At 62.5% G+C, this 54156-nt stretch carries 57 protein-coding genes, 1 tRNA gene and 2 pseudogenes (1 of these 60 cut by a window edge); 36 read left to right on the forward strand and 24 right to left on the reverse strand.

Annotation, left to right across the window (positions count from 1 at the left end):
* The 11 genes from eno to EOD29_RS24900 form a co-directional block, all read left to right on the forward strand.
* Positions 1-287, forward strand: the final stretch of a protein-coding gene (gene eno / locus EOD29_RS24850) for a phosphopyruvate hydratase (RefSeq protein WP_127248192.1). The gene continues 988 nt to the left of window position 1, outside the view; only the last 287 of its 1275 coding nucleotides appear in the window; its start codon lies off the left edge, out of view; the stop codon is at positions 285-287.
* A gap of 167 nt (positions 288-454) precedes the next feature.
* On the forward strand, positions 455-778 hold the full coding sequence (locus tag EOD29_RS24855; protein WP_066989670.1) for a septum formation initiator family protein: 324 nt from the start codon (positions 455-457) through the stop codon (positions 776-778).
* 178 nt (positions 779-956) lie between these two features.
* Entirely contained in the window at positions 957-2003 is a 1047-nt protein-coding gene (gene pdhA / locus EOD29_RS24860; RefSeq protein ID WP_067321386.1) for a pyruvate dehydrogenase (acetyl-transferring) E1 component subunit alpha, read from the forward strand.
* A gap of 13 nt (positions 2004-2016) precedes the next feature.
* Positions 2017-3408 carry a pyruvate dehydrogenase complex E1 component subunit beta gene (locus tag EOD29_RS24865; protein WP_127248193.1) on the forward strand — a complete coding sequence of 464 codons (1392 nt, stop codon included), beginning with the start codon at positions 2017-2019 and terminating at the stop codon, positions 3406-3408.
* A gap of 18 nt (positions 3409-3426) precedes the next feature.
* On the forward strand, positions 3427-4791 hold the full coding sequence (locus tag EOD29_RS24870; RefSeq protein ID WP_127248194.1) for a pyruvate dehydrogenase complex dihydrolipoamide acetyltransferase: 1365 nt from the start codon (positions 3427-3429) through the stop codon (positions 4789-4791).
* A 15-nt stretch (positions 4792-4806) separates the two neighbouring features.
* Positions 4807-5223 carry a hypothetical protein gene (locus EOD29_RS24875; protein ID WP_127248195.1) on the forward strand — a complete coding sequence of 139 codons (417 nt, stop codon included), beginning with the start codon at positions 4807-4809 and terminating at the stop codon, positions 5221-5223.
* A complete protein-coding gene (locus EOD29_RS24880) occupies positions 5220-5858 on the forward strand; it encodes an SGNH/GDSL hydrolase family protein (RefSeq protein WP_127248196.1) in 639 nt (212 codons plus the stop codon). Before EOD29_RS24875 ends, EOD29_RS24880 begins: the two co-directional genes overlap by 4 nt.
* Positions 5859-5884: 26 nt before the next feature.
* Positions 5885-7330, forward strand: coding sequence for a dihydrolipoyl dehydrogenase (gene lpdA, locus EOD29_RS24885; RefSeq protein WP_127248197.1), 1446 nt, complete (start codon positions 5885-5887; stop codon positions 7328-7330).
* 102 nt (positions 7331-7432) lie between these two features.
* Positions 7433-7690, forward strand: a complete 258-nt coding sequence (locus EOD29_RS24890) for a GlsB/YeaQ/YmgE family stress response membrane protein (protein WP_067321367.1) — start codon at positions 7433-7435, stop codon at positions 7688-7690.
* A gap of 130 nt (positions 7691-7820) precedes the next feature.
* Positions 7821-8786, forward strand: coding sequence for a lipoyl synthase (gene lipA / locus EOD29_RS24895; RefSeq protein WP_127248265.1), 966 nt, complete (start codon positions 7821-7823; stop codon positions 8784-8786).
* A gap of 7 nt (positions 8787-8793) precedes the next feature.
* The gene (locus EOD29_RS24900) at positions 8794-9270 is read left to right on the forward strand and encodes a type II toxin-antitoxin system RatA family toxin (RefSeq protein WP_066989693.1); all 477 of its coding nucleotides are present in this window, start codon (positions 8794-8796) and stop codon (positions 9268-9270) included.
* Here EOD29_RS24900 and EOD29_RS24905 read toward each other — a convergent pair.
* Both EOD29_RS24905 and EOD29_RS24910 read right to left on the reverse strand, forming a co-directional pair.
* Positions 9267-9749: a CinA family protein gene (locus EOD29_RS24905; RefSeq protein ID WP_127248198.1), complete on the reverse strand. Its 483-nt coding sequence runs from the start codon at positions 9747-9749 to the stop codon at positions 9267-9269. The two genes, EOD29_RS24900 and EOD29_RS24905, sit on opposite strands and share 4 nt — an antisense overlap.
* The gene (locus EOD29_RS24910) at positions 9746-10963 is read right to left on the reverse strand and encodes a bifunctional 2-C-methyl-D-erythritol 4-phosphate cytidylyltransferase/2-C-methyl-D-erythritol 2,4-cyclodiphosphate synthase (RefSeq protein WP_127248199.1); all 1218 of its coding nucleotides are present in this window, start codon (positions 10961-10963) and stop codon (positions 9746-9748) included. Before EOD29_RS24910 ends, EOD29_RS24905 begins: the two co-directional genes overlap by 4 nt.
* A 139-nt stretch (positions 10964-11102) precedes the next feature.
* Between EOD29_RS24910 and dusB the strand changes: the two genes are divergently transcribed.
* The 8 genes from dusB (at position 11103) to hflX (ending at position 21287) form a co-directional block, all read left to right on the forward strand.
* Positions 11103-12131: a tRNA dihydrouridine synthase DusB gene (dusB, locus tag EOD29_RS24915; protein WP_127248200.1), complete on the forward strand. Its 1029-nt coding sequence runs from the start codon at positions 11103-11105 to the stop codon at positions 12129-12131.
* Positions 12128-13270 carry a nitrogen regulation protein NR(II) gene (locus tag EOD29_RS24920; RefSeq protein WP_127248201.1) on the forward strand — a complete coding sequence of 381 codons (1143 nt, stop codon included), beginning with the start codon at positions 12128-12130 and terminating at the stop codon, positions 13268-13270. The genes dusB and EOD29_RS24920 overlap by 4 nt, the downstream gene beginning before the upstream one ends.
* Positions 13267-14727 carry a nitrogen regulation protein NR(I) gene (gene ntrC / locus EOD29_RS24925; RefSeq protein WP_066989709.1) on the forward strand — a complete coding sequence of 487 codons (1461 nt, stop codon included), beginning with the start codon at positions 13267-13269 and terminating at the stop codon, positions 14725-14727. Before EOD29_RS24920 ends, ntrC begins: the two co-directional genes overlap by 4 nt.
* 119 nt (positions 14728-14846) lie before the next feature.
* On the forward strand, positions 14847-17138 hold the full coding sequence (locus EOD29_RS24930; protein ID WP_095800702.1) for a PAS domain-containing sensor histidine kinase: 2292 nt from the start codon (positions 14847-14849) through the stop codon (positions 17136-17138).
* Complete coding sequence (locus EOD29_RS24935) at positions 17128-18489, forward strand: sigma-54 dependent transcriptional regulator (protein WP_066989715.1); 1362 nt, start codon at positions 17128-17130, stop codon at positions 18487-18489. Before EOD29_RS24930 ends, EOD29_RS24935 begins: the two co-directional genes overlap by 11 nt.
* 156 nt (positions 18490-18645) lie before the next feature.
* Positions 18646-19509: a D-amino-acid transaminase gene (locus EOD29_RS24940; RefSeq protein ID WP_067321352.1), complete on the forward strand. Its 864-nt coding sequence runs from the start codon at positions 18646-18648 to the stop codon at positions 19507-19509.
* 143 nt (positions 19510-19652) lie between these two features.
* A complete protein-coding gene (gene hfq / locus EOD29_RS24945) occupies positions 19653-19898 on the forward strand; it encodes an RNA chaperone Hfq (RefSeq protein WP_066989720.1) in 246 nt (81 codons plus the stop codon).
* Positions 19899-21287 (forward strand): GTPase HflX, encoded by a 1389-nt coding sequence (gene hflX, locus EOD29_RS24950; RefSeq protein ID WP_066989724.1) that lies wholly within the window; start codon positions 19899-19901, stop codon positions 21285-21287. It abuts the gene before it with no gap.
* 8 nt (positions 21288-21295) lie between these two features.
* Here hflX and mazG read toward each other — a convergent pair whose 3' ends face one another.
* Both mazG and EOD29_RS24960 read right to left on the reverse strand, forming a co-directional pair.
* The gene (gene mazG / locus EOD29_RS24955; protein ID WP_095780474.1) at positions 21296-22120 is read right to left on the reverse strand and encodes a nucleoside triphosphate pyrophosphohydrolase; all 825 of its coding nucleotides are present in this window, start codon (positions 22118-22120) and stop codon (positions 21296-21298) included.
* Between the two features lie 82 nt (positions 22121-22202).
* Complete coding sequence (locus tag EOD29_RS24960) at positions 22203-23387, reverse strand: amino acid aminotransferase (RefSeq protein ID WP_127248202.1); 1185 nt, start codon at positions 23385-23387, stop codon at positions 22203-22205.
* Between the two features lie 187 nt (positions 23388-23574).
* Here EOD29_RS24960 and EOD29_RS24965 point away from each other — a divergent pair, with 187 nt between their 5' ends.
* The 6 genes and pseudogenes from EOD29_RS24965 to EOD29_RS24990 all read left to right on the forward strand — a co-directional run bounded on the left by EOD29_RS24965 (position 23575) and on the right by EOD29_RS24990 (position 27435).
* A complete protein-coding gene (locus tag EOD29_RS24965; protein ID WP_245307415.1) occupies positions 23575-24096 on the forward strand; it encodes a sigma-70 family RNA polymerase sigma factor in 522 nt (173 codons plus the stop codon).
* Positions 24093-24866: an anti-sigma factor gene (locus EOD29_RS24970; RefSeq protein WP_067321338.1), complete on the forward strand. Its 774-nt coding sequence runs from the start codon at positions 24093-24095 to the stop codon at positions 24864-24866. The genes EOD29_RS24965 and EOD29_RS24970 overlap by 4 nt, the downstream gene beginning before the upstream one ends.
* A 38-nt stretch (positions 24867-24904) precedes the next feature.
* A complete protein-coding gene (locus EOD29_RS24975) occupies positions 24905-25621 on the forward strand; it encodes a Bax inhibitor-1/YccA family protein (RefSeq protein ID WP_067321335.1) in 717 nt (238 codons plus the stop codon).
* Positions 25622-25825: 204 nt separating this feature from the next.
* Positions 25826-26700 (forward strand): annotated as a pseudogene (locus tag EOD29_RS24980) (aldose 1-epimerase family protein).
* Positions 26701-26703: 3 nt separating this feature from the next.
* Complete coding sequence (locus EOD29_RS24985; protein WP_245475418.1) at positions 26704-27030, forward strand: hypothetical protein; 327 nt, start codon at positions 26704-26706, stop codon at positions 27028-27030.
* A 12-nt stretch (positions 27031-27042) separates the two neighbouring features.
* On the forward strand, positions 27043-27435 hold the full coding sequence (locus tag EOD29_RS24990; RefSeq protein ID WP_095825420.1) for a GFA family protein: 393 nt from the start codon (positions 27043-27045) through the stop codon (positions 27433-27435).
* A gap of 23 nt (positions 27436-27458) precedes the next feature.
* Here EOD29_RS24990 and EOD29_RS24995 read toward each other — a convergent pair whose 3' ends face one another.
* Complete coding sequence (locus tag EOD29_RS24995) at positions 27459-28976, reverse strand: winged helix-turn-helix domain-containing protein (RefSeq protein WP_245457153.1); 1518 nt, start codon at positions 28974-28976, stop codon at positions 27459-27461.
* A gap of 201 nt (positions 28977-29177) precedes the next feature.
* Here EOD29_RS24995 and EOD29_RS25000 point away from each other — a divergent pair, with 201 nt between their 5' ends.
* Complete coding sequence (locus tag EOD29_RS25000; RefSeq protein WP_067321326.1) at positions 29178-29414, forward strand: hypothetical protein; 237 nt, start codon at positions 29178-29180, stop codon at positions 29412-29414.
* Positions 29415-29540: 126 nt separating this feature from the next.
* Here EOD29_RS25000 and EOD29_RS25005 read toward each other — a convergent pair.
* The 9 genes and pseudogenes from EOD29_RS25005 to EOD29_RS25045 all read right to left on the reverse strand — a co-directional run bounded on the left by EOD29_RS25005 (position 29541) and on the right by EOD29_RS25045 (position 38744).
* Positions 29541-30312: pseudogene (locus EOD29_RS25005) on the reverse strand (arginase family protein).
* 101 nt (positions 30313-30413) lie between these two features.
* A complete protein-coding gene (locus EOD29_RS25010) occupies positions 30414-31049 on the reverse strand; it encodes a chloramphenicol phosphotransferase (RefSeq protein ID WP_206520492.1) in 636 nt (211 codons plus the stop codon).
* A gap of 66 nt (positions 31050-31115) precedes the next feature.
* Complete coding sequence (locus EOD29_RS25015) at positions 31116-31937, reverse strand: MBL fold metallo-hydrolase (protein WP_127248203.1); 822 nt, start codon at positions 31935-31937, stop codon at positions 31116-31118.
* Position 31938: 1 nt separating this feature from the next.
* The gene (locus EOD29_RS25020; protein ID WP_127248204.1) at positions 31939-32733 is read right to left on the reverse strand and encodes a TatD family hydrolase; all 795 of its coding nucleotides are present in this window, start codon (positions 32731-32733) and stop codon (positions 31939-31941) included.
* The gene (metG, locus tag EOD29_RS25025; protein ID WP_127248205.1) at positions 32733-34280 is read right to left on the reverse strand and encodes a methionine--tRNA ligase; all 1548 of its coding nucleotides are present in this window, start codon (positions 34278-34280) and stop codon (positions 32733-32735) included. The genes EOD29_RS25020 and metG overlap by 1 nt, the downstream gene beginning before the upstream one ends.
* 134 nt (positions 34281-34414) lie before the next feature.
* On the reverse strand, positions 34415-35470 hold the full coding sequence (locus EOD29_RS25030) for a DNA polymerase III subunit delta' (protein WP_127248206.1): 1056 nt from the start codon (positions 35468-35470) through the stop codon (positions 34415-34417).
* Positions 35467-36141, reverse strand: coding sequence for a dTMP kinase (gene tmk / locus EOD29_RS25035; protein ID WP_127248207.1), 675 nt, complete (start codon positions 36139-36141; stop codon positions 35467-35469). The genes EOD29_RS25030 and tmk overlap by 4 nt, the downstream gene beginning before the upstream one ends.
* A gap of 72 nt (positions 36142-36213) precedes the next feature.
* Positions 36214-37392, reverse strand: a complete 1179-nt coding sequence (locus tag EOD29_RS25040) for a D-alanyl-D-alanine carboxypeptidase family protein (protein ID WP_127248208.1) — start codon at positions 37390-37392, stop codon at positions 36214-36216.
* 83 nt (positions 37393-37475) lie between these two features.
* The gene (locus EOD29_RS25045; RefSeq protein WP_127248209.1) at positions 37476-38744 is read right to left on the reverse strand and encodes a septal ring lytic transglycosylase RlpA family protein; all 1269 of its coding nucleotides are present in this window, start codon (positions 38742-38744) and stop codon (positions 37476-37478) included.
* Positions 38745-39510: 766 nt separating this feature from the next.
* Here EOD29_RS25045 and EOD29_RS25050 point away from each other — a divergent pair.
* Positions 39511-39600: transfer RNA gene (locus EOD29_RS25050), tRNA-Ser, on the forward strand.
* A gap of 256 nt (positions 39601-39856) precedes the next feature.
* Here EOD29_RS25050 and EOD29_RS25055 read toward each other — a convergent pair.
* From EOD29_RS25055 to EOD29_RS25065, 3 genes are all read right to left on the reverse strand, one after another.
* Positions 39857-40465 carry a hypothetical protein gene (locus tag EOD29_RS25055; RefSeq protein WP_127248210.1) on the reverse strand — a complete coding sequence of 203 codons (609 nt, stop codon included), beginning with the start codon at positions 40463-40465 and terminating at the stop codon, positions 39857-39859.
* A gap of 106 nt (positions 40466-40571) precedes the next feature.
* Positions 40572-40874 (reverse strand): hypothetical protein, encoded by a 303-nt coding sequence (locus EOD29_RS25060; RefSeq protein WP_127248211.1) that lies wholly within the window; start codon positions 40872-40874, stop codon positions 40572-40574.
* Positions 40871-41641 (reverse strand): hypothetical protein, encoded by a 771-nt coding sequence (locus EOD29_RS25065; protein WP_127248212.1) that lies wholly within the window; start codon positions 41639-41641, stop codon positions 40871-40873. The genes EOD29_RS25060 and EOD29_RS25065 overlap by 4 nt, the downstream gene beginning before the upstream one ends.
* A 483-nt stretch (positions 41642-42124) precedes the next feature.
* Here EOD29_RS25065 and EOD29_RS25075 point away from each other — a divergent pair, with 483 nt between their 5' ends.
* Entirely contained in the window at positions 42125-42979 is an 855-nt protein-coding gene (locus EOD29_RS25075; RefSeq protein ID WP_127248214.1) for a DUF6551 family protein, read from the forward strand.
* Positions 42980-43140: 161 nt separating this feature from the next.
* On the forward strand, positions 43141-43596 hold the full coding sequence (locus EOD29_RS25080; protein WP_127248215.1) for a MucR family transcriptional regulator: 456 nt from the start codon (positions 43141-43143) through the stop codon (positions 43594-43596).
* A gap of 203 nt (positions 43597-43799) precedes the next feature.
* On the opposite strand, the gene EOD29_RS25085 is transcribed toward EOD29_RS25080, so the two are convergent.
* Both EOD29_RS25085 and EOD29_RS25090 read right to left on the reverse strand, forming a co-directional pair.
* Entirely contained in the window at positions 43800-44081 is a 282-nt protein-coding gene (locus tag EOD29_RS25085; RefSeq protein ID WP_127248216.1) for a hypothetical protein, read from the reverse strand.
* A gap of 74 nt (positions 44082-44155) precedes the next feature.
* Positions 44156-44338: a hypothetical protein gene (locus tag EOD29_RS25090; RefSeq protein ID WP_245475419.1), complete on the reverse strand. Its 183-nt coding sequence runs from the start codon at positions 44336-44338 to the stop codon at positions 44156-44158.
* A gap of 965 nt (positions 44339-45303) precedes the next feature.
* Here EOD29_RS25090 and EOD29_RS25100 point away from each other — a divergent pair.
* Genes EOD29_RS25100 through EOD29_RS25115 form a run of 4 tightly spaced genes read left to right on the forward strand, consistent with a single transcriptional unit; the run spans position 45304 to position 46384 of the window.
* Complete coding sequence (locus EOD29_RS25100; protein WP_127248219.1) at positions 45304-45609, forward strand: hypothetical protein; 306 nt, start codon at positions 45304-45306, stop codon at positions 45607-45609.
* 46 nt (positions 45610-45655) lie between these two features.
* Positions 45656-45850, forward strand: coding sequence for a DUF3606 domain-containing protein (locus EOD29_RS25105; protein WP_127248220.1), 195 nt, complete (start codon positions 45656-45658; stop codon positions 45848-45850).
* Positions 45847-46050, forward strand: a complete 204-nt coding sequence (locus tag EOD29_RS25110) for a hypothetical protein (RefSeq protein WP_127248221.1) — start codon at positions 45847-45849, stop codon at positions 46048-46050. Before EOD29_RS25105 ends, EOD29_RS25110 begins: the two co-directional genes overlap by 4 nt.
* Positions 46051-46096: 46 nt before the next feature.
* Positions 46097-46384: a hypothetical protein gene (locus EOD29_RS25115; RefSeq protein WP_245475420.1), complete on the forward strand. Its 288-nt coding sequence runs from the start codon at positions 46097-46099 to the stop codon at positions 46382-46384.
* Positions 46385-46393: 9 nt separating this feature from the next.
* Here the strand turns inward: EOD29_RS25115 and EOD29_RS25120 are convergent, their stop codons facing one another.
* Positions 46394-46594, reverse strand: coding sequence for a DUF1059 domain-containing protein (locus tag EOD29_RS25120; RefSeq protein ID WP_348630445.1), 201 nt, complete (start codon positions 46592-46594; stop codon positions 46394-46396).
* A gap of 494 nt (positions 46595-47088) precedes the next feature.
* On the opposite strand from EOD29_RS25120, the gene EOD29_RS25125 reads away from it, so the two are divergent.
* Positions 47089-47337, forward strand: a complete 249-nt coding sequence (locus EOD29_RS25125; protein ID WP_127248224.1) for a hypothetical protein — start codon at positions 47089-47091, stop codon at positions 47335-47337.
* Here the strand turns inward: EOD29_RS25125 and EOD29_RS25130 are convergent.
* Both EOD29_RS25130 and EOD29_RS25135 read right to left on the reverse strand, forming a co-directional pair.
* Positions 47272-48216: a hypothetical protein gene (locus EOD29_RS25130; protein ID WP_164763831.1), complete on the reverse strand. Its 945-nt coding sequence runs from the start codon at positions 48214-48216 to the stop codon at positions 47272-47274. The two genes, EOD29_RS25125 and EOD29_RS25130, sit on opposite strands and share 66 nt — an antisense overlap.
* A 300-nt stretch (positions 48217-48516) precedes the next feature.
* Entirely contained in the window at positions 48517-51561 is a 3045-nt protein-coding gene (locus EOD29_RS25135; protein ID WP_206520493.1) for a hypothetical protein, read from the reverse strand.
* 328 nt (positions 51562-51889) lie between these two features.
* Between EOD29_RS25135 and EOD29_RS25140 the strand changes: the two genes are divergently transcribed.
* Both EOD29_RS25140 and EOD29_RS25145 read left to right on the forward strand, forming a co-directional pair.
* The gene (locus EOD29_RS25140; RefSeq protein WP_127248225.1) at positions 51890-52942 is read left to right on the forward strand and encodes a hypothetical protein; all 1053 of its coding nucleotides are present in this window, start codon (positions 51890-51892) and stop codon (positions 52940-52942) included.
* Between the two features lie 47 nt (positions 52943-52989).
* On the forward strand, positions 52990-53262 hold the full coding sequence (locus EOD29_RS25145; protein WP_127248226.1) for a hypothetical protein: 273 nt from the start codon (positions 52990-52992) through the stop codon (positions 53260-53262).
* A gap of 31 nt (positions 53263-53293) precedes the next feature.
* Here the strand turns inward: EOD29_RS25145 and EOD29_RS25150 are convergent, their stop codons facing one another.
* The gene (locus EOD29_RS25150; RefSeq protein WP_127248227.1) at positions 53294-53611 is read right to left on the reverse strand and encodes a hypothetical protein; all 318 of its coding nucleotides are present in this window, start codon (positions 53609-53611) and stop codon (positions 53294-53296) included.
* A gap of 198 nt (positions 53612-53809) precedes the next feature.
* Positions 53810-54127, reverse strand: a complete 318-nt coding sequence (locus tag EOD29_RS25155; RefSeq protein ID WP_127248227.1) for a hypothetical protein — start codon at positions 54125-54127, stop codon at positions 53810-53812.
* Positions 54128-54156: the final 29 nt, after the last annotated feature.

Consider the following 54156-nt stretch of genomic DNA (forward strand, 5'->3'; position numbering starts at 1 on the left):
CCAACTCGATCCTGGTCAAGGTCAACCAGATCGGCTCGCTCACCGAAACGCTCGACGCGGTCGAGACCGCGCACAAGGCCGGCTACACCGCCGTCATGTCGCACCGCTCGGGCGAGACCGAGGATTCGACCATTGCCGACCTCGCCGTCGCCACCAACTGCGGGCAGATCAAGACCGGCTCGCTGTCGCGCTCAGACCGCATGGCCAAGTACAACCAGCTCATCCGGATCGAGGAAGAGCTCGGCCGGCAGGCGCGCTACGCCGGCAAGTCGGTGGTCAAGGGCTGATCCGGACAAACTGTCTTGGTTGTTGAAAGAGGCGGAGAGGCGGGTTTCCCCGCCTCTTTTTGTTTCGGCAGGTCTCAGTCCAGCCAGCCGTAACCGTCCATTAAGCACAATCGGGCGAAAAAAGACTCGAACAGCCGCTTGCGCTCGCGGCCGAAAGGGGTCGGGTCATGTGGACACGTCAGCACAAGCAGAGAAACACCGGCAAGCTGATCGTTCCGTCGCTCTGCGTGCTGTTTCTCGCCTATTTCGGCTTCCATGCCTATCACGGTGAGTTCGGCATCTACTCCAAATATCGGCTGCAGGCCCAGGCGGCCGAACTCCAGACTCAGCTCGACGCGGTCAAGGCGCGCCGGATCGACTTCGAACGTCGTGTCCAGCTCATGCATGAAGGCACGCTGGAAAAGGACATGCTTGACGAGCAGGCCCGAAAGGCGCTCAATCTGTCCCATCCGGACGAAATCACCATCATGCTGCCGGCTTCGGCAAAATAACCGAATTTCGGTTAATAAAACTTATTTGCAATGATTCCAATCGCTTAGGATGCATGTCAGCCATGCATTTTTCAGCATGGCGCATTGCATTCTTGCGTGTTAGCCTCGCTCAAATCGGTGGGGAGACGGGTCGCTCTCCCTTGAATGTCCGCGAAGAGACGCCAACAGGGAGTGATGTATGGCCACCGCCGCCAGAAAAGCGCCTGCCAAGTCCAAATCCAGATCCGACGGCAAATCGTCGGCCCTTTCCACCCCCAAGCCAGCCGACTTCACCAAAGAAGAAGAGCTCTCCGCCTACCGGCACATGCTGCTCATTCGCCGCTTCGAGGAGAAGGCGGGCCAGCTTTACGGCATGGGCTTTATCGGCGGCTTCTGCCACCTCTATATCGGCCAGGAGGCCGTCGTTACCGGCATGAAGATGGCGCTGATCGAGGGCGACCAGATGATCACCGCCTATCGCGACCATGGCCACATGCTGGCGATGGATCTGTCGCCGCGCGGCGTCATGGCCGAGCTCACCGGGCGCCGTGGCGGCCTGTCGAAAGGCAAGGGCGGCTCCATGCACATGTTCTCCAAGGAGAAGCATTTCTATGGCGGCCACGGCATCGTCGGCGCGCAGGTGTCGCTGGGCACAGGCCTGGCCTTCGCCAACCGCTACCGCGACAACAAGAATGTCTCGCTGACCTATTTCGGCGACGGCGCCGCCAACCAGGGCCAGGTCTATGAAAGCTTCAACATGGCCTCGCTGTGGAAGCTGCCGGTAATCTACATCATCGAGAACAATCGCTACGCCATGGGCACATCGGTGTCGCGCTCATCCGCCGAGACCGACTTCTCCAACCGCGGCGCTTCCTTCAAGATTCCCGGCATGCAGGTCGACGGCATGGACGTTCGCGCGGTCAAGGCAGCCGGCGACGTCGCCGCCGAATGGTGCCGCGCCGGCAACGGCCCGCTGATCCTCGAGATGCAGACCTATCGCTATCGCGGGCATTCGATGTCCGACCCGGCGAAGTATCGCTCCAAGGAAGAAGTGCAGAAGATGCGCTCGGAGCACGACCCGATCGAACAGGTCAAGGCGCGCCTGATCGATAAGAGGTGGGCGAGCGAAGACGATCTCAAGGCCATCGACAAGGAGGTCCGCGACATCGTCGCCGACGCCGCCGAATTTGCCCAGCACGACGCCGAGCCGGATCCGTCCGAGCTCTGGACCGACATCGTACTCTAAGGAGGGCAAGGACATGCCGATCGAAATTCTCATGCCCGCTCTCTCGCCGACGATGGAAGAGGGCAATCTTTCCAAGTGGTTGAAGAACGAAGGCGACAAGGTCGTCGCCGGCGACGTCATTGCCGAGATCGAGACCGACAAGGCGACGATGGAGGTCGAAGCCGTCGATGAAGGCACGCTCGCCAAGATCGTGGTTCCGGCCGGCACCGAAGGCGTCAAGGTCAACGCGCTGATCGCCGTGCTTGCGGTCGATGGCGAAGACGTCGACAAGGCCGGCGAAGGCATCGGCGAAGAAGAGCCCAAGGCTGAAGCGGCCGCGCCGGCACCGGCGCCCGCCGCGGCCAAAAGCGAAGCGGCTGCGCCAGTCGCCGCCGCGCCGAAGGCGGAAGTCGCGGCCGATCCGGACATCCCTGCCGGCACCGAAATGGTCTCGACCACGGTGCGCGAGGCGCTGCGTGACGCGATGGCCGAGGAAATGCGCCGCGACGGCGATGTCTTCGTCATGGGCGAGGAAGTTGCCGAATACCAAGGCGCCTACAAGATCACGCAAGGCCTGCTGCAGGAGTTCGGTCCGCGCCGCGTTGTCGATACCCCGATCACCGAGCATGGCTTTGCCGGCGTCGGCGTGGGCGCGGCGATGGCGGGCCTGAAGCCGATCGTCGAGTTCATGACCTTCAACTTCGCCATGCAGGCGATCGACCAGATCATCAACTCGGCCGCCAAGACGCTCTATATGTCCGGTGGCCAGATGGGCGCCCCGATCGTCTTCCGCGGCCCGAACGGCGCCGCGGCCCGTGTCGCCGCCCAGCACTCGCAGTGCTACGCCGCCTGGTACAGCCATATCCCCGGCCTGAAAGTGGTGATGCCCTACACGGCAGCCGACGCCAAGGGCCTGCTCAAGGCTGCGATCCGCGATCCGAACCCGGTCATCTTCCTCGAGAACGAAATTCTCTACGGCCAATCCTTCGACGTGCCGAAGCTCGACGATTTCGTGCTGCCGATCGGCAAGGCGCGCATCCACAAGCAGGGCAAGGACGTCACCATCGTCTCCTTTGGCATCGGCATGACCTATGCGGTCAAGGCCGAGGCCGAACTGCGCGGCATGGGCATTGATGCCGAAATCATCGATTTGAGAACCGTCCGTCCGCTCGACTTCGATACGATCATCGCTTCGGTCAAGAAGACCAACCGGCTGGTCGTGGTGGAGGAAGGCTTCCCGCAGAGCTCGGTCGGCGACCACATCGCCAGCCAAGTCTCGCAGCGCGTCTTCGACTTCCTCGATGCGCCGGTCATCACGATCGCCGGCAAGGATGTGCCGATGCCTTACGCGGCGAACCTCGAAAAGCTGGCGTTGCCCAATGTCGGCGAGGTCGTCGAGGCTGTCAAAGCCGTCACCTATCGCTGAGCCGGTCGGGAGGACAACATGCCAATCAACATCACCATGCCGGCTCTCTCGCCCACGATGGAAGAGGGCAATCTCGCCAAGTGGCTGGTCAAGGAAGGTGATCATGTTGCGCCCGGTGACGTGATCGCGGAGATCGAGACCGACAAGGCGACGATGGAAGTCGAAGCGGTCGATGAGGGCACAGTCGCTAAGCTGGTCGTCCCGGCAGGCACCGAAGGCGTCAAGGTCAATGCGGTGATCGCCATTCTGGCAGGCGAAGGCGAGGACGCCGGTGCTGCCGCAAAGAGCGATGGCGGTGCGGCGCCCAAGGCGGAGGCTCCGAAAGCGGACCCTGCGAAGGCCGAGGCGCCCAAGGAAGTGCCGAAGCCGGCGGCCGCGCCGGCGAAGGCCGAGCCTGCACCGGTCGCCAACGGCCACGCCGGCGGCGAGCGCGTGTTCGCCTCCCCGCTTGCCCGCCGCATCGCCAAGGATGCCGGTGTCGACGTGAAGGGGCTTAGTGGCTCCGGTCCGCATGGCCGCGTGGTGAAGGCCGATGTCGAGGCGGCGATCGCTTCCGGCGGCGCCAAGGCTGCGCCTGCCGGCAAGGCTCCTGCCGGTGCGCCCGCAGGCGCTCCTGCCCCGGCGCCGAAGCCGATGTCGGACGATCAGGTGCTGAAGCTGTTCGCGGAAGGCTCCTACGAGCTCGTTCCGCACGACAATATGCGCAAGACCATTGCGCGCCGGCTGGTCGAGGCCAAGAGCACCATTCCGCATTTCTATCTGACGCTCGACTGCGAGCTCGATGCGCTGCTCGCGCTGCGCACGCAGCTCAACGCCGCGGCCCCGATGCGGAAAACCGAGAAGGGCGAGGTCCCGGCCTACAAGCTCTCGGTCAATGACATGGTGATCAAGGCGATGGCGATGGCGCTGATGGCGGTGCCGGACGCCAACGCCTCCTGGACCGACAACGCCATGGTCAAGCACAAGCATGCCGATGTCGGCGTCGCCGTCTCGATCCCCGGCGGCCTGATCACGCCGATCATCCGCCACGCAGACGAAAAGACGCTGTCCGTCATCTCCAATGAGATGAAAGATCTGGCAAGCCGTGCCCGCAGCCGCAAGCTGAAGCCCGAGGAATACCAGGGCGGCACCACGGCCGTGTCCAATCTCGGCATGTTCGGCGTCAAGGATTTTGCCGCCGTGATCAACCCGCCGCACGCCACGATCCTTGCGGTCGGCGCCGGCGAGGAGCGCGCCATCGTGAAGAAAGGCGAGATCAAGATCGCGACCATGATGTCGGTGACGCTGTCGACCGATCACCGCGCCGTCGACGGCGCGCTCGGTGCGGAGCTGCTCGGCGCCTTCAAGCGCATGATCGAAAACCCGATGGGCATGCTGGTGTAGGAAGGGAAAAAGGCGGTGCGGAATTTCTTCACCAGCCTTTTCGCCTTCATTCTTTCCGGTCTGGCCGGCGTACTTGTCGTTCAAGAGCTGGCGGTCATCACCGGCGCGACAGAGGAATGCATTCTGGTCTTCGCGGCCACGGTGATGATCGTCGTTGTGGTCACGGTCGGCTTCTTCCTCGTTCAATTCCGAGGCAAGCCGGTGCGGGCGCTCGGCGGGATGCTGTGGCTGCTGCTTGCGCTTTTCTGTCTCGGGCTGCTGGCGCTGGTGGGCTGCACGTTTTCGGTGCCGGCCGAGAGCCGGGCGACCGCAAATGACCTTTCGATCGTTTCCGGCCTGATCCTGCCGGGCGTAGCGGCGATCATCGTGCAATGGCCGCGCTGGCAACTCAAGCGCTCGGCGGCGGCATTCGGCTGGGGGACAACCGCATGAAGACAATTCTCTGCTATGGCGACTCGCTGACCTGGGGCTACGACGCTGGCAGCCTCGGGCGCCTTGCGCTGGAGGACCGCTGGCCAAGCGTGCTCAAGACGGCGCTGGGCGACGGCATCGAGGTCATCGCCGAAGGGCTGAACGGCCGCACCACTGCCTTTGACGATCACCTCGCCGGTGCCGACCGCAACGGCGCGAGAATGCTGCCGACGATCCTCACGACGCACGCGCCGCTCGACCTGATCATCATCATGTTGGGCGCCAACGACATGAAGCCGTGGATCCACGGCAATCCCGTTGCCGCCAAGCAGGGCATGCAGCGCCTGATCGATATCGTGCGCGGTCACGACTATCCGTTCGACTGGCCGGCTCCGCAGATCCTCATTGTCGCGCCGCCCGCGGTGACGCGCACCGAGAATGCCGAATTCAAGGAAATGTTCGCCGGCGGCGATGACGCCTCGAAGCGGCTGGCGCCGCAATATTCCTCGCTTGCCGACGAGGCCGGCTGCGGCTTCTTCGACGCCGGCTCCGTCGCCGTCACCACGCCGCTCGACGGCGTCCATCTCGATGCCGAAAACACGCGGCGGATCGGTCAGGCGCTGGCGCCCCTCGTGCGTGTGATGCTTTCCTTCTAACCCCGAGAAAAATCAGGGAGAAACCCGTGGCTGAGAACTACGACGTCATCATCATCGGCTCAGGCCCCGGCGGCTATGTCACCGCGGTGCGTTCCGCCCAGCTCGGCTTCAAGACGGCGATCGTCGAGCGCGAGCATCTCGGCGGCATCTGCCTCAACTGGGGTTGCATCCCGACCAAGGCGCTGCTGCGCTCGGCGGAGATCATGCATTATTCGGACCATCTCAAGGATTACGGCCTGAAGCTCGAAGGCAAGGTCGGCCCCGACACCGCCGCCGTCGTCGACCGCTCGCGCAAGGTTTCGCTCAGGCTGAATGGCGGCGTCGCCTTCCTGATGAAGAAGAACAAGGTCGACGTCATTTGGGGTGAGGCGAAACTCTCAAAGCCTGGTGAGGTCGTCGTCTCCAAGACCGCCAAGAAGCCGATGGAGCCGCAGCCGCCGGTGCCGAAAGGCGTCAAGGGCGAGGGAACCTATACCGCCAAGCACATTATCCTGGCGACCGGCGCCAGGCCGCGTGCGCTGCCCGGCATCGAGCCGGACGGCAAGCTGATCTGGACCTATTTCGAGGCGATGGTGCCTCAGGAGATGCCGAAATCGCTGCTGGTGATGGGCTCGGGCGCGATCGGCATAGAGTTCGCTTCCTTCTACCGCACCATGGGCGCCGAGGTGACGGTGGTAGAGCTGCTGCCGGCGGTGATGCCAGTCGAGGATGCCGAGGTCTCGAAATTCGCGCAGAAACAGTTCGAGAAACAGGGCATGAAGATCATCCTGGAAGCCAAGGTGACCAAGGTCGAGAAATCAGCCAATTCGATCACCGCGCATGTCGAGATGAAGGACGGCAAGGTCGAGAAGATCACCGCCGACCGCATGATCGCGGCCGTCGGCGTGCAGGGCAACATCGAGAACCTCGGCCTCGAGGCGCTCGGCGTCAAGACGGATCGCGGCTGTGTCGCGGTCGACGGCTACGGCAGGACGAACGTGCCCGGCATCTACGCCATCGGCGATGTGGCCGGGCCGCCGATGCTCGCCCACAAGGCCGAGCACGAGGGCGTGATCTGCGTCGAGAAGATCGCCAATATCCCGGGCGTGCACGCCATCGACAAGCTGAAGATCCCGGGCTGCACCTATTGCAGCCCGCAGGTCGCCTCGGTCGGCCTGACCGAAGCCAAGGCCAAGGCCGAGGGCAAGGACATCCGCGTCGGTCGCTTCCAGTTCGGCGCCAACGGCAAAGCCATCGCGCTCGGCGAGGACCAGGGCTTCATCAAGACCATCTTCGACAAGAAGACCGGGCAGCTGCTGGGCGCGCATATGATCGGCGCCGAGGTGACCGAGCTCATCCAGGGTTTCGTCGTGGCGATGAACCTGGAGACCACAGAGGAAGAGCTGATGCACACGATCTTCCCGCATCCGACCCTGTCGGAGATGATGAAGGAAAGCGTGCTCGACGCCTATGGCCGCGCTTTGAACGCATGATAGACTGCTCGCGCGAGACTCAGACGCGGCAGCCGGAGGATTCTGAGGGCAAAGCAGTTCGTATCCGGATGCATTTTCACCTGATCAAGGAGGAATTGGCATATGGACGTGAATGGCGTGGGCTGGATAGCAGCCATCATCATCGGAGGCTTGGCCGGATGGCTCGCCGAAATGGTCATGAAGAGCAACACCGGCATCTTCATGAACATCATTTTGGGTATCGTCGGCGCGATCGTTCTGAATGCGATCTTACAGGCTCTCAACATCCAGTCCTTCGGCGCCGGCTGGTTCGCCTATCTCATCACCGGTTTCATCGGCGCCTGCCTGCTGATCTTTGTCGGCCGGCTGGTACGGCGCTGAGCCCCAGCGAAGTCCGTTATGCGAAAATGGCCGTGGCGGCATGCGCCGGCGTGGCCTTTTTCTTTATTCCGAAAAGTCCTAGATGACGCAGACAGGCGGCCGCGACGCGGGCGGCCGCGAAGGGTTCGAAATGGTCACTGTTCTCGACACGATCGCCAATGCGCCGCGCCCGCGGCATCCCGAAAAGGCGCACAGGCCGGACCAGGAAGTGCTGCGCAAGCCGGACTGGATCCGCGTCAAGGCGCCGGTTTCGAAGGGTTACGCCGAGACACGCGAGATCGTGAAGTCGCACAAGCTGGTAACGGTGTGCGAGGAGGCCGGATGTCCGAACATCGGTGAATGCTGGGACAAGAAGCACGCCACCTTCATGATCATGGGCGAGATCTGCACGCGCGCCTGCGCCTTCTGCAATGTCGCCACCGGCATCCCGACCGCCCTCGACGCGGACGAGCCGGCGCGTGTCGCCCATGCGGTCAAGCAGATGGGCCTCAGCCACGTCGTCATCACATCGGTCGACCGCGACGACCTCGACGACGGCGGCGCGCAGCATTTCGCCGACGTCATCCACGCCATCCGCGCCGCCGCGCCTTCAACGACGATCGAGATCCTGACGCCCGACTTCCTGCGCAAGGACGGCGCGCTTGAGATCGTCGTTGCCGCCAAGCCCGACGTCTTCAACCACAATCTGGAAACCGTGCCGTCGAATTACCTGACGGTGCGGCCCGGCGCCCGCTACTTCCACTCGATCCGGCTGCTGCAGCGCGTGAAAGAACTCGATCCGTCGATCTTCACCAAGTCCGGCATCATGGTTGGCCTCGGCGAGGAGCGGAACGAAGTGCTGCAGCTCATGGATGACCTGCGTTCGGCAAGTGTCGACTTCATGACCATCGGCCAATACCTGCAGCCTTCGAAGAAGCACCATCCGGTGATCCGCTTCATCACGCCGGACGAGTTCAAGTCCTTTGAGACGATCGGCAAGACGAAGGGCTTCCTGCTGGTCGCTTCGAGCCCGCTGACGCGCTCCTCGCATCATGCCGGCGAGGATTTCGCCAGGCTGCGCGCGGCGCGCGAGGCGCAGCTCAAGAAGGCCAGCTGACGCTTTCATGCCGAAATTCGAAGCCACCCGCCGCGTCGCCTACACGCCGGAACAGATGTTCGCGCTGGTGGCGGATATCGAGACCTATCCGCAATTCCTGCCGCTCTGCGAGGCGCTGACGGTGCGCTCGCGCAAGGAGCGCGACGGCCGCACCATCCTCGTCGCCGACATGAGCATCGGCTACAAGGCGATCCGCGAGACCTTTACGACCCAGGTGCTGCTCAAGCCCGACGAGAACGCCATCGACGTCAAATACATCGACGGCCCGTTCAAATATCTCAGCAACATCTGGCGCTTCGATCCGGCCGATGGCGGCTGCGAAGTGCATTTCTTCATCGACTACGAATTCAAGAGCCGCATTCTCGGCGCGCTGATGGGCACGATGTTCGATCGCGCCTTCCGCATGTTTTCCGAAGCATTCGAGAAGCGAGCGAACGTGATCTACGGCGCGGCGCAAGGCACGCCTGATCCGCGGATAGCCTAGTCCAGCGCTCGCAGGCCAAGCTGCAGCGCGTGCCGGACCGTCTCGTGGCGGATAAATTCCCGCCCCTTATGACCAAACAGCTGGCGCTCGACGACGACCGGCTGGCCGGCAAATGCTATCCCGAACCAGACGAGACCCACCGGCTTTTCCGACGAGCCGCCGCTCGGGCCGGCAATTCCGGTGACGGCAAGGGAGAGGCTCGCGCGCGAATGCGTCAGCGCGCCCGCCGCCATCTCCCTGACCGTCTCACCCGAGACCGCGCCATGCGCCTCAAGCGTCGCCGCGGCGACGCCGAGCATCTCCATCTTGGCTTCGTTGGAGTAGGTGATGAAACCACGATCGACCACGGAGGAAGAGCCGGCAATGTCGGTCAGTGCTGCAATGATCAGACCGCCGGTGCAGCTCTCGGCCGTAGCCAGCATGATGCCGCGCTGCTGACAAGCCTGGAGCAGGGCGTTGGCTAATTCCGCGTTGCTCATGCCGGCACGTCTCCCGGATAGACGACGCTGGCGGTCGCGATCGCCGCAATGCCTTCGCCGCGCCCGACAAAGCCGAGCTTCTCGTTGGTCGTCGCTTTGATCGAAATGCGTTCCGGCGCAATGCCGAGCATCGCCGCCAGCGCCGCCGTCATCGCCTCGCGATGCGGCCCCACCCGCGGCGCCTCGCAGATCAGCGTGATATCGGCATTGGCGATGCGCCCGCCGTGCTCGCGCACCAGCTTCGCGGCATGCTCGACGAAGATCTTCGAGGCAGCGCCCTTCCATTGCGGGTCCGATGGCGGAAAATGCGTGCCGATGTCGCCGGCGCCGCAGGTGGCGAGCAACGCATCGGTGAGCGCATGAAGCCCGACATCGGCGTCCGAATGACCGGAGAGTTTGCGGTCATAGGGGATAGTGACCCCGCACAGCGTGACATGGTCGCCCGCTTCGAACGCGTGCACATCGTAGCCATTGCCGGTGCGGATGTCCGGAAAGCGCGGCAGCGCATATGAGAGCCGTTGGTCGGCCATCGCGATATCCCTTGCCCAGGTGAGCTTGATGTTCTCCGGCGAGCCCTGGACGATCTTGACCGGAATATGCGCCCATTCGGCGATCGCCGCGTCGTCGGTGAACTCGCTTTTGCCGAGATGATGCGCCTTCTCGTGCGCCGCCAGCAGTGCCCAGAACGGGAAACCTTGCGGTGTCTGCGCCGCGTGCAGGCCGGCCCTCGATACCGTCTCCTCGATCATACCGTCGGCCGATTCCCGCTTGAGCGTGTCGGCGACGGGAAGCGCCGGCAGGGCGCCCTGGCGCTCGCCGATCGCCTCGATGGTTCGCTCGATGAGCCCATGATCGACGAACGGGCGCACCGCGTCATGCACCAGCACCTTTGCCGGCGCCTGCTCCCTCAGCGCCAAAAGTCCCAGCCGGACGGAAGCCTGGCGGGACGGACCGCCCATGACGATGAGCGTGCGCGTAGCATTAGCTCCCGCCGCGCGCTCGAACAGCTCGCGGTCGTCGGCGTGGATCGCCACCACCACTGGCCCGACGGCTGGATGTGTCAGGAATCTTTCCAGCGTATGCGCAATGACGGCGCGTCCGCCGATGCGCTGATACTGCTTCGGCCCGTCGGCCTGTCCGGCACGGGCGCCGCGGCCGGCGGCGACAATGACCACGCCGACCTTGCCGTCCGGTTTTTCACTTGTGTCAGTCATGGCGAGAGGCTTAGTCGCGGCTCGCAGGGAAGGCCAGCATTTTCCAAAATGCGCCTTAATGTGACGTCATTGCGCGTTGCACAATGGCTTGCATCTGGCTACACAATGTGCAGCAATCGAACATGCTTGGTTTTTGTGCATGCCTGAATTGACCACATTGGCTTCGCCGCTCGACGTCGGCGGCGTAAGGATACGCAGCCGCGTGTTCCTAGCGCCGATGTCCGGCATCACCGACGAGCCGTTCCGTCGGCGTGCGCATGCGCATGGTGCCGGGCTGGTCGTGTCGGAAATGGTGGCGAGCGGCGAACTGGCCAAGGGCAGGGCCGGCTGCGATCTGCGCATCCGCCATTCCGGGCTGCCCGTCCATATGGTGCAGCTTGCTGGCCGCGAGGCAGCGCACATGGCCGAGGGCGCGCGAATCGCGGCGGGCGAGGGCGCCGACATCATCGACATCAACATGGGCTGCCCGGCAAAGAAGGTGACGGGCGGCTATGCCGGCTCCGCGCTGATGCGCGATCTCGATCACGCGCTCTCGCTGATCGAGGCGGTGGTCGGTGCGGTCTCGGTGCCGGTGACGGTCAAGATGCGGCTCGGCTGGGACGAAAGCGCGCTCAACGCGCCGATATTGGCGCGCCGCGCCGAGCTGGCCGGCGTGCGCATGGTGACCGTCCACGGCCGCACGCGCTGCCAGTTCTATCAGGGTAAGGCCGATTGGCGTGCCATTGCGCGCGTCAAGGAAGCGGTCTCGATCCCGGTGGTGGCCAATGGCGATGTCGGCTCGCCGGAAGCGGCTGCGACGATCCTAGATCAATCAGGCGCCGACGCGGTGATGATCGGCCGTGCCCATTACGGCGCGCCGTGGACCGCCGGCAGCATCGCGGCAGCCGCCGCTGGCATGTCTGCAACCGATATTCCCGAAACGCCCAAGAGGCTTGCTGACTACGTGGTTGCGCATTACGAGGACATGCTCTCGCTCTACGGCGTCGAAAGCGGGCTCCGCCAGGCGCGCAAGCATCTCGGCTGGTATCTGGACAGGCACGCGACTCGTGCTTCGGCGGAACGGCGCAAGCACATCCTCACTTCCTTCGAGCCGGCTGAAGTGATCGCCGGGCTGCGCCAAGCCTTTACCGAAAGCGCGGCATCGCCAGAATTGCGGAGCGCGGCATGAATACGAACCTCCCACAGCCGGCCGACACCGCGGATGCCGCCAATATCGTGCTGAACACCATTCGCCGCCCGGTGATCATGGTCGATGCCGACGGCTTCATCACCTTCGCCAACGCGGATGCAGAGGATTTCTTCCGCTCCAGCGCGACCATGCTGGCGCGCAACACGTTGTCCAAGCTGGTCCCGTTCGGCAGTCCGCTGCTCACCTTGGTCGACCAGGTGCGCGAGCGCCGCGCGCCGGTCAACGAATACCGCGTCGACGTCTCTTCGCCGCGCCTCGGCATCGAGAAGATGGTCGACCTCTATGTCGCCCCGGTGCCGGAGTTTCCCGGCTCGGTCGTGGTGATGTTCCAGGAGCGGTCGATGGCCGACAAGATCGACCGGCAGATGACACATCGGGGTGCGGCCCGTTCTGTCACCGGCCTGGCGGCCATGCTGGCGCATGAGATCAAGAACCCGCTCTCCGGCATCCGCGGCGCGGCGCAACTGCTCGAGCTCTCGGCCTCCGACGAGGACCGTGCGCTCACCCGGTTGATAACCGACGAGACCGACCGCATCGTGTCGCTGGTCGACCGCATGGAAGTGTTTTCCGACGAGCGGCCGATCGAGCGCTTTCCCGTCAACATCCATGTCGTTCTGGATCATGTGAAAGCGATCGCCAAGAACGGCTTTGCAAAAAAAATCAAGATCTTGGAGGAATATGATCCATCGCTTCCTCCAGTCTATGCGAACCGTGACCAGCTGATCCAGGTGTTCCTCAACCTGGTCAAGAACGCCGCGGAGGCGATCGGCACCGACCCGCAGGGCGAGATCGTGCTGTCGACGGCTTTCCGGCCCGGCATCCGCGTTTCCGTGCCGGGAACGCAAGACCGCGTCTCGCTGCCGCTGGAATTCTGCGTGCACGACAACGGCCCCGGTGTTTCCGAGGACATCCTGCCGATCCTCTTCGATCCGTTCATCACCACCAAACCGAACGGCTCGGGCCTCGGGTTGGCACTGGTCGCCAAAATTGTCGGCGAGCACGGCGGCATCATCGAATGCGATTCGACGCAGCGTGGAACCACTTTCCGCGTCTTGATGCCGGCCTGGAAGGACACTTTGCCCAACGCCGGCGACGAAGCTGAAGGAGACCGCAAATGACCGTTCGCGGCAATATCCTCGTCGCCGACGACGATGCGGCGATCCGAACCGTGCTCAACCAGGCGCTGTCGCGCGTCGGCCATGAAGTGCGCGTGACTTCGAACGCCTCGACGCTGTGGCGCTGGGTGGCTGCCGGCGAGGGCGACCTCGTGATCACCGATGTGGTGATGCCGGACGAGAACGCCTTCGACATGCTGCCGCGCATCAAGAAGGCGCGACCCGAGCTGCCGGTCATCGTCATGAGCGCGCAGAACACTTTCATGACCGCCATCCGCGCCTCCGAGACCGGCGCCTACGAGTATCTGCCGAAGCCCTTCGATCTGACCGAGCTGCTCAACATCGTCAACCGCGCGCTTGCCGAGCCGAAGCGGCCGAAGCTGGATTCCCGCGCCGACGATCAGCCGGAGACGATGCCGCTGGTCGGCCGCTCGGCCGCCATGCAGGACATCTACCGCATGCTGGCCCGCATGATGCAGACCGACCTGACGGTGATGATCAGCGGCGAATCCGGCACCGGCAAGGAGCTGGTAGCGCGCGCGCTGCACGAATACGGCCGCCGCCGCGGCGGGCCTTTCGTGGCCATCAACATGGCCGCGATCCCGCGCGACCTGATCGAATCGGAACTGTTCGGCCATGAGAAGGGCGCCTTCACCGGCGCGCAGAACCGCTCCACCGGCCGCTTCGAGCAGGCCGAAGGCGGCACGCTGTTCCTCGACGAGATCGGCGACATGCCGATGGAGGCGCAGACGCGCCTGCTGCGCGTGCTACAGCAGGGCGAATACACGACCGTCGGCGGCCGCACGCCGATCAAGACCGACGTGCGCATCGTCGCCGCCACCAACAAGGATTTGCGGACCTTGATCAACCAGGGCCTGTTCCGCGAGGACCTGTTCTACCGCCTGAACGTCGTGCCGCTGCGACTTCCGGCGTTGCGAGAGCGTTCTGAAGACGTGCCTGACCTTGTCCGGCATTTCTTCAAGCAGGGCGCCAGCGAAGGCCTGCAGACCAAGCGCATTTCCGCCGGTGGCATCGAGCTGATGAAGCGCTATCCCTGGCCCGGCAATGTGCGCGAGCTGGAAAATCTGGTGCGCAGGCTCGCCGCGCTCTATTCGCAGGACGAGATTTCGGCCGAGATCATCGAGGCCGAACTGAAGACCGGCGAGCGATCTGTCGTGCCGGACGGCGGCGCGCTGATCCCCGACGACCTGTCGATCGGCCAGGCGGTCGAGCATTTCCTGCAGCGCTATTTCGCGTCCTTCGCCGGCGACCTGCCGCCCTCCGGGCTCTACCAACGCATCCTCGCCGAGGTCGAATATCCGCTGGTGCTGGCTTCGATGACCGCGACGCGCGGCAACCAGATCAAGGCGGCCGAGCTTCTGGGCCTCAACCGCAACACGCTGCGCAAGAAGATCCGCGAGCTTGGCGTCAACGTCTACAAGGCCGCCAGGCAGCCCTGACTTTGCCTTCACTTTTGGGGATTAAGTCGGGGAAAGATTTCCGTCCCGGCCACACTTGTTGCATAATCGCCACAATGCGTTGCATACATCCGACGCAATGACCGACTCTAGACGGCGATATGGCTGCTGAGGCTCCGACACTGAACCAACCGCTTTTCAGCCGGGCCGGCGTTCGCGACGGCCGCCGGCTGCTGGCGTTGCCCGGCGTGGTCGCGATCGTCGGCGCCATGATCACCGCAGCGATCTCGTTTGCAATCCTTGTCGGTGCGACCCCGATCGCGCCGAATGCAAACGCCACCTGGGCGTTGATCGCGCTCAACGCCGTCTTCGTCCTCTTCCTGATCGCTCTGATCAGCCGCGAGATCCGCCGCATCGTCATGGCCCGCAGGAACGGCCGTGCAGCATCGCGGCTGCATGTGCGCATCGTCGCCATGTTCGCGCTGGTCGCCGCGATCCCGGCGATCATGGTCGCGATCATCGCCTCGATCACGCTCGATATCGGCCTCGATCGCTGGTTCGAGATCCGCACCAAAACGATCGTCAATTCGTCGCTGTCGATCGCCGATGCCTATGTCCAGGAAAATGCCCGCAACCTGCAGGGCACGACCCTGTCGATGGCCTACGACCTCGATGCCTCGCGCACGCTCTACGGGCTCGACCGCACCGGCTTCCTCGACCTCATGAACAAGGAGGCCGTCGGCCGCGGACTGGCGCATGCGGCGCTGATCAAGCCTGACGGCTCCTTCGTCATGAGCGCCAAAACCGACGCCGACTTCGCCATGCCGGAGCCGCCCCCTGGCGCGGTCAACACGGCCGCCGACGGCAAGCCGGTGCTGATCGAGCCGCGCACCCGCAACATCATGGGCGCCATTGTCAAGTTGCGCGAGATCGAAGGTCTTTATCTCTACACGATCCGGCTCGTCGACCCGGACGTTATCAAGGCGCGGCAGATCGTTCGGTCGAACACCGACGAGTATCGCGGACTGGAAGAGAACCGTCGCACTTCGCAAGTCGCGTTCGCGCTGCCCTATCTGTCGCTGACCCTGATCGTCATCCTGTCGGCGATCTGGACCGGCATCGCCGTGGCGGATCGAATTGTCCGGCCGATCCGCCAGCTGATCGGCGCGGCCGACGAGGTGGCGACGGGCAATCTCGACGTCGCCGTCCCCGTGCGTCAATCGGACGGCGACGTCGCTTCGCTCGGCGAGACCTTCAACAACATGATCCTCGAGCTCAAATCGCAGCGCAACGAGCTGCTGTCGGCCAAAGACCTGATCGACGAGCGGCGGCGGTTCTCGGAGGCGGTGCTGGCTGGCGTGACCGCAGGGGTCATCGGCGTCGATCCGTACGGCGTCATTACCATCGCCAATCGCTCGGCCGAAACGATGCTGGCGATCTCGGCGAGTGCCGCGCTCGGACAGAACCTGTCCGCCATCCTGCCTCATGTCGGTCGCGTCTTCGAGATCGGGCGCCAATCCGGCAAGCCGGTCTATCGCGAGCAGGTGACCTTCTTCCGCGCCGGCATGGAACGGACTTTCAATGTCCAGGTCACCGTCGAGGCCGGAGACGACGGCTCGGAGGAAAAATCCTATGTCGTCACCATCGACGACATTACCGATCTCGTGCAGGCGCAGCGGTCCTCGGCCTGGGCCGATGTGGCGCGGCGCATTGCCCATGAGATCAAGAATCCACTGACGCCCATCCAGCTCTCGGCCGAGCGCATCAGGCGCCGTTACGGCAAGGTCATCACCGAGGACCGTGAAGTCTTCGATCAGTGCACCGACACCATCATCCGTCAGGTTGAGGACATCGGCCGCATGGTCGACGAATTCTCGGCCTTCGCCCGCATGCCGAAGCCGGAGATGAAGGTGATAGACCTGCGCGAGTCGCTGCGCGAAGCTTCGTTCCTGGTGGAAGTCAGCCGCTCCGACATTGCTTTCCAGCGTGATTTCGGCAACGAGCCGCTCAAGGGAACGTTCGACAGCCGCCTGATGGCGCAGGCCTTCGGCAACGTCATCAAAAACGCCGCGGAGGCCATCGACGGACTTGATGCGCAAGACCGTTCCGACGGCACAATCCGGATTCAAGCCGGGCGCCAAGATGGCGCCATAAGAATCGATGTTATCGACAACGGCAAAGGGCTGCCGCGCGAGAATCGGCAGAGACTGCTCGAGCCCTACATGACGACGCGCGAAAAAGGCACCGGCCTTGGCCTCGCTATCGTCAAGAAGATCGTGGAGGACCATGGCGGCCGGCTCGAATTGCACGACGCGCCGCCCGATTTCCACGGCGGCCGGGGCGCGATGATCTCGATCATCCTGCCGCCGGCGGCGGTCGTCGCCGCGCCGCCACGCGGCGAAGGCCGCGACGAACACGAACGAGAAACTGAAAAGGTCGGTAATGGCGTCTGACATTCTCATCGTCGATGACGAGGAAGACATCCGCGAACTGGTCGCCGGTATCCTGAGCGACGAAGGTCACGAAACCCGCACGGCACACGATGCCGACAGCGCGCTGGCGGCGATTGCCGATCGCGCGCCACGGCTGATTTTCCTAGACATCTGGCTGCAGGGCTCGCGGCTCGACGGCCTGGCGCTGCTCGACGAGATCAAGACGATGCATCCGAACATGCCGGTGGTGATGATCTCCGGCCACGGCAACATCGAAACGGCGGTGTCGGCCATCCGGCGTGGCGCCTATGATTTCATCGAGAAGCCGTTCAAGGCCGACCGTCTCATCCTGATCGCCGAGCGCGCGCTGGAAACTTCGAAACTGCGGCGCGAGGTGTCCGACCTCAAGCTGCGCAGCGGCGAGACCTTCGACCTGATCGGCATGTCGTCAGCGATGAGCCAACTGCGGCAGACCATCGAGCGTGTCGCGCCCACCAACAGCCGCATCATGATCATCGGTCCTTCCGGTTCCGGCAAGGAACTGACGGCCCGCGCCATCCACGCGCTGTCGGCGCGCAAGAACGGGCCGTTCGTGACGCTGAGCGCCGCCACCATCACGCCGGAACGCATGGAGATCGAGCTGTTCGGCACCGAATCGAACGGCACCGAACGCAAGGTCGGCGCGCTGGAGGAGGCGCATCGCGGCATCCTCTACATCGACGAGGTCGCCGACATGCCGCGCGAGACGCAGAACAAGATTCTGCGCGTGTTGGTCGAGCAGCAGTTCGAGCGGGTAGGGGGCACAAAGCGGGTCAAGGTCGACGTCCGCATCATCTCCTCCACAGCGCAAAACCTGGAGGCCATGATTGCCGATGGCCGCTTCCGCGAGGACCTTTATCATCGCTTGGCGGTGGTCCCCGTCACTGTGCCGGGTCTCGCCGAACGGCGAGAGGATATTCCGTATCTCGTCGACAATTTCATGAAGCAGATCGCGCGTCAGGCCGGTATCAAGCCGCGCCGCATCGGTGACGACGCGCTGGCCGTGCTGCAGGCACACAACTGGCCGGGGAACGTGCGCCAGCTGCGCAACAATGTCGAGCGGCTGATGATCCTGGCGCGAGGCGGCGACGTCGACGCGCCGATCACCGCTGACCTTCTGCCCTCCGAGATCGGCGACGTCATGCCGCGCACCCCCAACCAGTCGGACCAGCACATCATGGCGCTGCCGCTGCGCGAGGCGCGCGAGCAATTCGAGAAGGACTATCTGATCGCACAGATCAACCGCTTCGGCGGCAACATCTCGAAGACGGCCGAGTTCATCGGCATGGAGCGATCAGCCTTGCACCGCAAGCTGAAGTCGCTGGGCGTGTAAAGGCAATCCAGGAAAAGTGGGCAGCGCCGGTTGGGCTCGGCGGCTTCGCCGTACCCTTCCGTCTGGAATTGCCCAAAGCCGGCTGGCCCACGCGATTGTTCATTACGGCAGCGGCGGAATCGCTTAAGAGAGCCGGATATTTCCCTGAGGTAGCCCATGCCGCGCATTGCCTATGTCAACGGGCGCTACGTCGCCCATGCCGAAGCCCGCGTCCATATCGAGGATCGCGGCTATCAGTTCGCTGACGGCGTCTATGAGGTCTGCGAGGTGGCGCGCGGCTTTATCGTCGACATGCCGCGCCATCTGGCCCGGCTTAAGCGCTCGCTCAAGGAATTGTCGATCGCATGGCCCGTCTCGGAAGGCGTCCTGCCGATGCTGCTGCGCGAGGTGGTGCGCCGCAACAACGTCGTCAACGGCCTCGTCTATCTCCAGGTGACGCGCGGCGTCGCCAGCCGTGAATTCGTCTTTCCGGCAGCCGGCACCCGTCCGTCCTTGGTTATAACCGCCCGGAAGGCCGACCCCTCTGCTGCCGCCAAGCGGGTTGAGACCGGCATCAAGGTCATCACCGTCCCGGAGAATCGCTGGGACCGCGTCGACATCAAGAGCACCGGCCTGCTTGCCAATGTGCTCGCCAAGCAGAAGGCCAAGGAAGCCGGCGCCCAGGAGGCCTGGTTCGTCGACTCCGACGGCACGGTCAAGGAGGGCGGCTCGTCCAATGCCTGGATCGTCACCCGCGACGGCGTTCTGGTGACGCGGCCGGCCGAACACGGCATCCTGCGCGGCATCACCCGCACGACACTGTTCGACGTCGCCGAAAAGCTCGGTCTGACGATCGAGGAGCGTGGGTTTTCGATCGCCGAAGCCAAGGCAGCGCGGGAGGCTTTCATCAGTTCCGCGACCACGATCGCCATGCCGGTAGTCGAAATCGACGGCGCGCCGATCGCAAACGGCCACCCCGGCTCCATGACACTTTCGTTGCGGCAGGCATTTTTTGACATTGCGGAAAAAAGTCCAGCCTGATAACCGCAAAGGTGGAATGAACCTCAACTATCTCGTTCTGCTTGTCGTTTAGGCGGCAAGAGGGGGTTTGCGCGCTTGACAGGCGCCGCGTAATTTGGCGCATTGGCCTGCAGACCGAAGGGGATCGGCGAAAGACAAAAACAATGGCGGAACGATCGCAAAACCTTCAGGACCTGTTCCTGAATTCAGTTCGCAAGAGCAAAAATCCACTTACCATCTTTCTCATCAACGGTGTGAAGCTGACCGGCGTGGTCACTTCGTTCGACAATTTCTGTGTGTTGTTGCGGCGCGACGGGCATTCCCAGCTCGTCTACAAGCACGCCATTTCCACGATCATGCCGAGCCAGCCGGTTCAGATGTTTGATGGCGAGGAAGGCCAGGGCGCCTGATTGGCACGTGAGCAGGACGCGGACCGCAGAGTTCGCGGGAAACAAGGACATCAACTCGGGCCGGAAGCCAAGGATCCGACCCGGGCGGTTGTCATTGTGCCGGTGCTTGCGCGCCAGCCGCGCGGCGATGAGGATTCGAGCCGCCCGCGCCTGAGCCGCTCGGCGGATGCCCGCCACGACGAGGCGGTCGGGCTTGCCAGCGCCATCGACCTGGACCCGGTCCACACCGCAGTGGTGACGGTCACCGATCCCCGCCCGGCAACGCTGCTCGGCAGCGGCAAAGTGGCCGAATTCGCCGACATCGTGAAGGAACGCAAGGCGGAATTGGTCATCGTCGACCATCCGCTCACGCCGGTGCAGCAGCGCAATCTCGAGAAGGAACTGAACGCCAAGGTGCTCGACCGCACCGGGCTTATCCTCGAGATCTTCGGCGAGCGCGCCAGGACCAAGGAAGGCACCCTGCAGGTCGAGCTGGCGCATCTCAACTATCAGAAGGGTCGGCTGGTGCGCAGTTGGACCCACCTCGAACGGCAGCGCGGCGGCGCGGGTTTCCTGGGCGGTCCCGGCGAAACGCAGATCGAATCCGACCGGCGGATCCTGCAGGACAAGATCACCAAGCTCAAACATGAGCTGGAAACGGTTCGCCGCACCCGCGACCTGCACCGCGCAAAACGCAAGAAGGTGCCATTTCCGGTAGTTGCGATCGTCGGCTACACCAATGCCGGAAAGTCGACGCTGTTCAACCGGCTGACCGGGGCAGGGGTGCTGGCGGAGGACATGCTGTTCGCCACGCTCGATCCGACGCTGCGCCGCGTGCGCCTGCCGCACGGCACGCCGATCATCCTGTCGGACACGGTCGGCTTCATCTCGGACTTGCCGACTCATCTGGTCGCGGCCTTCCGGGCGACGCTGGAAGAGGTCGTCGAGGCCGATCTCGTGCTGCATCTGCGCGATATCTCTGATCCGGACACGGCAGCGCAGGCCGAGGATGTCGAGCGCATCCTTGGCGATCTCGGCGTCGATGCCGCGGACACCAGCCGCGTGATCGAGGTGTGGAACAAGATCGACCTGCTCGACGAAGGCAATCGCGAGCGCCTGCTTGCCGAGAGCGCCGGCGGCAAGGCGCCGCCGATCGCGATATCGGCAGCGACCGGCGAGGGGATCGATGCGCTCAAGGCGCTCATCGAGGCCAGAGTGTCGGGCGAGTTGGAAACGATGACGGTGACGTTGAGCCCGGCTGAGCTCGGCCAGGTCGACTGGCTCTATCGCAATGGCGATGTCGTCTCGCGGAGCGACAATGAGGACGGCAGCGTCACCATCTCACTGACGGCCACGCACAGCGCCCGCCAGGAGATCGAGACCCGGCTGAACCGCAGGAACCACGGCTAGGCCGCTGCTTATCTTGCGTTTTTGGCCTGCTGCCAGAGGGTTTCCATCTCGTCCAAAGTCGCCTGTTCCAACGACCTCCCGGAAGCCTCCAACTCCCGCTCGACATAATGGAAGCGCGAGCGGAACTTCTCGTTGGTGCCGCTCAGCGCGGCTTCGGCATCAAGTCTCAAATGGCGGCCGAGATTGACGACGGCAAACAGCATGTCGCCGAACTCATCCTTGATGGGTGCCGCGTCGCCCGTGACCAGCGCCTCGCGCAGCTCGCCGATCTCTTCCTCTATCTTGTCGAGGATGGGTGCTGCCTCGCTCCAGTCGAAGCCGACGCGCGCAGCCTTCTCCTGCAGCTTCAACGCGCGGGTCAGCGCAGGGAGCGCAACCGGCACGCTATCGAGATAGCCCTTGCCGTGATCTTCCGGGTCGAGGCCGCGCGCGATGCGGGCGTTGCGCTTGTCGGCCTTCTCCACCGCCTTGATCTTCTCCCACATGCCCTTGGCCATCCCGGCGCTGCGCGCCTTCTCGTCGCCGAAGACATGCGGGTGACGGCGGATCATCTTGGTGGTGATCGCCTCGACAACGTCGCCGAACGCGAACTCGCCAATTTCCTGCGCCATCTGCGCGTGGTAGACGACCTGCAGCAGAAGGTCGCCCAGTTCCTCTCGCAGATCGTCAAAGTCGCCGCGCGCGATCGCATCCGCCACTTCATAGGCTTCCTCGATCGTGTAGGGGGCGATGGTGGAAAAGTTCTGCTCGATGTCCCAGGGGCAGCCGGTCTTCGGCGCTCTGAGTGCCGCCATGATCTCGATCAGACGGGAGATGTCTTTGGAGGGTTTCATGCAACAAACCCTAGCGCGCGCCGCGGCGGGCGACCAATCCCGCGGGCTGGCAAAAGCCGATTGTCCACAGTTGCGCCGGCACTCAGTCGAGCACCGAAACGATCGCCTTGGCGAGCTCGTCCATGCCGTCCTCAGGCAGACCTGCCACATTGATGCGGCTGTCACCTGCCATATAGACGGCGTGCTCGGTGCGCAGACGCTCAACCTGCGCTTCGGTGAGCCCCAGGCGGGAGAACATGCCGCGATGGCTGGCGAAGAAATCGAAGCGATCGGAGTTGGATTGCCGGCGCAACGCCTCGGCGAAGGCGACACGCAGCCTGAGCATGCGCAGCCGCATCTCCTCGAGTTCCGTCTCCCAGACCTTCTTCAGATCGGCGTCTTCCAGCACCATGCGTACGGCCGCAGCGCCATGGTCCGGCGGCATCGAATAGAGCGCTCGCGCCGCTGCCAGCATCTGGCTCATAGCCACGTGGGCCTGTGCGCCGTCCTTGGCCATGATCATGGCGGAACCGACGCGGTCGCGATAGACGGCGAAATTTTTCGAGCAGCTCGAGGCGACGACCATCTCGGGCACCTTGCCGGCGAGCAGCCGCAGGCCGGCGGCATCGGCGTCGAGCCCTTCGCCAAAGCCCTGATAGGCGATGTCGACGAAAGGCAGCAGGCCGCCCTCAAGCAGAACGTCGGCAACCTTCGCCCATTGCGCAGCATCCAGATTGGCGCCGGTCGGGTTATGGCAGCAGCCATGCAGCAGGACGACATCCCCGCTAGTGGCGGTCTTGAGCGCCGCCAGCATGTCGTCGAAACGGACAGCGCCGGAAACAGCGTCGAAATAAGGATAGTCGCGCACCTGTAGGCCGGCGGCGCGCATCACCGGCTGGTGGTTCGGCCAGGTCGGATCGGAGAGCCACACCGTCGCGCCCGGCCGCGTGCGCTGCAGAAGCTCGGCCACCAGCCTGAGGGCGCCCGATCCGCCCGGCGCCTGCGCTGCGCGGATGCGCGAATGATCGGCGTTATCGCCGAAGGCAAGCCTGATCATGGCGGCGTTGAAGCCGATGTCGCCGGCGAGGCCGAGATAGGTCTTGGTGTCCTGGCCCGCGAGCAGCCGCTTCTCAGCCTCGCGCACGGCCCGCATCACCGGCGTCCTGCCGTTACGATCCTTGTAGACGCCGACGCCCAGGTCGACTTTGCCGGGGCGCGTGTCGGCGTGGTAAAGGCCGATCAACGCAAGGATCTTGTCGGCGGGCGCGGGCTGCAGGGTCTCGAACATCGATAGGGCTCCAGTGGCGGCGGAGTGATACGCAAATCGGCCGCGCTTCGCCAGCGGTTTCCTCCATATGCCGCTCGGGCGCTCGCTCACCCGAGGCCGGCGCAACTCCTCGCGGGAATCGCAAAAAGAAACGGCAGCCAGGGATTAAAATCCCCACATGCTCCGTAAACAGGGCATGAAACGGTCGATGGCACGCTTCGATATCGTCGGGCAGTTGGGATCGCTGCGGCGCTACGCGCGCTCGCTGACGCGCGACAGCGCCGATGCCGAGGATCTGGTCCATGACGCGCTGGTGCGCGCCTATGAGCGGCGCGGCACCTTTCGCTCGGGCGGCAACCCGCGCGCCTGGCTGCTGGCGATCCTGCACAACATCTTCATCGACCGCATGCGCTCGCGGCGGTCCGAGACAGCGCGCATCGAGCAGGCAGGCCGTCTCGCCGAGCAAAACATGCCGGCGTCCCAGGACCATTCGGTGCGCCTTTCGCAGGTGCGCGAAGCCTTCCTGTCGCTGCCGGAAGAGCAGCGCGCCGCGCTGCATCTCGTCGCCATCGAAGGGTTGAGCTACGCAGAGGCCGCCGAGGTCAGTGGCGTCCCGCTCGGAACCCTGATGTCGCGCATCGGCCGCGCTCGTGCGGCGCTGCGCGAGATGGAGGAGGGCGCTCCGGCGCGCGGCAAAAATCACCTGAGGATCGTGGGAGGTGAATCATGACCGCTATCGTCGATCCGGTGACCGATGCCGATCTCGACGCCTATGTCGATGATCAGCTCGACGTCGCCCGCCGCATCGAGGTCGAGGCGTTCCTGTCCGCTCGTCCCGAAGTGGCCGCGCGTGTGATGTCGGATCTCAGAACGCGCGACGAGTTGCGCGTGGCGCTGGCCGGGCCAGGCGCAATGGCGCGCCCGGCGACGACCGACGCGGCGCGTCGGCTGGAAAGGGTGCTTGCCAGGGACCGAGCCTTTTCCGTGCTGCAGCGCGCCGCGGCCGCCGCCGTGCTGGTGGCGGCAGGGTGGCTTGCGAACGGCGTCTTCGGGCCGATCGCCGTCAGCAAGGTGGTCGCCTCGACGCAGCCGCCCGCCTATGTCGAGGAAGCGGTGAGCGCGCACCGGACGACGCTGGTGCGTGAGACGATGCCGTCCCAGGCCGAGGCGCCGAATTACAATGCCGACGAGATCCGCGCCGCGACCGCGATCGTCATGCCGTCATTGCCCGACGACTGGCGGATCCGCGATGTTCAGATCTATCCGTCGCGGTTCGGGCCGAGCGTCGAGATGGCACTCGAAACGAAGGACCTCGGGTTGGTGTCGCTGTTTGCGATCAGGCCAGGCACGTTCGACGTCGTGAAGCCCACCGTCGCGCCCTTGGGCGATATTTCGTCCGCCTATTTCCAGATCGGCGAGGTCGCTTACGCCGTCGTCGGACAAGGCGATGCCGGCGATCTCGACCGGGCCGCCGAAAAGCTCGCCCGCACTCTCTATTGAAGCAGCCAATCGAACCGACCAAACCAAGGAGAAACGAAATGAACAGCCCTAATCTTGGATACCGAATGGGCACCGGCGTTCGGGCCGGTGCCGTCTATGACGAGGGCCTGCGCCGGCACATGCTGCGCGTCTACAACTATATGGGCCTCGGGCTCGTCGTCACCGGCCTCGTCGCCCTTGTTGTGGCCTCGACGCCGGCGCTCTACGTCCCGATCTTCTCCACGCCGCTGAAATGGGTGGTGATGCTGGCGCCGCTCGCCTTCGTCATGTTCTTCTCCTTCAAGATGCAGACGATGTCGGCGGCGAGCGCGCAGGCGATGTTCTGGGCCTTCTGCGCGGTCATGGGCCTGTCGCTGGCTTCCGTGTTCCTGGTGTTCACCGGCACCAGCATCGCGCGCACCTTCTTCATCGCCGCCACCATGTTCGGCGCCACCAGCCTCTACGGCTACACGACCAAGCGCGACCTGACGCAGTTCTCGTCCTTCCTGATCATGGGCCTGATCGGCGTGGTGATCGCGAGCCTCGTCAACCTGTTCCTCGGCTCGACCGCGCTGCAGTTCGCCATCTCCGTGATCGGCATCGCCGTCTTCATCGGCCTGACCGCCTGGGACACGCAGACGATCAAGGAGCAGTATGCCGAGAATTTCGACGCCGAATCGCAACAGAAGCTCGCCGTCTTCGGCGCCTTCTCGCTGTATCTGAACTTCATCAACATCTTCCAGCTGCTGCTGAATTTTACCGGCGAGCGCGAATAGTCCGGACCGTAGCAGGCAACAGCTTCGTACCGTGGCCGACGGGTAAACCGCTGGCCACGGTTTTTCTTTTGGCGTTGCATCTGGCGTGGCAGTGCTGGTCGTTCACGGCGGCTGCTTGAGGGGATGCCGCACTGCCTGCTGCCCTTGAGTTCAGGCGAGGCCTTTTGCTAGCCTGCCGGCCCGACCAGCCAGTCGCGAGGACGCATGGACCAGCTGACGCTTGACGGTGACGGCATCTCGGCGACGATTGTCGGGCAGGGGGCGGAGCTGGTCTCCTTGCGCGATGCCGAAGGCGCGGAACTTCTGTGGCAGGCGGGGCCTGAATGGCGGCGTCATTCGCCGGTGCTGTTTCCGATAGTCGGCCGGCTGAAAGGCGACCAGTTGCGCCATCGCGGCAAAGCCTATCCAATGACGCAGCATGGCTTCGCCCGCGACAGGCGCTTTGCCTGGGCGGAGCAGGGCCTTCCTCTTGCACGCTGGTCCTGACCGATGACACCGAGACCCGCACCCGCTACCCATTCGCCTTTCGGCTGGCCATAAGCTACAGCCTCGGCCCCAGCCAGCTTGGCGTGACCTTCGAGGTCGCCAACACAGGCGACGAGGTGCTGCCGGCCTCGGTCGGTGCCCACCCGGCCTTCAACTGGCCTTTGCTGCCGGAATTGCCCAAGGAAGCCTACCGGCTGACCTTTGCCGACGATGAACCCGCTCCGATACGGCGCCTGAAGGACGGGCTCATGCTGGCGACGCCGCAGCCAACGCCCGTCGAGGGCAAGACGCTTGCCCTCTCCGAGCGGCTGTTCGATGACGACGCCGTCATTCTGGACCGGCCCGCCAGCACCAGCGTGCGCTATGCCGCCGGGCGGGGGCCGGCGATCGAAATGTCGTGGCAGGGATTCAACGAATTGGGCATCTGGTCCAAGCCCGGCGGCGCGCCGTTCCTCTGCATCGAGCCCTGGCATGGCGTTGCAAGCCCGGTCGATTTCGACGGCGAATTCGCCGACAAGCCGGGCGTGATGCTGATCCCGCCAGGCGCCAAGCGCAAGTTGACCTACCGGATCACCATCAGCCGGGATGCATGAGGCATGGCGTTCGCGATCAAGGCCGAGGTCAAGGATCCGCTGGCCGAGACATTCTCATTCGCGGCGCAGAAAACCATGTATGGCGGCAAGCATATCGCCGAAGGCGACACGATCTTTGTGTTCGCCAGCGAAAACGAAGGCGGGCAGGGGCTCATCGCGCGAGGTGTCGTCACGTCCTCGCAGGCAATTGCGAAACGACCCGATCTTGAACGGCAGACGCCCCGTGTTAGCGTCTCCATCCGTCGCGCCGCCGTGGCGACCAGGCGGTTGGGCCGCGACGAGCTCAAGCGCAACACGCTTCGTTGTAAACATTCCGGCCACATGATTTGAAGGAGACGCACCATGGACCGATTCACCGGCGGCTGCCTGTGTCGCAATGTCCGACTTGTGGCGTCGGGCCGCCCATACAGGGTCTGCATCTGCCATTGTCTCGATTGCCGCAAACATCATGGCGCGCTCTTTTATGCTTCGGCGGTATTCCCTCAGGACGCGGTTACGATCGACGGTGAGACGCGCGACTATGCCGGGCGGTTTTTCTGTCCGCGCTGCGGTTCGTCCGTTTTCGCACGCACCGCGGACGAGATCGAAGTGCATCTCGGGACCCTGGACGCCCCAGACCAGCTAGCCCCGACCTACGAAAGCTGGATCATCCGTCGCGAGTCGTGGCTGCCGCCGTTTCCAGTCAGCAAGCGATACGAGCGCGATCGCGAGGCGACGAGCCGCTTCGAAGAATAGGTCGCGCCATTCCTTTCTGGCCGTCAGTCCGGAAGCCCGGCCTTGCGGAACCCGTCAACGAAATGCTCGAGCATCGCGTCGTCGCGGAACGGCTCGGTCCAGACCCAGTGGCTGGTCGTGAAATGCGGGTTGGCGATAAGGAACATCTCGACCTCCGCGCGCGCCTCTTCGAACCGGCCGAGCTGCGCAAGGCTTGCCGCCAGGAAACGGCGTGAGCTGGTCCGATAGGTCTCGTCCCGGCGCAGCGTCTCGATGGCGGCTTCATAGTCGCGGGCCGCATATTGCGCGGCGCCGAGCGTGAGATAGTACCAACTCGGCGGAAACGGGTTCAGCCGGAACGCCTTGCGAATGTGCTCAAGGCCTTCCTCGATCCGCCCGGCTAGGACCTCAATATCGGACAATGTCGCCCAGGCGTCGGCCTCGTTCGGATCGAGCTCGAACGCTCTGGCGAATTCGGCATCCGCCTCGCCGAAGCGATGCTCATAGGCAAGCAGGTTGGCAAGCACCCAGCGGCAGCCGGCGTCGTTGGGGTCGATCGTCACGGCTTTGCGGGCCAGCTCCAAGGCAATGCTCCGGTTGGGGTCGACGGGCTCGCCCCAATGCACCCATCCCATCCAATGGTTCATGGCGAGCCAGCGATAGGCCTCGGCATATTCCGGATCGAGCGAGACCGCGCGCGTCAGCATCAGATGCGCCTCCCGCGCCGTCTGAGGCGAGTCGTCGATCAGTTTTCGCGCCCGCACGCACAAATCGTAGGCCTCGAGATTCTTGGGCCGATTGCGCGGCGGCTGCGTGCGCAGCCGGCCGAGCAGCGCCTCCACGATCTTGGCCGTTACCTCGTCCTGGACGGCAAAAATATCTTCCAGACTGCGATCGAAGCGTTCCGCCCACAGATGTTCACCGCTCACCGCGTCGACAAGCTGCGCGTTGATGCGCACACGCCCCGCGGCGCGCCTTGCGCTCCCCTCAAGCAGGTAACGCACGCCAAGGTCCTCGGCGATCGCGCGCACATCCATCGGCTTTCCCTTGTAGACGAAGACCGAGTTGCGCGCGATGACGAACAGTCCCGCGTTCCTGGACAGGTCAGTGATCAGGTCTTCGGTCAACCCGTCCGCGAAGGATTCCTGCTCGGGATCATTGCCGAAATTGACGAAGGGCAGCACGGCTATCGAAGGCTTGCCGGGCAGTGGCAAAGGTTTTCGTTTCGTCTCGCCAAGCTGTTCGATGACCCCCGTGAAGCGATAGCCGACGCGCGGCACCGTAGCGATCCATTCACCGCCGTCGGCGGCGGGGCCGAGCAGCTTTCTGAGCTGCGCGATCTGGACGGTGAGGTTGCCTTCCTCGACGGCCGTGCCCGGCCATGCCGCGTCCATCAGCTCGGCCTTGGCCAGGATTTCGCCGGGACGTTCCACGAGCGCGGCAAGCAGCTTCAGCCCCCGATAGCCGGCGGCCACGGGGACATCGTTCCGAAGCAATGTTCCCGCAGCTGAATCAAGCACGTACGGGCCGAAGGCAAAGCGCGATCCCTGCATGCGGCGCATCTATAGAGCAATTCCAGGAAAAGTGTGAGACGGGTAGAGCAGTTCGTCATGTCCGATGAACCGCTCAGGCCGATTTGGAAGTTTTGAGAACTATTTGGATGCGCTTAATTACGGCGCAGCCCGCATCCTGCAGAATCCAACCTCATTCAGGTGGAAGGCCCAACTCGAAAAGCATGGGGCCGCAAACCATAGGAGGTTGCCATGAACGACACGTTTGCATCGATCCCGCAGCTGGCAACGCTGGTCGGGCAGGCATCGCGCCGGCGCTACAGCCTGCAGACCCTGCGAGGCATGATCGCAGCCCGGCGCGAGCAGATACGGTTTCGCTGGGATCTGAAGCGGATATCAGAGGCCAACCCGCATCTGATCGACGATATCGGACTGACGAAAGAGCAGGCCGAGGAAGAGATCGCCAAGCTGCCCTTCTGGCAAAGATAAACGCGGATGTGGCGTCAACGCTGATGCCGGCAGCGCAGTCCCACCGGGTAGGGTGGTCCGGCATGAGCTCGAAGCGACATCGGTCGGCCATAACGGGGAATCTCGTCGGGCTTCAGGCCATCTGAGTTAAACCTGCCGGACGACAGTGCCGATGACTGACGAGAAGCCGGGCTGCAGTCAGCGCCGACAGGCCGTCAAGGTCGGCAGGCGGATAGAATTCGACCAGATCAAATCCTGCGATCCTGGCCCGTGTGGCTGAGAGCTGCGTCGACGCCCTGGGCATGAAGCTCGCGGGCAGTCACAAAGCGGCTGCCATAGCGTCGCGCCGCTTCGATTTCAGCCAGGCGTGCGCTGCCGACGCTGCGCAGGCCGACTTGCACGAGGCGGCGATATGCGGCATCTCGCTCGCCCGGCGCATCGGGCTCGAATAGCCGTAGCGTTCGCCATCGACCTCGTCGCGCCAGTCGATATGCGCGTCGATCTGCAGGATCCAGACCGGCCCGTGACCGGCAAAGCCGGCGAGAAAGGGAATTACCACGGAATCGTCACCGCCGAGCAGGATCGGCACGGCCGACGCGGCCAGGACCTCGCGCGTCTTCGCTTCGATCCGCGCCCGGTTTCCCTCATTGTCGTGCATGACCGTCGAGATGTTGCCGGCATCGACGCAGCAGACCGGCTTGCCGTCGAACAATGGACCGCCGAGATCTAAATCCCAATGCTCGACCAGCGGCGCATCGTCCTGGCTCGCAGCGCGGATGGCGTCGGCGGCCAGAGCATGGCCGCTGCTGTCCTTTCGCGGATAGGTGCTGCCATGACCGGCACCGTAGATCACCATGCGAGGCACGCGGCCTCCGGCGAGGCAACCGGGAAAGCCAAGAAAGGAAGATGAAGAGGTCATTGTTCAATAGTCCGAATGTGAGCGCTCGCAGCGAGGGGCACGTCGATAGGATCGCTTTATCGCCTCTACGTGATCCATATCAGAAAGTCGCATAAGATAGATTATGGAACTGACACATCCAGCACGAAGCTGGTTTTGCTACGGTCCTCCTGAGCTTCCCATCCGCACTTCAAAGGCGTCAACGAGGTCCTTGATGTGTTCGTGACCGCCTCCGCCGCGCTGATCGCTGTTACGTCGATCGTCAGGCTGCTCGGGTGCTTCGGGTCAAGGACAGCGACTGTCCGGCTGCGGCGGCGCGCCGCTTCCGGATCGATAGACTTGAGACGGTCACGTCGAGTTGGCGACATCACGCGACGAACCAGTTCGGCCTCTTCGCAAAGCAAGCGCACAGGCACGAAGTGAGCGCCTCGTCGATCCGACGCATCTTTCATCTGCTGGTAGGACGCGAGGCTCCTCGCGTCTCCTTGGATGCCGGAGTTCGTGAAGATGAAGTTGGCGGCGGGAGGACAAAGTGTTGCCACGGTGTCCAACACAGCCTGACGGACCTTGGCGGTCTGCTCCCAGACGGCATCAGGCAATGTGCGGCGACCGTCATCGGCAAGCAGTGCCAATATAGGATTGTTGATCCAGTGATTGTCGATGACCTGGCCGGAAAGTGCCGTTACGAGTTCCCGTGCGATCGTCAGCTTGCCGACGCCAGGGAAACCGAGCAGCAGAACAAACACATTCTGAACCATCGATCAGTTTCCGAAGCACCAAAGAGAATCGGATTGACGACTAAGCGCCAAAGTGAACAGGCGTCTTTATCGCTCTGATTCACAAGGAATTTCGATCGTCATGCCGTCATAGGCCGGCACCACGTGGTCCGGCGTCTCGGCCATCACGGCGGCATAGTCCAGCGGCACATGCATATGCGTCAGCACCGCGTTTTTCGGCGAGAGCTTCTCGATCCAGCCCAGTGCCTCGGCAAGCGACAGATGGCTCGGATGGCTGTTGTACTGCAGCGCGTCGATAACCAGCACGTCAAGGTCTTCAAGGCGTCCCGCGGTGGCAGCTGGAAAGTCGCTGATATCGGGGCAATAGGCGATCCCGCCAATGCGGAAACCGAGCGAAATGATGTCGCCATGGACCTGCGGCAGCGGCTCAAGGGTGAGGGGACCCCCCTCGCCTTCGATCACCACCGGCCTGGCATGGTCTATGAGATGCGGCCTTACGATCGGTGGATAGGAACTGCCCGGGGGCGTCTCGAAGCAGTAGCCGAACGCCTGGCGCAGCCGCAGCATGGTCGGCTGGTCGGCATGGATATCGATACGACGGCGTTGCTCGAGCACGAAGCCGCGCAGATCATCGATGCCGTGAATGTGGTCGGCATGCGGATGGGTATAAACCACCGCGTTGATGTGCTTGACCGAAGCAAGCAGCATCTGGGCACGGAAATCCGGCCCGGTGTCGATGACGACGGTGGTGCGGCCGCCATTCCCTGCGATCCGCTCGACAAGAGCAGCCGTGCGCATGCGGCGGTTCTTCGGATTGGCCGGATCGCAATTGCCCCAGTCGCCGGTGATGCGCGGCGTACCGGGCGACGAGCCGCAGCCGAGAATGGTGAGGCGCAGCTGGTCGCCCATGTCAGGCCGCCGTCACGTCCGGTCGCGGCATCTTGGCAAACAGCCGGAAGACATTCTCGGTGGTGATGTCGGCGATCTCCGCCTCGCTGACGCCGATGGTCTCGGCCAGCACCTTCGCCGTATTCGCGACATAGGCGGGCTCATTGCGTTTTCCCCGATGCGGGATTGGCGCAAGATAAGGCGCGTCGGTCTCGACCAGCAGCCGTTCGCGCGGCACATCTGCGGCAATCGCGCGCAACTCGGTCGAGTTCTTGAAGGTCAGGATGCCTGAGAAGGAGACATAGCCGCCCAGCGCCACGCCGACTTCCGCCAGCCGACGCCCGGACGAAAAACAATGCAGGATGAAGGGGAAAGCGCCCTTCCCTGTCTCCTCCTCGAGAATCGCCGCCATGTCGCCGTCGGCGTCGCGCGAATGGATGACCAGCGGCAGGCCGGTCCGGCGCGCGGCGGCGATGTGAGTGCGGAAGCCTTGCGCCTGTGCCTCGCGCGGCGCACGGTCGTAGAAATAGTCCAGGCCGGCTTCGCCGATCGCCACCACCTTGGGATGGTCGGAAAGCCGTACCAGCTCCTCTGCGGTCACATCGAGCTCTTCCGCCGCATTGTGCGGATGAGTACCAACTGAGCAATAGACCTCACTAAAATCTTCAGCAATTTCAAGGATTTGCTGAAAACGCTTCACGCGCGTTGAGATCGTCACCATGCGGCCGATCCCGGCTGCGAGAGCGCGGGCGACGATAGCCGCCCGCTCCTCGGCAAAATCCGGAAAATCGAGATGGCAGTGACTGTCGACAAGCATCAGGCTTTGGTGTCCTGCTCGACGTAGCGGGGAAACACGCCCTCAGGCACCGGCAGCGCCGTGCCGGGCACCAGCGCATGGTCTGCGTGGACATGCGCGAAATTGCGCTTGTCCGCCGGCACCGCCAGCAGGTCGAGCAGCCTCGCCGCCGATCCGGGAATGAATGGCTGGCAAAGCACCGTCACGCGCCGGACAAGCTCGGCCGTCGTCCACAGCACCGTCTCCATGCGCTCCGGATCCGTCTTGCGCAGCGCCCAGGGCTCCTGCGACGCGAAGTATCGGTCGGCGTCGGCCACCACGCCGAAGATCGCCGCCAGCGCCAGATGGATGCCCTGCTCCGCCATCGCTCTGCGCGCCACCGCAAGCGCCTCCACCGCCTGGTCGAGGATCGCCGCGTCGGCTTCGGTGAGCTCGCCGCGCTTCGGCACCGCCCCGCCGCAGTTCTTGGCAATCATCGACAGCGAGCGCTGCGCCAGATTGCCGAGACCGTTGGCGAGATCGGCATTGGTGCGGTTGACGATCGCTTCGTGACTGTAGCTGCCGTCCTGCCCGAACGGCACCTCGCGCAGGAAGAAATAGCGTACCTGGTCGAGGCCGTAATGCTCGATCATTGCGAACGGATCGACGACATTGCCGACCGATTTGGACATCTTCTCGCCGCGGTTGAACAGGAAGCCGTGGGCGAAGACGCGCTTCGGCAATTCTATGCCGGCCGACATCAGGAAGGCCGGCCAGTAGACCGCGTGGAAGCGCACGATGTCCTTGCCGATGATATGCGTCGCCGGCCAGTAGTGCCATTGCTTGGATTTGGTGTCGGGATAGCCAGCGGCCGTGATGTAGTTGGTCAATGCGTCGACCCAGACATACATCACATGCTTGTCGTTGCCCGGTACAGGCACGCCCCATTTGAACGTGGTGCGCGAGATCGACAGGTCCTTCAAGCCGGACTTGACGAAGCTGATCACTTCGTTACGGCGCTCCGCTGGACCGATGAAGTCTGGCCGGCTCTCATAAAGTGCCAGCAATTTGTCCTGATAGGCGGATAGCCGGAAGAAATAGCTTTCCTCCTCGTTCCATTCAACCGGCGAGCCAAGCGGCTCGCGGCGCACGCCGTCGTCGCCGAGCGTGGTTTCGCTTTCGTCGAAATAGGCTTCCTGGCGGACCGAATACCAGCCGCTGTAGCGATCAAGATAGATGTCGCCATTGGCGGCCATCGCCTTCCAGATCGCTTGGCAGGATGCGTAGTGACGTTGTTCGGTCGTGCGGATGAATTCGTCGTTTGAGCCGCCGACTGTCTCGGTCATCGAGCGAAAGATTGCCGAATTGCGGTCGGCGAGCGTTATCGGCGCGATGCCTTCCTTCTCGGCCGTCTGCTGCATCTTGAGGCCATGCTCGTCGGTGCCCGTGAGGAAGAACACTTCCTTGCCGTCGAGACGCTGGAAGCGGGCCAGCGCGTCGCTGGCGATGACCGTATAGGCGTGGCCGATATGTGGCTTGCCATTCGGATAGAAAATCGGCGTGGTCAGGTAGGATTTTTCGCGTGACATGAATGAACCGTCATGAAGGTCTGAATGTGAGTTGTGGCGGTGGATAAACTATCGGCATGGCGATTGCCATCCCGATGCATGCCGCCCGAAAGTGGTGCCCGGTTTTGGGGCAGCGGCATGCACTAAGAAAACCGTCACATTCGCATCACAGAATTCAGGCGGTCGATCATGGTCAGGGCGTGCTGCTTCTTGTCGAGATTGTAGGTCTCTGCCTCAGATATCGTGTTCACGGCCTCGTGCCAAGCGTCGGACAGCGTTTTGGCCCTGGCGAGGTCGCCGGCTAAGGCCGCTTCGCTGGCGGCGGCCGACAGCAGATCGAGCGCGCGGCGGTTGAAGATATCGAATTGGATCGCCTGGTCGCGGCCGGCAACGGCTTCGGCAAGCCGATGGGCAGCGGCAATGTCCGGCTTTTGCGCCGCCACCAGCGCGTCGAGCGCGCCGGCGATTTCCAGCCCGCCATACTGGGTAAGCAGGATCGCGTTGCGCGCGCTGCCCCCTGCCCGCCCGGCCAAAGCCGCGCGCGCCGCCGGATCGACCGGCGGCAGCGGCTCGATGCCTTCCAGCACACCCATCAATTCGTCCGGCGCAAGCGGCGTCAGCCGCACCATTTGACACCGCGACCGGATCGTCGGCAACAGGCTGCCCGGCGCATGGACGATGAGGATGAACAGGGTGCGCGCCGGAGGCTCCTCAAGATTCTTGAGCAAGGCATTGGCGGCATTAGTGTTCATGTCGTCGGCCGGATCGACGATGACGACGCGGTAGCTGCCGTCATGCGAGGTCATAGACAGGAAGCGGCTGACCTTGCGTATCTCGTCGACGGTTAGCACAGTCTTGAAGCTTTTGGTCTTGTCGTTGGCCGGACGGGTGAGATGCAGCACCGAAGGATGCGCGCCGGTAGCGATCTGGCGAAACAGCGACGAGGCCGGATCTGGAACGGCAAGCGCTTCGGGCGCGGCCGCAAAATCGGGATGTCTGAGAAGGTGATGCGCCAGGTGGAAGGCAAGCGTGGCCTTGCCGATGCCGTGCGGCCCGGCGAGGATCAGCGCATGCGGCAGCTTGCCGGCGCGGTAAGCGGTGGCGAGCATGCCCGCCGTCTGCGCGTGGCCGATCAGTCGCGACGTTTCCGACGGCTCGGGAACGCCGTCCAACGTGTCGTGCTGTTCGGGGGCGATGCGTTCGAAGATCATGCCGGCGCCGTCTGCTTCCTTTGCACCGGCATCCGCTTTTCCAGCACCGCGAACACGGCCGCGGTGACGACGTTTTCCACCGTTTCGGGATCGGCCGACGCATCGATCACAATGCAGCGGTCCGGCTCCGCCTCTGCGATCGCCAGGAAAGCCTCCCGCCGGCGCTGGTGGATGGCCAAAGTCTCCTTCTCGAAGCGATCGGCGCTGTCGCCGGCGCCGCGCCGTGCCGCCGCGCGCTTCAGACCTTCGGCCGGATCGATGTCGAAGATCAGCGTCATGTCGGGGACCATGCCGTTGATGGCGACCGCCTCCAGCGCTTCCATAAAATCCGGATCGAGCCCGCCGGTGACGCCCTGATAGACGCGCGAAGAATCGATGAAACGGTCGCAAAGCACGATCGTGCCGCGCTCGACCGCCGGCCGGATCACCTGCTCGACATGGTCGGAGCGTGCGGCGGCGAAGAGGATCGCCTCCATCTTCGGGCCGAAGGGCTCGGCGGCGCCGGACAGAAGCACATGTCTCACCGCCTCGGCGCCCGGCGAGCCGCCTGGCTCGCGTGTCACCAGAACCTCGTATTTCTTGGCTCGCATGCGCCGTGCCAGCCGCTCGATCTGCGTCGACTTGCCGGCTCCTTCGCCGCCTTCGAAGGTGATGAAAAATCCGCTCGCCAATCGTGAATGCCTTCGCCCGTGCTGGCCGCTGTCATAGCTCCCGTCCGGCAAAAGGTCCACGAGCCTGCCCGATCACAAATTTTTCTGACGCAGCCAGCCAACAGCCAGTTCCTTGGCGGCGTCAAGCGCACGCTGCGGCAACGTCCCGACCTTCACCGCCTCGGCGGCGAAAAGCGGCGTTCGCTGGCTGAGCGTGTCGCCTATCCAAACGCGCAGCTCCCCGACCGGTTGCCCCTCCTCCACCGGCGCCGCCACCGGACCGTTATAGACAATTCTGGCGGTCAGCTTGTCGCGGTTGGTTATCGGCAGAAAGATGTCCACCGGGCCCTTGGCTTTCAAGGCCACGCCGGATTTGGCGCCGCCGAACACTTCGGCTTCGCCGACGACCTCATCCTTGGCGAAGATCTCCGTCTTCTGGAAGGAGCGCGACCCCCAGTCTAGCAGCTTGCGCGCCTCCTCGGAGCGTTCCCGGTCGCTCGCCAGACCGCTCAGCGCCGCGATCACCCGAATGCCGTTGTGGCTGACCGTGCCGACAATCCCGAAGCCGGCGGACTCGCTCGCCCCGGCCACGAAGCCGTCGGCATCGATGCCCATGGCCAAAAGCGGATTGCGGTTCCGCTGGGAGATCTTGTTCCAGGTGAAGTCGGGCTGGCCGTAGTAGTGGAAGAACTCGGGATAGTCGCGCCAGATGTGCAGTGCCAGCATCGTGAGCTCCCGCACTGTCGTCTGCTGGCCATCTGCCGGCAGCCCGGTCGAATTGACGAAGGTCGATTTCGAGAGACCAAGCTCGCGGGCACGCTCCGTCATCTGCGCGGCGAAATTCGCCTCCGAGCCTGCCATGCCTTCGGCAAGCACGATGCAGCCGTCATTGGCGGCCTGCACGGTCACGCCCTGGATCAGATCCTCGACACGGACCGCCGATTTGAGCTTGGCAAACATCGTCGAGGTGCCCGACGGCGCGCCGCCGGTGCGCCAGGCGTTTTCGCTGACCACGAAAGTATCGTCGAGCGTGATCCGCTTCGATTTGATGGCGTTGAAGACCACCTCCATCGTCATCAGCTTGGCCATCGAAGCCGGCGGGATCGGCTTGTCGGCATCCTTGGCGAAAAGCACCGTGCCGGTGTCGGCGTCGATCATGAAGGCCTGGGCCGCCATGGTCTCGAAAAGCTGCGCACCGGCCGGGGCTGCCCAAAGCAGTATCAGCGCCAGGCCTAGTAATCCGGCGAAAGGCTGAAAGATGCGGAACTGCATGAAAAATCGACCCACTTAGCCGTGCTGGCGTCGACAAGCTATCAGGGTTCTTTCCGCTGGATCAACGGCGGGCGCGAAATTGATCAGTTTCGCACAACCAATGCGTCCGGCGCGCCGTGCGACCAGGCCGCCTGCAGCAGGTCGTCGATGCTGCCATGGCCATCCGGATAGACGTTGACCGCGTACCAGTCGTTGCCGTCGAGCTCGGTGCGCTGGATTTCAGTCCTGCCGAACGGCTCGAGCGCCGCCGCCACGCGGTTTGCCTGCGCCGCATTGTCAAAAGAGCCGGCGGCCACATAATCGGAGGCCGGCGCCTGTTCCTGGCCGTTCGACTTCTTCCACGACCGGAGGATGTCGGCCGGCGACATGCCGCTGCCGTCGAGGGCGGCAAAGACGTCGGCGTGATTGACGCGCTCATCCGCGTAGGACAGCGACGCCATGGCAAAGGGCGAGTTCGGCGGCAGCCTGAACTGCGGCCGCTCCGGCACGATCGGCCCGAAATCCGGCAGCACGACTTCGCTGGCGCCCTGCGCCTGCCCTGACATCGCCGGTTGCACGGCAGGCTGCTCCGACAGACCCGACTGCGTGGCAAAAGCCTGCCCAGAACTGGTCAGCTGGCCGGGGAACGGCACGGCCGCTGGAGGTGCATCGCTCATCGACAGGCTGGGCGACGGGCCGTTCATGGCCACCATCACGCCCGTCGGCAGGCCGTCGGACGGATCGGGCCGCCTGCTGCCGGGACGGTAGGAAGCCATCAGATACTGGTCGTCATTGCCGTCGAGAGGCGCCCGGCCGACATATTCGACCTTCACCCTTGCCGTGCCGACCTTGCCATAGTCGAGCATTTGCGCGGCACGTTCCGAGACGTCGATGATGCGGCCCTCATGGTATGGGCCGCGGTCGTTGACGCGCACGATGATCGAACTGCCAGTCTCGAGATTGGTGACGCGGGCATAGCTCGGCAGCGGCATGGTCGGGTGCGCCGCCGTCAGTTGCATCGTGTCATAGACTTCGCCGTTGGCGGTCAGCCGGCCGTGGAAGGCATCGCCATACCAGGAAGCCAGGCCAACCTTGGCATATTTCTTATCCTCCTTGGGATAGTACCACTTGCCGCGCACCTGGTACGGCTTGCCGAGTTGGTCGCGGCCGCCGCCGCGCCGCATGAAGGCAACGCGCGGGCTCGCCTTCACGCCATATTCGGATTCGGCGAAATACTCCTTGGAACGCGGCCGCTTGTCGACCATGCCTTTCGGTTGCGGCGTGGACGTACAGCCGGCAAGCAGCGCCACCGAGAGGGCGCACAGCACGAAGGCAGGAGCGCGACGAAGACGCGGGCGCGCCGAAGTCTGCATGTTTTCGATTGTCCCCTACAGTCTCGCCGCCATCAATCGGAGCCAAGCGCCCCCGAATGCAGCAACACCTTGATCCCCAATATCTTTGTGCACAGGAAATGTTTATTACGATGTTAATCGATTATGGCCGGAACCGGGCGAGATTATGGCGGGGAAAAAACTGCCGGCGAGGATGAGCCTTGCGTGGATGAGCGCCGGATGGAGGGGCAGCTTTTTGGAGGGGGGACTTCCATTTCCAACCGGCGCTCACAGCGCTGGAATTGCCCGCGCCAACCAGGAGTTTAGCATGGGCGTCCGCAAGGCCTGCCTAGATCGAACGGATGAACTCGGTTCATCCATATGAGCAACGTTTCACGGCCAAGTTCGAGACGCTTTCGCGCGTTGCCGTCGGGCTGGACAAGAAGACGCCCACCACGTTCTCCGTAGCGGGCGCTAGTTCGGGAGGAAATGAGACGCTTGCGGTCTGGGTCGTCCCCTTGCCCGCAAAGGACGGTACGCCTCGTTTGACTGGATAATAAGCGCGCCAGGGTTGAGCCGCCGCATATTCTGGTTGCGTGACATTTTCGCCACAGACATAAAAGTGCCCGGCTGGGCAATGCATCGTCTGTCCCGACCGCAGGAAGGTACGTCGCGGTGGTTGACGCAGCCCTGACCGCCGCACTACAGCAATGAAGCGCGAAGGTTGGAAATGCCTCGGCGCCAATTTGGCGCCGACCATTGAAAATTGACCGATAGCGACGATCGTAGGTGGTTGAAAGACCATGATGGAGGGATGGCCGAGCGGTTTAAGGCACCGGTCTTGAAAACCGGCGTGGGCGCAAGCTCACCGTGGGTTCGAATCCCACTCCCTCCGCCAGATTTTCACCTAACTAATTGAAATTGCATAATATTTTAAATATCGCGCTCTTAATTCATAACGCAATTCATAACTCGCCCTGATGATGCCGACAAACAAAAGCCCACGATGGAGAACCGTAGCGTGCTGGCATTTCCCAGCGTTCGGAAACGTTACGCACGTTACGAATCAGACGGTTGCTAGTGGGCGACTATCTATCTTAGCGGCGAAACGCGCCTCACCCCCGCAGTAGTCCGGATTCAATGGAGCCGTTGCCTTAGCCATCAACCAGACGCCAACTAAACGTTCCTGCTCCGTTGATTTGCTGCTGTTCGCCAGCCACGCCATCGCGAACGTAGCAGCCCCAGGCAAATCCGTACGGCCATTTCTTGATCACTACGCGCTCAACTCTCATGAAATGGGTGGGCGACTGGACCCACGACTCCTTGATCGCCTTAAAGGGCACTGTGCGGCCGTTGAATTCCCAAAGCTGAAAGATGTTGCGCGACCCCACGATTTCGGTGAGCTGCGAACCAGATTCAGGTTCCGCGTCGGCGCCTTGCCGGAGCTTTACCAGGCGCCGTCTAGAATCCTCAAGAGCGCTGTGGCAGAGCCGGCATAATGTCACCAAGGCGCTTTCAGGAACTAGCAACGGATTTCCTGTTTCGCTGTAGCCCCAATTGGTTACCCCTTCAGCCTCCGTTGCCGCTGGTCTCCAATGATGGATGTTGAGCAGGTCAGCCGACAGGCAATTCCGACACTTGCGGCCGTCGCGCTCAAGAACTTTTTCCCGCAGCGCGAGCCAGTCCGGGTCGTGGTAATCGAGAGGCCGTCGCGGCGTATCGTTTGTCATGTCTACTTCTCGCAGAATGACCAAATTCATCATGCTACTTCCAAGTCGGCAAGGCTGTCTCTCGGCCCATTCCGGGGCATGAAAAAGCCCGCCACCGTGAGGCTGCGGGCCAATCAAGTGTCCGGAGGGCAATTGGTTTTCAGAGACTTTGCCCGCCTTCGATGTAACCAAGGCCATCCCTTTCGGCCTCGTCCAGCTCGCGCTCGTCCCCGTCGTGCGGCTCATCGAGGATATTGCCGCCGTGCTCGTTCTCTCCCTCCAAGTCTTCGTTCGTTCCGCTCCACCCTGCCAAGTAGGGCTCTTCGTCCCCCGTCGATTCCAGATCCGGTTCACCATCGGCTTCATCGAGGAGAGCCAACAGCGCATCGATTGTGCGCTCGATGCGGCGCCGACGCGCCACTGTGAGCGGAAGGAAGTCGGAAGGCTTGGGCAGCACGCTCATGCTGCACCGCCTTTCGCGTGGCGAAGGATCGCTTCGGCGATATGTGCCGGCCAATTCCCATTCTCGATGAACGCAGCGACACGACCATCCATGCCCCGTACACGACCCCATGCCGCCATGGCTTCAGCCTTGATGAGCAGCCCGGCCATCGTCATGTCAGGTTCCTTCATCACCGCCGTGATGTGCTTGGCCAGCGCTTCGACGGCGACATGGCGGGCTTTCCATGCATCGGTGTAGCCCGACGCCTGCTTGATACTCTCGATCTTGGCTTCGTACTTTTCGGCGACCGCCAGAAGGCGAGAGGCCCCGTTGAACTCCGCCTGCCATTCTTCACACGTCGAGTGGCTGTGCCAGGCGCGGCTTTTGGCGCGGCTTTTCAACGCGCTGGTTGCCCGCTTGAGCCGCCACTTGAAATCGCGGCTTGTGAAGATGTACCGGCCATGGCTCGCACCGAAGAAATCGCGCTCCACTTCGCTTGACGTGGAGCGCGAAGCCGTGAGCGTGGCCGGAGCTGTCGGCCACTTATGAGCCCAAGTTTCCACGACGCGGTCTTCGTGAGCGCATGCCTCGACATACGCTTTTTCGAACACCGGCGTCTGGTTGCCGAGTTCGATCAGTGCGTGGTTTTCGGCCGGCGAGGCCTTCGCGATTTCTACGGCTCCGATGCCGGCGGCGGCTGTCGACGCGGCGGCGAGGCCGAGCAGCAGGCGGCGGCGGTTGATTTCGGGCAAACCTTCGGCGGCTGCCCGAACAAGGGTGTTCGGCATTTCACATCTCCCGTTTCTGGTTATCGGAACTAATTTACTATGTCCGGTAACCTAGAAGCCGGTTTAGACATTGTCAACGGCTTTCTAGGTATGGTAACCAGATAATGCAGTCTGAGAGGGACGAATGCTCACTACGGGAAATCAGCTCAGAGCCGCCCGCGCGCTTGTGGGGATCGAACAAAAGGAAGTCGCTGACCTTGCTGGCGTCAACGTCAACACGATCCGAAGCATGGAAGCTGCCGGCGCCGGTCCAATCGCTGGCCGAGCGCAAAACGTCCAGGCAGTGCAAAGAGTATTGGAGGCTCGGGGTGTGGAGTTCCTGAATCACGGTCGACCAGGTGTTCAATTGCGGGCAAACGCAAATCCGCAACTGTGAATTGCGGGCACTAATTGCAAGAATTATGGGAGTTGGGGCCTCAAGGTGCTAGGCGTCTTGCCTCGCTGGAAGTCCCCTCGCTGTCGCAATGAAGCGAGGAAAATTCAATGTCCCACATTCGTCCCATCGCCCCCATTGACGTCGCTGGCCTGAAGCCGGCCGTCCCAGTGACCGGACTGCCAATCTGTGAGTTGGTGGACCCGCAAACGCTCTTTGTTGATGGAGTCTATCAACGATCAATCGGCGAGAAGGGCCTTCGACAGATCCGGCGAATGGTTCAGCGATTTTGTTGGACGCGGTTCAAGCCGCCTATCTGTGCCTATGGTCAGCATGAAGGTAAGACCGTCCTTATGGTGCTCGATGGTCAGCACACCGCGATAGCCGCGGCGAGCAATCCTAACATCGATCGAATCCCCGTGATGATTGTCGAGGCGCCGGAAACTGCTGCCCAAGCGGCGGCGTTTGTCGGACAAAATACTGACCGATTGGGGGTCACGCCACTTCAGCTCCATCAGGCGGCTGTAGTCGCTCAAGACGAAGACGCTTTGACGGTAGAACAGGTCTGCCAGCGCGCCGGAGTTACGGTCCTAAAAGGGCCTGCAGGTAACGCGCGCTATCGCGCACGGGAGACGATTGCGGTGAGCACCATAAGCGGGCTCGTCCAGCGACAAACAGCGATGGGAGCAAGGCGGATTCTAGAGGTACTGGCAAACGCCGATCTAGCTCCAATCACGGGCCACCATATCCGGGCTGCGGAGTTCCTAATGACCGACAAGGACTACTGCCTGAGGTTCGAACCATCCGATTTAACGGTAGCTATCGGAGAACTGTTTCTGACCGCTGAGGACGACGCCAAAGTATTTTCTCATGCTCACAGCGGGGTGCCGTTCTGGAAGGCCTTGGCAGTCACGTGGTTCCGCAAGACTAAGAAGAAGCGGCTTCATCTTCGAGTAGCAGCATAGCCTCTTTGACACTCAGTCGGTTGGGCAGAGGCGCGGGCCGCGCCTTTGCCAAAGATTCATGACTAGTCGGCGTGCATGAGCATTGGCGACCCAGCAAAGTTCCACTACACAGCGGCTTGCGAGGGGTTGGCTTTTAGACACCGGTACTAGGAGAGAATAACTTGACCGAACAAGACGAAGCTCAAAACGTCGATCTAGTCGGACTGACAGCGGATATCGTCTCGGCCTATGTGAGCAATAATCCCCTCCCCGTCGCGGCATTGGCAGACCTCATTGCTTCGATTCACTCATCGCTGTCAGGCATCGGCCAGCCAGGAGGAGTCGAACAGCCGAAACAAGAGCCCGCGGTCAATCCGAAGCGATCGGTGTTCCCCGACTACATCATCTGCCTTGAGGACGGGAAGAAGTTCAAATCGCTGAAGCGCCATCTCGGCATACATTACAACCTCACGCCGGACGATTACCGCGAGAAGTGGGGATTGAAGCCGGACTATCCGATGGTGGCACCTAACTACGCCGCTCAACGATCGACGCTGGCGAAGGCATCCGGGCTCGGGCGGAAGACTGCTGCAATGCCGGCCGAGAAGGCGACAGCAAAGCGGAAATCCAACAAGTAAGCTCCCAGCGACCATTGGTCAGAGAACCCGAGACCGCAATGCCGCTCGGGTTTAGCCTGCTTCGTCCTTATGGATGATGCCGATCATTTCGGCAGAGAGGTATGTTCTTCGTCAGCCGGTGCCGTGTTTCGACTCCGAGCCCCCGCCGGTTAGGCCCGGCGTTTGCTGGCCTTCCCCGCTAGCCTGCCGGGCCGATCCCTTATTCAGGGACAAGGCGTCCAGCCCTTGCGCTTGTCCGGCGTCACCGCGTGGTTGGTGAATTGCAGATTCCGGTCATCCCGGCCGGCCGCGCGACATTCGTGGCAGTAGATCACCTCGATCAGATCCCAGTGCATGCACCCGTGATCCGGCCCCAGCCTTTTCACCAACTCAGCCACGTCTAAGACGGCCTTTCGCTTGCATGTGAGACAGTCAACCGAAAGGCCCGTCCCAGCCTCCAGCTTCTTGCCCAGCGTGTTTTCGACAAACGGGAATTTCAACGTCATGGCGATCCTCGTGAAATGGGTCGCCGCACCAGCGAGGATTATATTCCTGATGGCTGGCTAGTTGGCAACCGACCTCAAGCGGAATTCCTCAGCAATTGTAGATGAGCGATATGTTCTCGCTGGGCCGCTTCGAAAGCCTGCAGCATCACCACCGCGTCGTAGATGGGAAGCCCGCGATCCGCCAATCTGTCGATCAGGGCACGCTGGCGAGCGATGCGCTCGGCTCCCTCGCGGACGTGGCGCTCTGCCATTTCCATGAGGCTTTCCCGGCGTGTCATAGCGCCTTTAATCATAGCACTTTAGCGACCGCTTGCCGAAGGTGGCGCGTGCGCCAGAGGATCGCGTCAGTGTCTCGATCCCCTCTTACGCCAGGCCGCTGTTCCCCCTGACGCCACACACAGCCGCCCCCAGATGCCCGGCCTGTTGGGGGATTTTGGGGGACTTGGGCATACAGGCCGGGCTCTTATCCCGTATAGCGAGACAGACGCGCATTATGCGCCGTCCTTGCAGCGACTGACATTAACATTTTCTAAGACTTAATAATGAAAGCCCGTCGCAGCAAATTAGCGTAAGCGACGGGCTTTGTTCCCTGAGGCGGCTACATTTCCTGAAGGAAATCGACCACGTATCGCTAACCACTAACCCGCTAATTCGTTCCACAATGGCACACGGTTTTCTTCGCGTTCAATCCGGTTTTGTGAGATAGTGCCAATGCCGCGCCGAGGGCGGCGGGCTATGTCAACGTCGCACTGCAGTGGTGTCTATCGGCCCGCTGATTTGGACATGCTCCAGCGGGTATTCGACCGGCTGTGCGCCGAGCGCAGGCTAGCCTTCAAGGATAGAGAGCAACGAGACGCGCTGGCACGGGATGTGATCAACCTATTTCAGGATGGCGTCACCGAAGAAGACGCTTTGTGGCGGTCGATTTCGAGGCTTCGAACAGCTAAGGATGCATAAGAAAGCCCGCCGCTGGGAGGACATGGCGGCGTTGGATTTTGGGGGGACAGATTCCAGGCCGGGCACTTAGCAAGTCGCATAAGGCAGACTAGGTTGCGACGGGCCCCCTCTGTTGCTCAAGGAGTAGAGCAGCCGCACCTAGATGATGGAGAAAAGCCGGAGTGCGGTCGCTGCTACAATCCGCAGCGCAATCCTCTGGTTCCATTAACGACTGCGAATATTAGCGACGGCTTGACGAAGCCGCAGGCCGCGCCAGAGTCATTTCATGGCTAAGGGCTTCAGCATCGGCGACGAAGTCGCCATCGACGCGACAGTCCGCAGGCGCGTCACAGATGATCGGATAAGCGTCTCGATCCCTTCGTATGGCTTTCCGCATTCGATCATCGACAGGACATCGAAGGTGAAGAAAGGCCAGCCTATCGAGCTTGTCGGCGACGTCACCCATATCGACGGGGACTTGGTGACGGTTAACCTTGGCGTCCCGGTAACGGTCAACGCGGATACCCTTCGTCTGGTCACAGCCTACAGGCCGCCGACGCGGAAGAGGCCTCTTGTCGACAAGGCGACGTGAAGGAACATTCCTTTGCTGCTGGGGTTTCGTACCAGGAGGAACAGCCATGGCAGACGACAAGAGCAAGACCGATAATCGAGACCGCAACCGGGTATCAGGAGACGAGGAATATGAGGTCGGCTATCTAGCCAGCAAGTTCCAACTCACTATCCCAGAGGTTCGTGAATTGATCACCAAACACGGCAATGACCGCGAGACGCTGGAGCGCGAGGCGAAGTCGCTGGGCGAACAACAAAATTGACCAAGCTTTCGGACATCCCTCCTCTGAGCAAGCCAGGTGAGCGATTCGGCGGTGAGCCCGCCGACGAGGGCGATCATTTCTACACCTGCAAGATCTGCGGACAGCGGGTCGATAAACGGGATCTGCGACAGGTCGCCTGGCACGAGCAGCCGGAACATGAGCCACTTGAACTGGGACCGGAACAAATGTCGCGCATGTAAGTTGCCTAGCGCTGCTACTACGGGGACTTACGCGATGCTCCTTGCGTTGGACGATGCGCTCTCGACGGCTGTTCTGGCCGGTAGAGGCGCGGACGCGGAAATCTTCGGAGTGATCGACCTCACCAGCAAAATTGAAGCCCGGATCGGTCCGATCAGCTTAGGGCGCGCTATCCAGTTCGTCGCCAATGCGTCGGTGCTTGCATATGACGTGCGTGGCGCGATGGTTCTCTATGGGTTGCCCGGAACGCCAAGCCTGAGGAAATGGGACTGCGACCGGCTGTGGGCGCAATACCGCGGCGCCTCGCTCCAAGCCGACGTTTCGCAGCCCCTATAAGAAACGGGCCTAGCTCGCAATCATCATCGCTTGTAGCTGTTGCCGATCCTCTTTGGACCATTGGCTGGGGTCTTCGCCATGCGCAGACTTGGCGTGAAGCTCGACGTGTTTCATTACCTCTTCCGCAGTTTCAGCCGTAAAGCTCCCCGGACAGGCTTCCATTCCTGGGTAATCCTTGCACCGATACGTGTACGCCATCGCTGCCTCCATTTTAGGAACACGTAATGGAGCGACCGGGCGCAGTTTTTGTCAACTGGCCCTACCGCCATTCGCGGTCCGTACAAAAAGCACCAGAAGGCTGCTAGACGCATCTGGTCTCCGTGGGTCTCGTTTCAGGACGGGAATGCTGGCACCGGTCTTGCACTGAAGAGATTGCCGGTACTCCTCCACCGGCCTCCTGATGGGGATCAGGACGTAACTTCGCCGGGCTTGAGGCTTGGGGGCTTCGCCCGGCGGACCTTTTTCTCCCTCACGTCGCCGACGACGCTGTGGAAAGTAACTGCTTGTTCACCATGAGCAGGCATTGTGATTGAAGGCGTTCCAATCGCGCCTAACCTGACTGTGCGCCGATGATGGCGCGCCCCCGCCCAAAGCTGGCGGCCGACGCTTTCATGTACCCCAATCCCCCCAACCGTATGCGTCGGCCGCCGGTCTAACTGACGCTGCCCTTTTCCTCAGTCAGGTTTCGCACTATCTTCCGCGCCATGTCGCGCACCACGACCCTTCAGCTAATCGCAGCGGTGATCACCATCGCCATCCTGGCCGTCCTGCACCAAGGGTTGGACTGGTTCTTCCACCTGATGTCGGTGGACTACGCCTTGGGCGTCATGACGGGCGCCGTAGTCGTTCTCTTGGTCTGGTTTTATGAAGACCGCAAAGACCGCCTCTCACGGGCGGTTGGCGACATTCCCTCCGCCGAGCAGCAGCGCGCGCGCCACTCGATCGATCTGTGACTGCTGAAGGCGTGAGCCCTGGCCGGCGCGCATAAGCGCATCGAGCACAGCGCTCTGTTGCGGGCCGCCCGTCAGACTTCGCGCCATATCCGATATCGCTTTCTCGTTCCCGCCGTTGCGAAGCGCATCAACAACACCTTCGACGGCGCGGGTTCCCGCAGCTCGGGCCGCACCACGGGCGCCGCCGGCAATGAAGCCTTCGCGCACCCCGAACCCGCCGCTGTTACCGCCGTCGATCGCATCCCTGGCCGCAATGCGAGCCGCCGTCTCGGAATTGCGCGTGACGATGTTCGACGTGTCGTTGAACAGCCTTTCCCGGTCGAGCAGATCGATGATGGCCTTGGCCTTGTCGTCACCGAACAGTGCGGAAAGGCGAGCACGGTTCCAGTCGCCTTCGCCCTTGATGATCTGCTGCAGCGCGACGCGGTCGTTCGCCTTGGTGCCAACGATGCGCTCAATCTCGGCGCGAGCACCTTCACGCAAGCGAAGCGGCACGGCCGAGGGACCGACCTGCAAACCCTGCGGCAATGCGCCCTGCCTGACTTCGTCGGCGAGTTCGTCGGGCCGTGGCGCTTCCCGGCCGCTGGAAAGCACCGTCTGGCCGCGCTGAACGGCTTCCTTCTGCCTCGCCAGCTCAGCGTATTTCGCATCGACTTCCTTGATGCCCGGCACTGTAGACGAAAGCTCGTCGTCGATCGCCTGACGCGCGGTCGTCAGAGCATTTCGCTCATTCGTGCCTTTCACGCTTTCCAGCAGATCGTCGACGGCGTGCCTGGCGTTCAGCAGCGTCTCGGCATCGGTAATCAGGCCGCCTGGAACAGGCTGGCCGGTCGCACGGGCCTGCTCGATCTCTTGAGGCGTCGGAACATAGTCCAGCATCGAGCGAACGCGCTGGATAAGCAGGCACACCGGCTGGCTGCAAAGTCGTCGGGTCAATGCCGACGACTGCTCGCTTTTCCTCGGGTGACATCCCCTGCACCCTCTGCGCCAGCGCCATGCCGGCCTGAGCGCGAGCGGCAGCCGCGTCTACTGCTGGTGAGCCTTGGCGGTTCGTCGGCGAGCCAAGCGACGGCAGCGACTTGGCGATTTCCTCGACCGCCGCGTTCTGCTGGTCTGTCGTCATCGACAGAAAGGCGTCGTCGACATTGACCTTGCGGCCGTTGATGTTGAGCGTAGCCATCAGGGTTCAATGCTCCACTTCAAGCCGTTGCTGGTGGTACCGCCGCCGGTACCTGCATTCCCGGCCGGAAGGGTGCCAGAACCACCCGCCTTGATCGCCTCGACCATCTGCCGGATGCGAGCCAGCTTGTCGTCGAGCGAAGCCTTAGCCTCGACCAGGACGCCGCCAACCTCGATCGGCTTGTTCTTCTCGGCATCGAACCTCTGCTGATCCAGATCGAGCCGCGCCTTCTCGGCTGGCGTCATTTGCGGGTTGCGTAGCTTTTCGACTTCCAGCCGGTTCTTTTCCAGTTCGAGCTGATTTGAAGGGTTGGCCTCGTCGAGCTTCTGCTTCAGCATCAGGTTGACGACGCCGCGCTGCTGCTCAGACAGCCTAGGATCCTGCGAGGCCTGCAGGAGCTGTTGCACCGATGGGCCGCCAGCGACCTGCACTGGCGCGGCCTGGCTTGTCTGCACCGCGGCCGGCGCGGTCGCGCGCGGCGACTGAACCGGCTGAACGACCGCCGCCGGGCCGTCCGGTGCGTTCATCCTGTCCCACTGGTCTTGCGTGATGCCCTTGCTGGCGTACTCCTGCGGCAGCGGGCGCTTGCTCAATGCAGCGGACACTCCCGCGCCCGGTTCAAGGCTCGCGGCCTGCACCGGTGCCGCTTCCGAGCCGGCGAAGCGCGATGCGAAGGAATTGGCCATGGAAATGCGGCGCGCGGCCTCGCCGCCCGGCCGATTGTAGCCGGCGAACTTCCAGGCGTTGTTCATGAGGCGCTGAGCTTCTTCCGGCGACTTCGCCGCGTTTAGCTGGCCGAATTGGTCGCGCTGCGCGGCCATCTCCTTCAGCACCGCCTGGCCGTCGATCTGCTCGGGATCTGGCGGCGGCACGATGCCATTGGCGAGCAGGACTTGGTTCTGGTCGAGGCGCGCGGCCTGACGCTTGGCCTGAAGGTCAAGGCGCTTCTCGGCCATCGTCATGTCGTGCTGCTCGCGCTTGAACTGCATGTCCTGCGCAGCCGCGTCTTGCTTGATTTTCGCATCAGCAGCTTTTGCCGCCGTGTCCGCCTCTCGCGCCTTCGCGTCCGCCTGAGCTTTTTGTTGTTCGGCAGTTGGCTGCGGAGGCTGGCCGGCTTGCGCCTTGGCATCGGTCACCATCTTTTCCAGAACGTCCTCGACCGACTTGCCGAGGTTGAAGAGACGCGAGTTCGCGGCGAAGATTTCAACCGCGACTTCCTTGGACAGCTCGCCGCCTTGGATGAGCGGACCGACAGCGGCCCAATAGGTGCCAGCCGCCTGCATGAACTCGGCGGCTTCCGCCTTCTGCCTGGTCAGATCGGCCTTGACCGTCGAATCGCTTTCGACGTCGATCCGGTACATGATCGATAGCCGCTGGGTCAGGAGCTGCTGGATTGCCTGCAGCTTGGCCAGCTTGGCCTGCCGCTGCTGTTCGGCCTGCTCAGCCGCCTGCATGGCCTCCTGACGCTGCTTTTGCTGCTCAGGTGGCACCTGAGCGCCGGGTGGCGGTGCTGGCGGCGGCTGAATGGGTGTCAAGTCTTGCTGCGTGGGCAGGATCTGCACGCCGGTCATCTGCTGCAGCGTTTCGTGCGAGAATTTGGCCGGGATGATTTCCGACATCATCACGAAGATGTCGCGCGCGCAGCGCTCCATCATGCGCTGCATCTTCTGGATGCGCAGCGAGCCCCATTGCGTCTTGATGTTCTGCGCCGTGGCGGTTTCGCTTGCCTGCGAGGCGCCGCGCACGATGTCCGAAATGCCGGTAATCTCGTAAATGGCCTGCTTGGTCTGCTCGCGAGCACCGTAGAGCTCCCGCAGAACTGCAATGAATTTCTCGACCGGCCAGAAGGCGACCGCACCGGAAAGGCCTCCATTGGCTGCCCAGATATCCGCATTGCCGATCGGCACGAACTCGGCATCCTCGGCCGCAAGCATGTTGGCGATATCGCCGGCATCACCTGGATACCAGCCTTTGACCTTCATGTGGTTGGTGATGATGCGGATGCGCTTGGTCGTCAGGTCCAGTTCGTCGGCGAGCTTGCTGTAGATCGAAAAAGGATTGACCGGCATCAGTCGGCCGGTGAGTTCGATCGGCTGCACGGGCGCCGGGATGCAGAAGAAATCTGTCAGGCCAAGCGGGTCGTCGACCTTCTTCAGCACCACGCCATTGTCGTCGATGAAAATGACCTTGCGGCTGCCCTTGTCCCAGATTTCCCAGCCGGTCAGGTCGCTATCGCTTTCGCCGCGGTCTCTCTTCTCCTGGTCGTTGGTCTGTATGCTGATCAAGTCGGCGTCGAATACCGCCGCCTCATCTTCGCGCTGCACTACGAAGCGAAATGCGTCCCACGGCCGATCCTTCCAGCGCTTGGCCGGGCCGTGCCTATAGTCACGCCAGCTTACCGCTTCGAACTCGATGCACTCGTTGGCAAGGCGCTCGCCCTGGCCGACCGCAGCAGGCCCGTTAGATGGCGCTGAATAGTCATCCCTGCCTTCAGTATCGTCGCCAGCCGTTGGAGCATCAGCACCTGCTCCTCGGTCAGCGGCGTTGCTCGCCCGTTCAAGCTCTGCATTCGTTGTCTCGTCCTTGATGAAGTCGCTCTTGAAGCGCAGCCGGACGATGCCGCGACCGGCAAGAAAGCCGTCCTGTGCCTGACCTTCCATCTCGGCCTGAAGCTTGGAATCGTCGATCTGCGTGCGAATGGCGCGCTCGATCAGCTCGGCGACGTCCTTGGCGGCTGGATCCTCGTCGGCGAAGCGGCGGCGAATATCGGGAGCCGGCGGGCTGTTGATGATCGCCGGAACGATGGTCTCGACGTTGGCGAAAAGGATGTTGAAGTCGTAGGTGTTGCCGAGCGTGGCAGACGTGCTCAGGTCATCCGACTTGGTTTCGCCAGTGTAGGCTTTCACCGCCTTTTCGGCGTCGTCCATCCACTGCTTTTCGAGCTTTCCGGCTGCCTCGACGCGCGCAAGCCACTTCGACCCCTCTTCACGAAGAGCCGCGCCCTGCTTCTGCTGATCCGGGGTGCGCTTGTCAGCCTTTGCCATGGCGGACAGGATGGCGGCGGCAAATGCGAAATTCTAAGCCGCTTGAGGAGTCCCTCGCAGACTTCGGTTGGTCCCCCAGCAAACCTTTGCCAACCGATCACGACTGTGTTACGATCAATTAGTAAGTGCTAAATATATAGTGTAAAGGGTGCCTGGAGAGAGATTGCTAGGCCTCTTATTTAGCTGACTCGCCTTGTTTTATGGGGCAAATCCGCGATTTTCTGACAGCCTACCGAGACTTAGATTCGAATTGCATCGATGCCTCTTCGGCAAATTTGCTGAAGAGGGTGCCTTTTCTATGCCGAATACGCAGGAGGGAGGTGTTGTCATGCTTGTAACCGATAGAAGTGAGCTTGTTCGTAAGGCATTTGCGGCAGGGGTTCTCACGGCCGCCAAGGATGGCTCAATCTTAGTGAACGACAAGGGCGAGAGGAGATTTCGACGGCTGGTCAATCGAATGGGGATTACTGAAGAGGTAAAAAAGGTGCTCGCCGACGGGGGCAAACTTTCTGCTCACAGCGTCGATGGCCAACAAATTCATCCGTATACGCCGCCTTACTTCGATATCGCACTGTATAACGCCACACAAATCATAAAGGATCGATGGGCAGCTGAGGGTGGTCACCTGTCCGTCGTAGGTTTGCCGATCGGCGATTCGATCGATGTGAAGCGTGTTGGCGATGGATTCCGGGCAGATTTCAGATCCGGCTTTATTAGATACATCAATGGTGTCCCTGAGACCGTGCCCACTGATTGGTGCCGTGTCTGGTGGACGGGACTGGAATGCGGCGTTCGCCAGGAATCTGAAGATGAAGTATATGGCACCGTTTTCTGTCACGCGCCGGGTCGAGCAGCACTTCCAAACGTTGTGATCGTGCCAGGTGGCAACAATACATTCAACATGGGCCCGCCAGGCACGCGGGTAGTATCTAGCGCTGTCCTTCTCTACGAGGGTCCGCTGGTCAACGTTACGATCGGGGCAACTTTAATTGAGAACGACTCCGGTGATGTTGAAGAGATATCCCAGGAAGTTGCCCAGAAAATCATCCAGGGTGGGGCCGCACTGTTGGGTGGTCTCGTCGGAGCGCCCGCCGACGCGATAGCAAATCAGACATGGTATCAGGAAGGTATCGGTCTTGCGGTCGGGCTCGTGTTAGACGGGATCTTTGGCATTGGCGATGACCCTTACACGCCGCAGTCAATTTTCGTACCGTGGCAAGAGATTGCGGAGTTTCGACCACCCCAGTCCTACCAGCGTCCCGGAAACCCCCAAATAATCACCTATAGTAAATTCGTGGATCTTACAGGGACTGACGACGGAGGAGATTTCGGGCACTACCGATTTTACTACATGTTCGAGCACATGAATCCGCCGGGATAGTCTCATTGTGCCGGTGTGCATGAATAACGTTGATGTAGGAGGGTTAGATGAACGAAAGCCGCGAAGCGCTGACCAAAGCACATGATACCTTCGCCAAAGCGCTGGATGCTTTTGCGAAAATGGTGATTTCCACTGCTAACAACGGGAAGGACGTTGGTGACCTTAAGGGGATAGCAGTTCTTGCTGCCGATGAGGGTGCTGCTGTCAGAAGGGTCATTATTCGGACTGGTGGGAGTTGCGGAGTTTATGAAGATCCACCTGGCACTTGCCGGCTGTGCACGCCTGAGGAGGACCAAGGCGAGATTTTTCAAACGCCTTAGCGGAGTCTAGAGGCACGCCGACGCCCCCGAATTATTCGTCTGTCGCCACCCTGAGTTTCCGCACAATCAACTCGAACACGATGTCCGAAATCCACATCGCCGAAACTCCGATGAGGAAGGCGGCAGCAAGCGTCGTAGTATCATCTTCGGGCATCGGCAGGCCTGTTGCCCGGAAGTATCTGACCACTGGCAGGGTCAGATAGGCTGCCGCCAGCGCCCCGCAAACCGGTGAGGCGAACATCTCCCGCAGCTTGTACCGGTGACGCGACAGCGCGCGCAGGATGCCGCCGGACAGCCCGGCAATGAGAACGGGCGCCTTGATGCCGAGGAAGTCTAGAAGGTCGTGCATCAAGGCCTCCAGCCGCACAAGGCGGCACCGCTGCCGATGAGGGTGCTGCTGTCAGAAGGGTCATTATTCGGACTGGTGGGAGTTGCGGAGTTTATGAAGATCCACCTGGCACTTGCCGGCTGTGCACGCCTGAGGAGGACCAAGGCGAGATTTTTCAAACGCCTTAGCGGAGTCTAGAGGCACGCCGACGCCCCCGAATTATTCGTCTGTCGCCACCCTGAGTTTCCGCACAATCAACTCGAACACGATGTCCGAAATCCACATCGCCGAAACTCCGATGAGGAAGGCGGCAGCAAGCGTCGTAGTATCATCTTCGGGCATCGGCAGGCCTGTTGCCCGGAAGTATCTGACCACTGGCAGGGTCAGATAGGCTGCCGCCAGCGCCCCGCAAACCGGTGAGGCGAACATCTCCCGCAGCTTGTACCGGTGACGCGACAGCGCGCGCAGGATGCCGCCGGACAGCCCGGCAATGAGAACGGGCGCCTTGATGCCGAGGAAGTCTAGAAGGTCGTGCATCAAGGCCTCCAGCCGCACAAGGCGGCACC

The organism is Mesorhizobium sp. M1A.T.Ca.IN.004.03.1.1 (assembly GCF_003997555.1).
In the GTDB taxonomy this organism is placed as follows: Bacteria; Pseudomonadota; Alphaproteobacteria; order Rhizobiales; family Rhizobiaceae; genus Mesorhizobium.

Bases quoted from the DNA above. Each gene is read 5' to 3' on its own strand.
- EOD29_RS24855 (WP_066989670.1), top strand. From the start codon at position 455: ATGTGGACACGTCAGCACAAGCAGAGAAACACCGGCAAGCTGATCGTT.
- pdhA (WP_067321386.1), top strand. From the start codon at position 957: ATGGCCACCGCCGCCAGAAAAGCGCCTGCCAAGTCCAAATCCAGATCC.
- EOD29_RS24865 (WP_127248193.1), top strand. From the start codon at position 2,017: ATGCCGATCGAAATTCTCATGCCCGCTCTCTCGCCGACGATGGAAGAG.
- EOD29_RS24870 (WP_127248194.1), top strand. From the start codon at position 3,427: ATGCCAATCAACATCACCATGCCGGCTCTCTCGCCCACGATGGAAGAG.
- EOD29_RS24880 (WP_127248196.1), top strand. From the start codon at position 5,220: ATGAAGACAATTCTCTGCTATGGCGACTCGCTGACCTGGGGCTACGAC.
- EOD29_RS24890 (WP_067321367.1), top strand. From the start codon at position 7,433: ATGGACGTGAATGGCGTGGGCTGGATAGCAGCCATCATCATCGGAGGC.
- lipA (WP_127248265.1), top strand. From the start codon at position 7,821: ATGGTCACTGTTCTCGACACGATCGCCAATGCGCCGCGCCCGCGGCAT.
- EOD29_RS24900 (WP_066989693.1), top strand. From the start codon at position 8,794: ATGCCGAAATTCGAAGCCACCCGCCGCGTCGCCTACACGCCGGAACAG.
- EOD29_RS24905 (WP_127248198.1), bottom strand. From the start codon at position 9,749: ATGAGCAACGCGGAATTAGCCAACGCCCTGCTCCAGGCTTGTCAGCAG.
- EOD29_RS24910 (WP_127248199.1), bottom strand. From the start codon at position 10,963: ATGACTGACACAAGTGAAAAACCGGACGGCAAGGTCGGCGTGGTCATT.
- dusB (WP_127248200.1), top strand. From the start codon at position 11,103: ATGCCTGAATTGACCACATTGGCTTCGCCGCTCGACGTCGGCGGCGTA.
- EOD29_RS24920 (WP_127248201.1), top strand. From the start codon at position 12,128: ATGAATACGAACCTCCCACAGCCGGCCGACACCGCGGATGCCGCCAAT.
- ntrC (WP_066989709.1), top strand. From the start codon at position 13,267: ATGACCGTTCGCGGCAATATCCTCGTCGCCGACGACGATGCGGCGATC.
- EOD29_RS24930 (WP_095800702.1), top strand. From the start codon at position 14,847: ATGGCTGCTGAGGCTCCGACACTGAACCAACCGCTTTTCAGCCGGGCC.
- EOD29_RS24935 (WP_066989715.1), top strand. From the start codon at position 17,128: ATGGCGTCTGACATTCTCATCGTCGATGACGAGGAAGACATCCGCGAA.
- EOD29_RS24940 (WP_067321352.1), top strand. From the start codon at position 18,646: ATGCCGCGCATTGCCTATGTCAACGGGCGCTACGTCGCCCATGCCGAA.
- hfq (WP_066989720.1), top strand. From the start codon at position 19,653: ATGGCGGAACGATCGCAAAACCTTCAGGACCTGTTCCTGAATTCAGTT.
- mazG (WP_095780474.1), bottom strand. From the start codon at position 22,120: ATGAAACCCTCCAAAGACATCTCCCGTCTGATCGAGATCATGGCGGCA.
- EOD29_RS24960 (WP_127248202.1), bottom strand. From the start codon at position 23,387: ATGTTCGAGACCCTGCAGCCCGCGCCCGCCGACAAGATCCTTGCGTTG.
- EOD29_RS24965 (WP_245307415.1), top strand. From the start codon at position 23,575: ATGGCACGCTTCGATATCGTCGGGCAGTTGGGATCGCTGCGGCGCTAC.
- EOD29_RS24970 (WP_067321338.1), top strand. From the start codon at position 24,093: ATGACCGCTATCGTCGATCCGGTGACCGATGCCGATCTCGACGCCTAT.
- EOD29_RS24975 (WP_067321335.1), top strand. From the start codon at position 24,905: ATGAACAGCCCTAATCTTGGATACCGAATGGGCACCGGCGTTCGGGCC.
- EOD29_RS24985 (WP_245475418.1), top strand. From the start codon at position 26,704: ATGGCGTTCGCGATCAAGGCCGAGGTCAAGGATCCGCTGGCCGAGACA.
- EOD29_RS24990 (WP_095825420.1), top strand. From the start codon at position 27,043: ATGGACCGATTCACCGGCGGCTGCCTGTGTCGCAATGTCCGACTTGTG.
- EOD29_RS24995 (WP_245457153.1), bottom strand. From the start codon at position 28,976: ATGCGCCGCATGCAGGGATCGCGCTTTGCCTTCGGCCCGTACGTGCTT.
- EOD29_RS25000 (WP_067321326.1), top strand. From the start codon at position 29,178: ATGAACGACACGTTTGCATCGATCCCGCAGCTGGCAACGCTGGTCGGG.
- EOD29_RS25010 (WP_206520492.1), bottom strand. From the start codon at position 31,049: ATGGTTCAGAATGTGTTTGTTCTGCTGCTCGGTTTCCCTGGCGTCGGC.
- EOD29_RS25015 (WP_127248203.1), bottom strand. From the start codon at position 31,937: ATGGGCGACCAGCTGCGCCTCACCATTCTCGGCTGCGGCTCGTCGCCC.
- EOD29_RS25020 (WP_127248204.1), bottom strand. From the start codon at position 32,733: ATGCTTGTCGACAGTCACTGCCATCTCGATTTTCCGGATTTTGCCGAG.
- metG (WP_127248205.1), bottom strand. From the start codon at position 34,280: ATGTCACGCGAAAAATCCTACCTGACCACGCCGATTTTCTATCCGAAT.
- EOD29_RS25030 (WP_127248206.1), bottom strand. From the start codon at position 35,470: ATGATCTTCGAACGCATCGCCCCCGAACAGCACGACACGTTGGACGGC.
- EOD29_RS25040 (WP_127248208.1), bottom strand. From the start codon at position 37,392: ATGCAGTTCCGCATCTTTCAGCCTTTCGCCGGATTACTAGGCCTGGCG.
- EOD29_RS25045 (WP_127248209.1), bottom strand. From the start codon at position 38,744: ATGCAGACTTCGGCGCGCCCGCGTCTTCGTCGCGCTCCTGCCTTCGTG.
- EOD29_RS25055 (WP_127248210.1), bottom strand. From the start codon at position 40,465: ATGATGAATTTGGTCATTCTGCGAGAAGTAGACATGACAAACGATACG.
- EOD29_RS25060 (WP_127248211.1), bottom strand. From the start codon at position 40,874: ATGAGCGTGCTGCCCAAGCCTTCCGACTTCCTTCCGCTCACAGTGGCG.
- EOD29_RS25065 (WP_127248212.1), bottom strand. From the start codon at position 41,641: ATGCCGAACACCCTTGTTCGGGCAGCCGCCGAAGGTTTGCCCGAAATC.
- EOD29_RS25075 (WP_127248214.1), top strand. From the start codon at position 42,125: ATGTCCCACATTCGTCCCATCGCCCCCATTGACGTCGCTGGCCTGAAG.
- EOD29_RS25085 (WP_127248216.1), bottom strand. From the start codon at position 44,081: ATGACGTTGAAATTCCCGTTTGTCGAAAACACGCTGGGCAAGAAGCTG.
- EOD29_RS25090 (WP_245475419.1), bottom strand. From the start codon at position 44,338: ATGGAAATGGCAGAGCGCCACGTCCGCGAGGGAGCCGAGCGCATCGCT.
- EOD29_RS25100 (WP_127248219.1), top strand. From the start codon at position 45,304: ATGGCTAAGGGCTTCAGCATCGGCGACGAAGTCGCCATCGACGCGACA.
- EOD29_RS25105 (WP_127248220.1), top strand. From the start codon at position 45,656: ATGGCAGACGACAAGAGCAAGACCGATAATCGAGACCGCAACCGGGTA.
- EOD29_RS25120 (WP_348630445.1), bottom strand. From the start codon at position 46,594: ATGGAGGCAGCGATGGCGTACACGTATCGGTGCAAGGATTACCCAGGA.
- EOD29_RS25125 (WP_127248224.1), top strand. From the start codon at position 47,089: ATGTCGCGCACCACGACCCTTCAGCTAATCGCAGCGGTGATCACCATC.
- EOD29_RS25130 (WP_164763831.1), bottom strand. From the start codon at position 48,216: ATGCTGGACTATGTTCCGACGCCTCAAGAGATCGAGCAGGCCCGTGCG.
- EOD29_RS25135 (WP_206520493.1), bottom strand. From the start codon at position 51,561: ATGGCAAAGGCTGACAAGCGCACCCCGGATCAGCAGAAGCAGGGCGCG.
- EOD29_RS25140 (WP_127248225.1), top strand. From the start codon at position 51,890: ATGCTTGTAACCGATAGAAGTGAGCTTGTTCGTAAGGCATTTGCGGCA.
- EOD29_RS25145 (WP_127248226.1), top strand. From the start codon at position 52,990: ATGAACGAAAGCCGCGAAGCGCTGACCAAAGCACATGATACCTTCGCC.
- EOD29_RS25150 (WP_127248227.1), bottom strand. From the start codon at position 53,611: ATGCACGACCTTCTAGACTTCCTCGGCATCAAGGCGCCCGTTCTCATT.
- EOD29_RS25155 (WP_127248227.1), bottom strand. From the start codon at position 54,127: ATGCACGACCTTCTAGACTTCCTCGGCATCAAGGCGCCCGTTCTCATT.